This window comes from Obesumbacterium proteus, from assembly GCF_001586165.1.
Classification (GTDB): domain Bacteria; phylum Pseudomonadota; class Gammaproteobacteria; order Enterobacterales; family Enterobacteriaceae; genus Hafnia; species Hafnia protea.
Genome location: NZ_CP014608.1, coordinates 169,562 through 226,968 on the forward strand (window position 1 = coordinate 169,562; position 57,407 = coordinate 226,968).

General features: G+C 51.5%; 54 protein-coding genes and 3 pseudogenes (2 of these 57 running past the window's edge). 6 read left to right on the forward strand and 51 right to left on the reverse strand.

Annotated features, from left to right (window positions below; all coding sequences use genetic code 11):
* Positions 1-411: the 3' portion of a helix-turn-helix domain-containing protein gene (locus DSM2777_RS00925; RefSeq protein ID WP_082790838.1), read on the forward strand. It extends 228 nt beyond the left edge of the window; 411 of the gene's 639 nt are visible here — the last part of the coding sequence; the start codon falls outside the window, past its left edge; it ends in the stop codon at positions 409-411.
* Between the two features lie 193 nt (positions 412-604).
* On the opposite strand, the gene DSM2777_RS00930 is transcribed toward DSM2777_RS00925, so the two are convergent.
* From DSM2777_RS00930 to DSM2777_RS00950, 5 genes are read right to left on the reverse strand one after another with little or no spacing between them, the layout of a single operon-like run.
* Complete coding sequence (locus tag DSM2777_RS00930) at positions 605-1,282, reverse strand: restriction endonuclease (RefSeq protein ID WP_064645407.1); 678 nt, start codon at positions 1,280-1,282, stop codon at positions 605-607.
* Positions 1,279-1,797: an integrating conjugative element protein gene (locus DSM2777_RS00935; RefSeq protein ID WP_061552936.1), complete on the reverse strand. Its 519-nt coding sequence runs from the start codon at positions 1,795-1,797 to the stop codon at positions 1,279-1,281. The genes DSM2777_RS00930 and DSM2777_RS00935 overlap by 4 nt, the downstream gene beginning before the upstream one ends.
* Positions 1,794-2,429: a transglycosylase SLT domain-containing protein gene (locus DSM2777_RS00940; protein WP_061552937.1), complete on the reverse strand. Its 636-nt coding sequence runs from the start codon at positions 2,427-2,429 to the stop codon at positions 1,794-1,796. Before DSM2777_RS00940 ends, DSM2777_RS00935 begins: the two co-directional genes overlap by 4 nt.
* On the reverse strand, positions 2,408-3,127 hold the full coding sequence (locus tag DSM2777_RS00945) for a TIGR03759 family integrating conjugative element protein (protein ID WP_061552938.1): 720 nt from the start codon (positions 3,125-3,127) through the stop codon (positions 2,408-2,410). The genes DSM2777_RS00940 and DSM2777_RS00945 overlap by 22 nt, the downstream gene beginning before the upstream one ends.
* 12 nt (positions 3,128-3,139) lie before the next feature.
* A complete protein-coding gene (locus tag DSM2777_RS00950) occupies positions 3,140-3,985 on the reverse strand; it encodes a hypothetical protein (RefSeq protein WP_061552939.1) in 846 nt (281 codons plus the stop codon).
* A gap of 231 nt (positions 3,986-4,216) precedes the next feature.
* Between DSM2777_RS00950 and DSM2777_RS00955 the strand changes: the two genes are divergently transcribed.
* Positions 4,217-5,317: an acyltransferase family protein gene (locus DSM2777_RS00955; protein ID WP_061552940.1), complete on the forward strand. Its 1,101-nt coding sequence runs from the start codon at positions 4,217-4,219 to the stop codon at positions 5,315-5,317.
* Positions 5,318-5,368: 51 nt separating this feature from the next.
* On the opposite strand, the gene pilV is transcribed toward DSM2777_RS00955, so the two are convergent.
* The 25 genes and pseudogenes from pilV to DSM2777_RS01085 all read right to left on the reverse strand — a co-directional run bounded on the left by pilV (position 5,369) and on the right by DSM2777_RS01085 (position 29,879).
* Complete coding sequence (gene pilV, locus DSM2777_RS00960; protein ID WP_061552941.1) at positions 5,369-6,751, reverse strand: shufflon system plasmid conjugative transfer pilus tip adhesin PilV; 1,383 nt, start codon at positions 6,749-6,751, stop codon at positions 5,369-5,371.
* A 3-nt stretch (positions 6,752-6,754) separates the two neighbouring features.
* Positions 6,755-7,435 carry a prepilin peptidase gene (locus tag DSM2777_RS00965; RefSeq protein ID WP_061552942.1) on the reverse strand — a complete coding sequence of 227 codons (681 nt, stop codon included), beginning with the start codon at positions 7,433-7,435 and terminating at the stop codon, positions 6,755-6,757.
* The gene (locus DSM2777_RS00970; protein WP_047609031.1) at positions 7,432-7,908 is read right to left on the reverse strand and encodes a lytic transglycosylase domain-containing protein; all 477 of its coding nucleotides are present in this window, start codon (positions 7,906-7,908) and stop codon (positions 7,432-7,434) included. The genes DSM2777_RS00965 and DSM2777_RS00970 overlap by 4 nt, the downstream gene beginning before the upstream one ends.
* Before the next feature lie 6 nt (positions 7,909-7,914).
* Positions 7,915-8,505: a type 4 pilus major pilin gene (locus DSM2777_RS00975; RefSeq protein ID WP_060435747.1), complete on the reverse strand. Its 591-nt coding sequence runs from the start codon at positions 8,503-8,505 to the stop codon at positions 7,915-7,917.
* Between the two features lie 10 nt (positions 8,506-8,515).
* Complete coding sequence (locus tag DSM2777_RS00980; RefSeq protein ID WP_061552943.1) at positions 8,516-9,634, reverse strand: type II secretion system F family protein; 1,119 nt, start codon at positions 9,632-9,634, stop codon at positions 8,516-8,518.
* A complete protein-coding gene (locus tag DSM2777_RS00985) occupies positions 9,627-11,195 on the reverse strand; it encodes a GspE/PulE family protein (RefSeq protein WP_061552944.1) in 1,569 nt (522 codons plus the stop codon). Before DSM2777_RS00985 ends, DSM2777_RS00980 begins: the two co-directional genes overlap by 8 nt.
* 13 nt (positions 11,196-11,208) lie before the next feature.
* Positions 11,209-11,730 carry a type IV pilus biogenesis protein PilP gene (gene pilP, locus DSM2777_RS00990; protein WP_061552945.1) on the reverse strand — a complete coding sequence of 174 codons (522 nt, stop codon included), beginning with the start codon at positions 11,728-11,730 and terminating at the stop codon, positions 11,209-11,211.
* Between the two features lie 138 nt (positions 11,731-11,868).
* Positions 11,869-13,008, reverse strand: a pseudogene (gene pilO2 / locus DSM2777_RS00995) (type 4b pilus protein PilO2); the annotation flags it as partial.
* Positions 13,008-14,637 (reverse strand): annotated as a pseudogene (gene pilN / locus DSM2777_RS01000) (PilN family type IVB pilus formation outer membrane protein). The pseudogenes pilO2 and pilN, both read right to left, overlap by 1 nt.
* A gap of 71 nt (positions 14,638-14,708) precedes the next feature.
* Positions 14,709-15,146 (reverse strand): type IV pilus biogenesis protein PilM, encoded by a 438-nt coding sequence (gene pilM, locus DSM2777_RS01005; protein WP_060435752.1) that lies wholly within the window; start codon positions 15,144-15,146, stop codon positions 14,709-14,711.
* Entirely contained in the window at positions 15,146-16,396 is a 1,251-nt protein-coding gene (gene pilL2, locus DSM2777_RS01010) for a PFGI-1 class ICE element type IV pilus protein PilL2 (protein WP_061552946.1), read from the reverse strand. Before pilL2 ends, pilM begins: the two co-directional genes overlap by 1 nt.
* Before the next feature lie 234 nt (positions 16,397-16,630).
* Complete coding sequence (locus tag DSM2777_RS01020; RefSeq protein WP_047609022.1) at positions 16,631-17,062, reverse strand: DUF29 domain-containing protein; 432 nt, start codon at positions 17,060-17,062, stop codon at positions 16,631-16,633.
* A gap of 99 nt (positions 17,063-17,161) precedes the next feature.
* Entirely contained in the window at positions 17,162-17,797 is a 636-nt protein-coding gene (locus DSM2777_RS01025; protein WP_061552948.1) for a hypothetical protein, read from the reverse strand.
* Positions 17,798-17,884: 87 nt separating this feature from the next.
* Positions 17,885-18,430 (reverse strand): single-stranded DNA-binding protein, encoded by a 546-nt coding sequence (locus DSM2777_RS01030; protein ID WP_061552949.1) that lies wholly within the window; start codon positions 18,428-18,430, stop codon positions 17,885-17,887.
* A 75-nt stretch (positions 18,431-18,505) separates the two neighbouring features.
* Positions 18,506-19,006: an STY4534 family ICE replication protein gene (locus DSM2777_RS01035; RefSeq protein ID WP_047609019.1), complete on the reverse strand. Its 501-nt coding sequence runs from the start codon at positions 19,004-19,006 to the stop codon at positions 18,506-18,508.
* A gap of 625 nt (positions 19,007-19,631) precedes the next feature.
* Positions 19,632-21,644, reverse strand: a complete 2,013-nt coding sequence (locus DSM2777_RS01040; protein ID WP_061552950.1) for a DNA topoisomerase III — start codon at positions 21,642-21,644, stop codon at positions 19,632-19,634.
* A 10-nt stretch (positions 21,645-21,654) separates the two neighbouring features.
* The gene (locus DSM2777_RS01045; protein WP_047609017.1) at positions 21,655-22,395 is read right to left on the reverse strand and encodes a PFL_4669 family integrating conjugative element protein; all 741 of its coding nucleotides are present in this window, start codon (positions 22,393-22,395) and stop codon (positions 21,655-21,657) included.
* Positions 22,396-22,661: 266 nt separating this feature from the next.
* Positions 22,662-23,921, reverse strand: coding sequence for an STY4528 family pathogenicity island replication protein (locus DSM2777_RS01050; protein ID WP_061552951.1), 1,260 nt, complete (start codon positions 23,919-23,921; stop codon positions 22,662-22,664).
* 101 nt (positions 23,922-24,022) lie between these two features.
* Entirely contained in the window at positions 24,023-24,256 is a 234-nt protein-coding gene (locus DSM2777_RS01055) for a ParE family toxin-like protein (RefSeq protein WP_060435758.1), read from the reverse strand.
* Complete coding sequence (locus tag DSM2777_RS01060) at positions 24,253-24,834, reverse strand: DUF2857 domain-containing protein (protein WP_060435768.1); 582 nt, start codon at positions 24,832-24,834, stop codon at positions 24,253-24,255. The genes DSM2777_RS01055 and DSM2777_RS01060 overlap by 4 nt, the downstream gene beginning before the upstream one ends.
* A gap of 84 nt (positions 24,835-24,918) precedes the next feature.
* Positions 24,919-25,677 (reverse strand): DUF2786 domain-containing protein, encoded by a 759-nt coding sequence (locus tag DSM2777_RS01065; protein ID WP_061552952.1) that lies wholly within the window; start codon positions 25,675-25,677, stop codon positions 24,919-24,921.
* On the reverse strand, positions 25,661-25,912 hold the full coding sequence (locus DSM2777_RS01070) for a TraR/DksA C4-type zinc finger protein (protein WP_061552953.1): 252 nt from the start codon (positions 25,910-25,912) through the stop codon (positions 25,661-25,663). The genes DSM2777_RS01065 and DSM2777_RS01070 overlap by 17 nt, the downstream gene beginning before the upstream one ends.
* Positions 25,902-27,638: a ParB family protein gene (locus DSM2777_RS01075; RefSeq protein WP_061552954.1), complete on the reverse strand. Its 1,737-nt coding sequence runs from the start codon at positions 27,636-27,638 to the stop codon at positions 25,902-25,904. The genes DSM2777_RS01070 and DSM2777_RS01075 overlap by 11 nt, the downstream gene beginning before the upstream one ends.
* Positions 27,635-29,005 (reverse strand): SPI-7-type island replicative DNA helicase, encoded by a 1,371-nt coding sequence (dnaB-PI, locus tag DSM2777_RS01080; protein WP_061552955.1) that lies wholly within the window; start codon positions 29,003-29,005, stop codon positions 27,635-27,637. Before dnaB-PI ends, DSM2777_RS01075 begins: the two co-directional genes overlap by 4 nt.
* Positions 28,978-29,879: pseudogene (locus DSM2777_RS01085) on the reverse strand (ParA family protein). The gene dnaB-PI and the pseudogene DSM2777_RS01085 overlap by 28 nt, the downstream one beginning before the upstream one ends.
* Before the next feature lie 257 nt (positions 29,880-30,136).
* On the opposite strand from DSM2777_RS01085, the gene DSM2777_RS01090 reads away from it, so the two are divergent.
* On the forward strand, positions 30,137-31,792 hold the full coding sequence (locus tag DSM2777_RS01090) for a site-specific integrase (RefSeq protein ID WP_061552956.1): 1,656 nt from the start codon (positions 30,137-30,139) through the stop codon (positions 31,790-31,792).
* A 41-nt stretch (positions 31,793-31,833) separates the two neighbouring features.
* Here the strand turns inward: DSM2777_RS01090 and DSM2777_RS01095 are convergent, their stop codons facing one another.
* Both DSM2777_RS01095 and DSM2777_RS01100 read right to left on the reverse strand, forming a co-directional pair.
* Positions 31,834-32,091 (reverse strand): hypothetical protein, encoded by a 258-nt coding sequence (locus tag DSM2777_RS01095; RefSeq protein WP_059445178.1) that lies wholly within the window; start codon positions 32,089-32,091, stop codon positions 31,834-31,836.
* 245 nt (positions 32,092-32,336) lie between these two features.
* Positions 32,337-34,784 carry a phage/plasmid primase, P4 family gene (locus DSM2777_RS01100; protein ID WP_162270911.1) on the reverse strand — a complete coding sequence of 816 codons (2,448 nt, stop codon included), beginning with the start codon at positions 34,782-34,784 and terminating at the stop codon, positions 32,337-32,339.
* A 513-nt stretch (positions 34,785-35,297) separates the two neighbouring features.
* Between DSM2777_RS01100 and radC the strand changes: the two genes are divergently transcribed.
* The 3 genes from radC (at position 35,298) to DSM2777_RS01120 (ending at position 36,710) form a co-directional block, all read left to right on the forward strand.
* Positions 35,298-35,729 (forward strand): RadC family protein, encoded by a 432-nt coding sequence (gene radC / locus DSM2777_RS01110; protein ID WP_061552959.1) that lies wholly within the window; start codon positions 35,298-35,300, stop codon positions 35,727-35,729.
* The gene (locus tag DSM2777_RS01115) at positions 35,726-35,923 is read left to right on the forward strand and encodes a DUF2787 family protein (RefSeq protein ID WP_061552960.1); all 198 of its coding nucleotides are present in this window, start codon (positions 35,726-35,728) and stop codon (positions 35,921-35,923) included. Before radC ends, DSM2777_RS01115 begins: the two co-directional genes overlap by 4 nt.
* 247 nt (positions 35,924-36,170) lie before the next feature.
* Positions 36,171-36,710 carry a recombinase family protein gene (locus tag DSM2777_RS01120; RefSeq protein ID WP_038624167.1) on the forward strand — a complete coding sequence of 180 codons (540 nt, stop codon included), beginning with the start codon at positions 36,171-36,173 and terminating at the stop codon, positions 36,708-36,710.
* 402 nt (positions 36,711-37,112) lie between these two features.
* On the opposite strand, the gene DSM2777_RS01125 is transcribed toward DSM2777_RS01120, so the two are convergent.
* The 19 genes from DSM2777_RS01125 to ssaJ all read right to left on the reverse strand — a co-directional run.
* Positions 37,113-40,247, reverse strand: coding sequence for a type I restriction endonuclease subunit R (locus DSM2777_RS01125; RefSeq protein ID WP_061552961.1), 3,135 nt, complete (start codon positions 40,245-40,247; stop codon positions 37,113-37,115).
* 88 nt (positions 40,248-40,335) lie between these two features.
* The gene (locus DSM2777_RS23580; protein WP_211271126.1) at positions 40,336-41,691 is read right to left on the reverse strand and encodes a restriction endonuclease subunit S; all 1,356 of its coding nucleotides are present in this window, start codon (positions 41,689-41,691) and stop codon (positions 40,336-40,338) included.
* Positions 41,688-43,661 carry a type I restriction-modification system subunit M gene (locus DSM2777_RS01135; RefSeq protein WP_061552962.1) on the reverse strand — a complete coding sequence of 658 codons (1,974 nt, stop codon included), beginning with the start codon at positions 43,659-43,661 and terminating at the stop codon, positions 41,688-41,690. Before DSM2777_RS01135 ends, DSM2777_RS23580 begins: the two co-directional genes overlap by 4 nt.
* A gap of 641 nt (positions 43,662-44,302) precedes the next feature.
* Positions 44,303-44,689, reverse strand: coding sequence for a type III secretion system chaperone family protein (locus DSM2777_RS01140; RefSeq protein ID WP_061552963.1), 387 nt, complete (start codon positions 44,687-44,689; stop codon positions 44,303-44,305).
* A 154-nt stretch (positions 44,690-44,843) separates the two neighbouring features.
* Positions 44,844-46,184 carry a hypothetical protein gene (locus DSM2777_RS24375; protein ID WP_156088309.1) on the reverse strand — a complete coding sequence of 447 codons (1,341 nt, stop codon included), beginning with the start codon at positions 46,182-46,184 and terminating at the stop codon, positions 44,844-44,846.
* 154 nt (positions 46,185-46,338) lie between these two features.
* On the reverse strand, positions 46,339-47,394 hold the full coding sequence (locus DSM2777_RS01150; RefSeq protein WP_061552965.1) for an EscU/YscU/HrcU family type III secretion system export apparatus switch protein: 1,056 nt from the start codon (positions 47,392-47,394) through the stop codon (positions 46,339-46,341).
* Positions 47,387-48,160: an EscT/YscT/HrcT family type III secretion system export apparatus protein gene (locus DSM2777_RS01155; protein ID WP_061552966.1), complete on the reverse strand. Its 774-nt coding sequence runs from the start codon at positions 48,158-48,160 to the stop codon at positions 47,387-47,389. Before DSM2777_RS01155 ends, DSM2777_RS01150 begins: the two co-directional genes overlap by 8 nt.
* Positions 48,157-48,423: an EscS/YscS/HrcS family type III secretion system export apparatus protein gene (locus tag DSM2777_RS01160; protein ID WP_046459824.1), complete on the reverse strand. Its 267-nt coding sequence runs from the start codon at positions 48,421-48,423 to the stop codon at positions 48,157-48,159. The genes DSM2777_RS01155 and DSM2777_RS01160 overlap by 4 nt, the downstream gene beginning before the upstream one ends.
* A complete protein-coding gene (gene sctR / locus DSM2777_RS01165; RefSeq protein WP_061552967.1) occupies positions 48,420-49,067 on the reverse strand; it encodes a type III secretion system export apparatus subunit SctR in 648 nt (215 codons plus the stop codon). The genes DSM2777_RS01160 and sctR overlap by 4 nt, the downstream gene beginning before the upstream one ends.
* Before the next feature lie 61 nt (positions 49,068-49,128).
* Positions 49,129-50,139, reverse strand: coding sequence for a YscQ/HrcQ family type III secretion apparatus protein (locus tag DSM2777_RS01170; protein WP_061552968.1), 1,011 nt, complete (start codon positions 50,137-50,139; stop codon positions 49,129-49,131).
* Complete coding sequence (locus DSM2777_RS01175) at positions 50,120-50,494, reverse strand: hypothetical protein (RefSeq protein WP_046459821.1); 375 nt, start codon at positions 50,492-50,494, stop codon at positions 50,120-50,122. Before DSM2777_RS01175 ends, DSM2777_RS01170 begins: the two co-directional genes overlap by 20 nt.
* Complete coding sequence (locus DSM2777_RS01180) at positions 50,481-50,906, reverse strand: hypothetical protein (protein ID WP_237087810.1); 426 nt, start codon at positions 50,904-50,906, stop codon at positions 50,481-50,483. Before DSM2777_RS01180 ends, DSM2777_RS01175 begins: the two co-directional genes overlap by 14 nt.
* Positions 50,855-52,177, reverse strand: coding sequence for an EscN/YscN/HrcN family type III secretion system ATPase (locus DSM2777_RS01185; protein WP_061552970.1), 1,323 nt, complete (start codon positions 52,175-52,177; stop codon positions 50,855-50,857). Before DSM2777_RS01185 ends, DSM2777_RS01180 begins: the two co-directional genes overlap by 52 nt.
* The gene (locus DSM2777_RS01190; RefSeq protein ID WP_061552971.1) at positions 52,164-54,230 is read right to left on the reverse strand and encodes an EscV/YscV/HrcV family type III secretion system export apparatus protein; all 2,067 of its coding nucleotides are present in this window, start codon (positions 54,228-54,230) and stop codon (positions 52,164-52,166) included. Before DSM2777_RS01190 ends, DSM2777_RS01185 begins: the two co-directional genes overlap by 14 nt.
* A complete protein-coding gene (locus DSM2777_RS01195) occupies positions 54,215-54,583 on the reverse strand; it encodes a type III secretion system protein SsaM (RefSeq protein ID WP_046459817.1) in 369 nt (122 codons plus the stop codon). The genes DSM2777_RS01190 and DSM2777_RS01195 overlap by 16 nt, the downstream gene beginning before the upstream one ends.
* Positions 54,584-54,638: 55 nt before the next feature.
* Entirely contained in the window at positions 54,639-55,619 is a 981-nt protein-coding gene (locus tag DSM2777_RS01200; protein WP_061552972.1) for an HrpJ domain-containing protein, read from the reverse strand.
* Positions 55,582-56,280 carry a type III secretion system stator protein SctL gene (gene sctL, locus DSM2777_RS01205; protein WP_061552973.1) on the reverse strand — a complete coding sequence of 233 codons (699 nt, stop codon included), beginning with the start codon at positions 56,278-56,280 and terminating at the stop codon, positions 55,582-55,584. Before sctL ends, DSM2777_RS01200 begins: the two co-directional genes overlap by 38 nt.
* A complete protein-coding gene (locus DSM2777_RS01210) occupies positions 56,262-56,948 on the reverse strand; it encodes a type III secretion system domain-containing protein (protein WP_082790840.1) in 687 nt (228 codons plus the stop codon). The genes sctL and DSM2777_RS01210 overlap by 19 nt, the downstream gene beginning before the upstream one ends.
* Positions 56,849-57,407, reverse strand: the 3' portion of a protein-coding gene (gene ssaJ / locus DSM2777_RS01215; protein WP_061552974.1) for an EscJ/YscJ/HrcJ family type III secretion inner membrane ring protein SsaJ. The gene runs 161 nt beyond the window's last position; the window shows 559 of its 720 coding nt (coding positions 162-720); its start codon lies off the right edge, out of view; its stop codon occupies positions 56,849-56,851. Before ssaJ ends, DSM2777_RS01210 begins: the two co-directional genes overlap by 100 nt.

The following is a 57,407-nucleotide window of genomic DNA, read 5'->3' on the forward strand; positions in this document are numbered from 1 at the left end:
ACGGTTAGGAAATACCTTCGGGGTGATATTTATCCAGGAATAGACAGTGCTGCCCTGGTGGCACATGCATGTAATGTTTCTCTTATTTGGCTCCTTTGCGGCGTCGAACAAAAGAACGAGGTAATGGTGCGGAATTCGTTCACAAAAAGCGATAACCCTGCCGATGCAATCTTACAAAGACTATCTACTGAGCAAGTTGAGGTACTGACTGATGCAATAATTTCGCATGGCATTTCAGGAATACTCTCGGCATTGAATGGGATGGCAAATGTTGAAAACTTCTTACAGCTATCCGAGGCTGAAAGAGCAAGGGTTCTTCGTGTTTACGAACAGATAAAAGAGGGGACATCTCAGAGCGGTCAAGGCATAGCTCAGCAAAGCCTCTTGTCAGATGATAAACAGGCTGGATAGGATAGGAAAAGTAAATGGGTTGGTGTTTTTAGAAAAAACTGACCACTATCCTATCGTATGCATCATTATGAAATAAATGACAATTAATTTAAGAAAACTTTTTAAACATCGACATGGCATCTTTCTTTATGGCTCTAAGGTAAAGAACATGTGAATTATCGATGAAGCCTGCTCAGAAGCTGTTTAAACGTGATCATAACAAGATCAGAACTGTGCAAAATAAAACGCATTTATTGATATTTTTGCTCGATTTTTCGTGAGCTATGCAAAACCTCTTAAATCCTCTGAATACCGCGCCCCGCCTGGCATTGCTATCTTCCAGACCTAACTTAATCACTATGCAGAATTGATCACTCCCCCACAGTACGGCGCGCAACGCTTCGCGGCTGACCTCCCCGGTTCGCCCGGTATGCACAAAGAATCCCCGACAGCGCTCCTGACGTACCATCGCCCCAAAGTCCAGGACATGCCCGGACGAAATGCAGCTGGAATAGCGTTTTGCCTGTATTAACCAGCGCTGGCCATTAATCCAGACCTGTCCATCGACCCCGCCGTCGCCGCTGTAGCGGGCATTTCGCTTTATCCGACATCCCTGACGGGCAAACGCCGTCATAAGCATTTCTTCAAATACATAGGGATTGATTTTTCGAAGGTAAACCAGCCTGGCAGCGTCATCCCTCAGTTGAGGGAGGCGGACAAGAATACGCGCGGCCTGACGCTGATAACGTCGGTGGCGGCGCTGACTTGCCGTGCCAAAGAGAAACGGCAGCAGCATGAATGCCATAGGAAGTAGCAGAACGCTCAACCACCATCCCGGCACGCCTTGCCGCAGGGCATTGAGAATCTGGCCCCCCGTAAGTGCAGGACTCATTGTGCAAGCCCTGTCTCGGTAATGATCAGCGGGTAGTGGGTCAGTTGCAAACGGCGAGCCAGGTCACTGCCGGAAACCGGCACCATATCGCTTCCCGGGAGCAATGCCTGCAACGCCTTCAGGCGGTCCTGGTCGGCAACGTTCACCACAAATCCGGTGGCATTGAGACGCGTAAGCTCGACCCTGCGCTGAGCCAGCCACTGCCTGGACAGGTCATCATCGCCGATAATAAAAACGGGCGGCATCCCAGGGAGGGTGAGTTTTCTGGGCATCACTGCACCGGGTGAAAGCTCAGGCGTGCGGACGGGTAATGCAGACGCCACAGAGACCTGCGCGGGCGCCTGAGGCTGATCCACTGATTCCGGCGGCGTAAATTCACCGGGCTGGTCATTCACCGCATCAAAATAGGTATCCGTTGGCTCTCCCCCGAGGTCTCCCACCACAGTCAACGCCGAATACCCCGCCGTTGAACACCCCACAGCGCACATCAATACCATCATTTTTAAGAATTTCATTTGGGCTCTATCCAGGTGAGTTGATTACTGGCCAGCGCAACTCCCTTCAGCGGCGTCGGCATCAGATAATGTGTGTCAGAAGCTTGCTGAACGGGGGCCAGGGTGTCGAGCTTACGGCGCACGATCGCTATATAGGTGGCCGCGGCTTTACCGCCGGCCGGGTGGTGGTAACACCCTGCCGCTTTAATCCAGCTCCCCGGACTGGCGTCATAGCAGGTTCGAAGAATGTTAGCCGCGACGCGCAGGTTGGTGTACGGGTCGAAGGCTTCATAAAAGGAGGTAAACAGATGGCCATTCCACCCCAGATTGACCTGAGCAATACCGACATCGATGCGTTTGAGCGGGTATTTCCGAACAAATTGCAGCAGGGCCTGCCAGGCGGCTTCGCGGGATTCAAACCGATAGCCCTTGCCCGCCACATTAATTGTCCAGGGCCACGGACGTTCGCCATACGGAAGACGCCGGGAGCTTTCAGTCAGGGCCAGGGAATATAACGACTCCGCTGGCACCCGCGCCGCCGCCGCGATCTGATGGTAGGCAGGCGGAATTTGCTGAAGCGGCTGAACGCTTTTCGCAACGCCGCACAGCGGCAGCATTAACAGTGCTGACATCAGAATGCGGCGAGTTGCCATCCGTTTTCCCCTTGCTGCAGGATCACCGGCATTTGCCCCTGACCGTAGGTCAGCCACAAGCCGCGATCGTGATTCAGTGTGATTTGACGACTTCTGACCCGGTCCACCGGAATGTTGTGGCTGACCGCCCATTTGCGCACGGTGTCATCTTTCCCATCACTGCCCACCAGGTAGATATCAACCGGGCGATTGTCCGCCAGGACGGCGGCGAGACGCGCATCACAGCGTTCACAGTTGTCGCGCACGAACAACGCCATGCGGCCGTTAGTGTCATGAGCAAGCCCGGAGGCGTTCCCCATATTGACCGACAGCGCATTAGGGTACAGACGGCTCCAGGCCGCATTAACTTCCCGCTGGAACGCCAGTTCCTTTTCCGTGCGCTGGTATTCTTCTTTCACCCACAGTTCCGCGAGCCGACGGCGTTCTGAAACGCTGTCGCTTTCCACACCCAGCGTGGTCAGCGGATCAAGCCCGGGAGACTGGATCCCTCGCTTACCCTGTTTCAGTTGCTGATACTTCTGCCACTCTGTATCACTTAGCCCCCATTGCTGGGCGGATTGCTGAGACTGAGACTGGAGAGACTTATCCTGAAGACTGCTTGCGGTTGACGTGGTGCTGGTTGCGCTGTTAACGGTATCCGCTCTGGCGGCACACGTTGCCAACAATATGAATAGCATCACTAAGCGACTGATTTTCATCACGACTCCTGTTTACTGCGCGCTGAGGCGCTGTGGTATACCGTTAACAGAGAACACTGCCTGATTGCCCTCAATGCTGCGCAGCTGCCATCCCCAGGCAGAATCACCCGGCGACAAAAGTTGCATCTGAGATAAGTTCGTAGCTCCCTGCGGCGCAATGACAGCAAAATTCTGACCGCCCCGCTGCTCAATGCCCGTCAGAATAAACGGCGCAGCCAGTGGCACAGTTCTGGCTGACCGCAGAGACTTTTTTGAGGCACTGGTTTTATGTTTTTTTCCGGCGTTGGCCGCACCGCCTGAAGCGGTAGCGGGTGGTTTCTGAGCCTGGCTTGCTTTGAGGGCGTCAACAGTGGCTTTGAGGGAGGAAAACTCGAGTGCGCTCGCCTGACCATTATCAAGCTCATACTGCAGCGCTTTTTTCTGCTCACTGATTTGGCTGTCTAACAGCTCAATTTTTTTGTTCTGGTCAGCGATTTGCCCGTCCAGCACTTTACCGAGTTCACTCATTCCTTTCAGCACGCCGGCTCTTAGCGCAAATCGTTCATCTTGCTCAGCAACGTGTTTTTCGAGCGCGGCCACTGACGATGAGAGCTGGCTGAGCTGGCCGCTGCGGAATGCGGCTTCGAGAGAGTTAACCCGAATGTCCATGTTGCTCAGTTGAAGATACAACACCACGCTGAGCACGCTCGGAGCAATAACACAGAGGGCAGCAACGCCGATGCCAGTACGTTTTAACAGCGCTGACTGACTCAGAGAGAAGGTCGAACGTCGAACGGCAGTGGCGTTTTGTTCACTGACGCTTTCACTTATAACGGGGTCTGGGACAGGTTCATGCTCTGGCAATGTTTCGGAGGTCATTGCACATCATCCTTTCAACTGTTCGGAAAGTTATAAGGTGCAAAACCGCAGGACGGAAGGCGATGCTTAACTAAATATCATTGTTTAAAAATTTCCAAAGTTAAGCTCCAAAATTTAACCTCAAAAACCAAAAGCTATGTAATTTTATTGTAAGAAGTGTTGGGTATTCGTAAGATAACTGCTTCTCAAAATTGCCCTTCCTGTTAGGGCCAATATAGCAATATAAAAACCATGCATAACGTCAAGACGTATGATTCAATTCAAGCTTTTAGGGGACTTGCTGCATTAGCAGTGATGTTCTTCCACTTCAGATGGCTCATAAACAATGAATTCCCTAATACCGGAGATTATCTTTTTGGGTGGGGAGCAATCGGCGTTGACTTATTTTTTATTATCAGCGGATTTGTCATTACACTGTCTGCACAAAAACTAGACACTGGAGTAAGCGCATCCTTGACCTTTATTAAAAGTAGATTAAAAAGGATAATGCCGACCTACTTTATCATTCTTCTGGTAGTTTTCATATTATCTGGCGGCATGAGTATATTTCATTATTCAGAAAAATTAGCTAATTTGGTCAGCGCGCTAACCTTCCGCCCAATATATACCTCTAACGCACCATTCTATATTAATGACAGCGGCGTATATGGTGTAAGATGGACGTTAAATTACGAGATTTATTTTTATTTAGTTTCCTCACTCTGTCTTTTAACTAAAAGACCTTTATTATGTTTACTATCATTTTTCATAACTGCACTTGTTATTATACCCGTAATATGTGGACAACAATTCACTTTATCCTCTGAAGGGTATCAATTCAATAATCCTTACTTAAATCTTCTAACAAATCCAATAAGTTGGATGTTCATTTCCGGTGTACTTATTGCTAAGTTAGTACCACTCGCCCAACGCTTACCGGCCACACTAAGAGTAACCTACTTAGCATGTGTTACCCTCTATACCGTATATAGCTTGTTTTTCCTTAAGCAAATTGGTCACGGGTTGTTATCATCAGGCTTTGCTCTGATATTACTTATGAGTGGGGTGGTTATGAATGACACATGGTTGAGACGATTCACCCCGAGATGGTTAATTTTCATTGGAAACATTTCGTACTCACTGTACTTAATCCATACATTAATGAACACAGGCCTTGGAAAACGGCTTGCGTGGACTGGTCTTAGTGACGGTGTAAGTGGGTTTATAATTTACTCGGTCATTTCATTGATATTAGCAACTCTTTCATATCGATACATTGAAACGTTATTTTTCAGCAGAAGTAAAAAAGTGAATCAAAATAGAAAAACAGATGGTTTAATTGCCGACAAATGAAGTTGGAAAATATTAAAAAAGCCTCCTACATGATAGTCAGGAGGCTTTTTTTTATTGTCGAACACAGGATGCCACTGCGGCATAGCATGAAGGCTTCCCTTGATTATTTGGCGTTGTTATTACCCAACGATTCCCAGGGTTATCTGCATAATTTGAGTCTGGAGAGTTGTAAGACCCACCTTCAGTCCACTTCGTCAGTTGATACCCTCCAGAAATTAATTTAGTTCCTGCCGGACACGTCGCATAAGCCGCTGTTAGGTTAGTACACGCAGATGGGCTAATCACTGTTTGAATGTCAAATGCTGGAGTTTGACGTTTCCACACTCCTGATTGACATGAAAGCAAGGCCCCGGTGGAATCATGACTAACACCTCCCGCATCACATCCCCAACCCTCATTGTTTATTTGGTCAAGCTGTAGGATCCCACCAGCAGAAAGACGGTCATCTGCACGAACGCTCCCCCCTCTGACCTGCCCACCAGTGTAGATATTTTTATCATTGATGGCTCGTACCCAGTCATTATCAGTCATAGTAAAACCACCTCCATGTGTTTCATTGAGCCAACCTTTACTGTCTCGGGTTATCAGCCACCCATTATTACTGCGGATATCACTGCCAGCGGTGATGGCGTTTCCCGCTGTAACACTATTGTTGGCCGTTACGTTGGAAGTTGCATTCACATTCCCCCCCTGAACTGTACCGGCAGCAGTAACATTGCCACTAAAGATTCCCGTCTGCGCGTTGACCGTATTGGTATTGTTGAGGTTATTACTCCCCATATCAATGCTCGTATGCATGCGGTTCAGGTCAGGTTTTCCTGTCACCGAAAAACGGTACAGGCGGTCACTCTCCTCCCGGGCCACACCCAGCTCATCAGAAGGGATAAGTGCCCCGACGTGCCCGCTGGACGTACTGACGCCAAAGCTAGCTAAAGGCACGCTCCAGCTCTCCATCGCGCCGGTCACATTGGTACTTTTCCAGACGTACGCCCCCAGGCCATCAATATCGACAGAGATCTGTCGAAGTGCGGCATACGGTAGACTTTCTCCGCCCTGGGTGATCACCAGTGCCTGCAGTTGGTCAGTGTTCGTCGCATTGCGCGTGACAGCTGCACTGATCAGTTGCCCGTCAGTTGTGGCATTACTGAATCCGGGTTCGATGAGCCCCGTATTTTTAAGCATCTGCGGGGTAATAATCACCGGTGCAGTGGTTCCTGCCGCAGCCAGAAGAGTGTCATAGTAGCGGCCCACATAGGCTTTCACCGACGATCGGAAGCGGGTCAACTGGGATGCCGTGACCTGCCAGCCGCGTTGCTGGATATAATCGTTGTAATACCCCATGGACCACACCGCCACCGCCAGGAGGATAAGCAGTCCGATACCGGTACTCATCACCGTCCAGCCGCGGTCAGCACGTTTTAAATTTGTCGACATACGTCACCACATGAATAAAGGATCTGAAACGTTGAGCGCCATAGACAGCAGCGCCCCGTAACCCAGCCACGGTCCCAGGGGCCCCCCGCGGGAGGTCTCCCGCGATCCGGCGTGCCAGAAAATAAAACCGACCAGCCCCACCATGAGAGTAAATAGAGTGAGGGGTGAACCAAACCAGGCGCCCAGACCAGCGGCCAGCCAGATGTCGCCCAAACCAAGCACTTCCCGCTGAGCGAGACGCTCTCCCAGCACGCTGATGAGCCACCCGATGCAGAACAGAATGAGGGACGTTAACGCATGGGCAGGAAGACACTCATTAACACAGGCAACGCAAAAACCTGCGGCAGTAAACGGCCAAGTAAAATCCCGGGGTAACCATCCCGTCAGGGCGTCAATGAGGCTCATCCGAAAGATAAATACGACAAAAAGAACCGACGTCATCAGCTCAAACGGTTTGCTGAGTGAAGACAGCATGACTATTGCGCACAGGGCAATGGCGTGAAGCCAGATATGCTGTTTGATAGCACGAACATCCGATTCAGAAAATGCCTGATGCCCGTAATCCTTCATCACGTCCGTTACCTGAGCGGTCTCAGAACGCAAGAACAGTAGTGCAAGGCAAAACAGCGGGAGCGACAGCGGCCAGGGGCCCACTATCGTCAATACAGTGACAAGTTCGGTCATATGACTATTCCCTTTTCCTGTTTCAGGATCCGTTTGTAGATGGCATAAATACGGTTGGCATAGGACTCACGCGTTTCATGGCGGTCTTTACGAAAACCGGCATTGTAGGAGCCCAGACAGTTCCAACTGATGCCACAGACCTGAAAATGTGACGCCAGAATCCGCGTACCGATTTGCACATTGAGACAGGGGCGCGTCAGGAGATCGCTTTTTTGAGTGATTACCCCGTCGCGAATAAGCTCCGGGATATGCGTTGAATTGACCTGCATCAGTCCGTAATCCTCACTCAGGGCACGGCCGGTCCGTTTGTCACGGTTAATGTTAATGGCGGAGGGATTCAGGCTGCTTTCTCCCCGGGCAATGGCCTTTAACAACAGAGGATCAATGTGGTATTTGGCACCAGCCGCATCAAAACAAAATGCGGCCGCCGGCTGGCACACGACCAGAAGCAGGAAGAAAAGAACGCGTGCCATGCACTTTTACCCGTTAACCGTAAAAGTCAGCGTGTTCTGCCCCGTACCACCGCTGTCCTTGATGCACTCCTTGGTCGCCGTTTCAGCAGACACGTTGCCGTCAGTGTGCGCAGAACTGTTAATGCTCACGCTGGTATACGCACCGTTACCCATCTGCTGCGCGATAGAAATGCAGGCATCCTGCGGGATTTTGGCTGAAGACAGGGAGAATCCGTTGTTGAAGCCATTGGCCGCGACAGGCGTAATTACCACCTGGCCACCGAAGGTGTTGGTCATTGTGGCAGTCCCTGAGGTTTCGTCCCCCTGAATGGTCATGCCCTTGGCCCCGCCGGCAGCAATCACAGTGCCGGTCATCGTGGCTGCACTGGTGAAGTTGTACCCACTCGTTTGTTTAAAATTGCCCCGGACATAGGTGATGATGCTTTGGTAATTCGTGACCTCCATGGCAACGTCTTTCTGCGTCCACAGCCCCCACAGCTTACTGACGACGTACACGATGACGATGATGGCCAGGATGGCGAGCGTCCCATTTTCGATAATGCCCCACCCGCGATGAGGTTGACGACGAACAGAAACGGATAACGGATTAGCTGACATAAGAAGTCCTTTAATGAGGAGAAGTGTGGGTCATGTCCTGAATTTGCATCACCATGCCCAACATGAGTAAGAAGAAAGTGATTATCAGAAACAGAGAGAAAAGTTTTGCGATATTTGCGCGCTGGCCAACCACCACCAGCACCTGCTCAAGCCAGCGGTCAGCGTAACGACTGATAAGCGTAGAGGCGCCGTTGCCCTGTCCCAAAATCGACAGGTAGTTGGCCGCTTCCTGGCTGGGGAACTGGTACCCGCAATCGCGCAGCGACCTGCCGAGGCCGCTGCCCATGCTGATACCGTCCATCACGGCACTAAGCCGCTCGCGTAGCCAGGGGGAGCCAAAATCATGCAATATTCTGACGGCATCAAGATGCGGTACGCCCGCCTCTAGCAGCGCAGAGACGTTCATAAGAAAAACCGCGCCCTGCAGATCCTTGTAAATGGACCACGGCATCAGCCGGTCGGCCAAGCGACGCAGCCGGCCACGCCAGCGCGGCAGTGACCAGAACACGAGTCCCACTAATGCCACGCAACCAATAGCAGCCACGCTGCCGTAAGCCGTTGTGAAGGCCGACACCTGGTTCATGAATCCGAGGGAGCCCGTCCAGGACTCAGGAGGAGACAGTTTGCTGAGCGTCGGGATAAGCAGCCGGTTATTGACTGTCAGCAGGCCGGCGCCCAGGGAGAGCAGTAATACCGGGTAGACGGAGGCCATCAGTACCTGTGCCATAATCCGCCGCCGGGCGACAATCAACTTGTCGGCTTGCTCAAGAGAGCGAGGCACGCTGCCGCTGCGGATACCGGCGCTGATAAGCGCGGCCTCCTCCCGCGGAACCCAGGTAGCGAGTACGTCGGGCAGGGAATGGCCGGCACTGTTATCGGCAAGCGCTTCAAGGCAATCCTCCACCAGTTCAATATAAGGATGCCAGCGGCGGCCAAAATCGGTATGCACCTCCCCGATCATCGACAGCGCCTCTTTGAATGATTTCTTGTTTTCCAGCAGAAAACGCAGCGTCTCGTAAAAGGGTTGGCGGTATCTCCCGGTGAAGGTCCTGCGCACGAGCTCGTAACGTACGCGTTCTAAGAGGCTCATCTCCTGCGCACGGTAGGTCACGGTGGAATACTCAGACATGGGGCACCTCACAGGCGAGCAGCTCATCTTCATCGAGAGGACACACCAGATCGCCGTCAAGCGGGTCCACAAGCCCTTCGGCCAGGCGTCTCAGAAGATGTATGCGACGGCTGATCCCGCCCAGATGCTGTAACCAGTATTGCCGCGCGACGGAGGTTCCGTGAGACAATAACAGGCTCATAAAACGGGCGTCGGGTCGGATCACTTCGGCCAGCACGGTACGGCCGGTCACGCCGCGGCTGACGATGCGTCCGGTAAGTTCAACCTTTTTTTGGCAATGCCCGCACCCGTCGGGGTGACGAAACCAAAGCTGCTCCGGTGAACAAACGTCGGCTTCATTGCAGTATTTCTCCAGCCTTTCCCTGATATGCCCCGCAAGCGTGGGGGCCTTCTCAGACCAGGGCACGCGGCAATGCGGACACAGAGTCTGAACCAGCCGCTGACTGAGCAGCCCCACCATGATTTGCGGATCGGCAATAAGCTGAATATTGACACCCATCGAACCAATACGCGCTATAGCACCGGCCGCGCTGGGCGCGTGCAGCGTATCGAAAACGACGTGGCCAGACTCGACGGCGTGGATAGCCGCCATGACGGAGTTACGCTCCTGCATTTCCCCGATCACGATACCGTCCGGATCGGAGCGAAGTGCGGCAGCGTTGGAGTCTTCCCAGGCCTCCACCACGTGTTCCCGGGCACTGCTTTGAGGCGTCACTGAGGTTTGAATAGCCCCGGCAATGCGACCCTCTACGGGATATTCGATGGTCAGCAGGCGTTTTTTACCCCCCGTACGGTCAAGCCAGAGCCGGCTAAAGGTGCGTAGCGTTGTACTTTTCCCGGACCCCGTTGGCCCCGTCAGCGTCACCATGCCTTCCGGTATTCTCAGGATTTTTTCAATCAATGCCTGTTGCTCTGGCAGGAAGCCAAGCTGCTCAAGGGTGGGCACTTTATCGCTGTCGTCCGGAATAATACGCAGCACGACGTACAGACCGTCCGGCGTCGGCATATGCTGATAACGCGCCCCGAACACCCCGGCACGGCGGGCATACTCCGAGGCCACCCTGCCCTTTTGCGCAATCTGCTCAAGGAAGTCAGTCGAAAGCAAGTCGCACATGGAGCGGTAAATCGTAGATACCAGAGACAAGCCTTCGTCATAGGTCAGCTCATTAATGATTTCAAGCTCACCGTGTATGCGCATCTCAATGACGGTAATGTTTTCATTTTTGCTTAATGTCAGATGAATATCCGAGGACAACAGCTGCCCCGCGGCCGCCATATAGGTCAGCGCTTGTTGCTGAGTTGCACTGAGATCCTGCATCTGCGGACCGGTAGAGCGCGCGCTGGCCCCGCTATTTGCCTGCCTGTCACGCCGGGCCTTGAGCTCACTGAGTGACACAAACTCTTTTGTGGCCAACGGATAGGCTTTGACCCTATCCATGACCCAACGCTGAACCCGCGGATCCGTTCGGCGGTTGGTGTCAATGACCAGCCTGACGGCCCCATGACTGTCGGGAACCTCCTCAGCCAGTACAAAATCCATAATTTCACTGTCCGGTTGCATGGTGTTTCCTTAATCAGAAAGACAGTTCTGTCCCGTCACTCAGTTTCACTGCATTCAGGGTGACCGATTTGACCGTCAGTTTGCTTCCCGGCAACTGATCGCCGGGAGAAACCTCGGTCACCCCACCCTGAGGCAAAACAATGCGGGCACGCAGCTGCGCGCCCCGACCATAAATTTCCTGAAGGCGGACAGCCGCCGGGACACTCTTCTCTGACGGCGCATGGGTGGCTTGCTGCTCCGATCCCGCAGCCGGTGAGCCTGATGGGATGAAAGGCAGCGGCACAGCGGCATTGGTTGCCGGGTTCGCCTGGCTCATCTGAATTTCGCTTTCGCTCTCACGCAGCTGCCGCGTGAGTCGGGCGGTTTGCACCTGTTGTTCCAACAGGAAGTTGCGGGACTGAATGGCCTCGAGCTGGCCAATCGTGACATTCCCGGTATCGGCAGAGACCGGTGTTTCTGCCGCCAGGCACGGCAGGCTGAAGACAGCAAAAATGCCCAGCAGCCAGAGTCGGGAGGCGGGCTTAACGTTGTGCATAGAGACTCCCCTTAACGGTGTAGTCAAACTGCCCCTGGGGGCTGAGCGTAAAGGCAATACTGAAGAGACGAAGCCCGGTATCATCGCAGCCGGCAAGCATCCACTCCGGAGCCAGACGGGCATTGACCGCAAAGGTAAACTCACGCCAGTCCTGAGGGGGGGAGGATTGGCTGCACCGGGGATGACTTCCGGCGGTTTTATCTCGGTAAACTGGACGTGGATGTCGCGCCGCTGCAGATGAGAAACAAAGCGCATCAGTTGTGCGTTGCCGTCGGGTACGTCCTCATCTCTCACGGGCTGAGTGCTGGCAGCATAGGGCACATTGACATCCCCGTTCTGTCCGCCCTCCTTCAGGTTGAACTCCGCGCTCTGCCCAAAAATCTGTTTAGCCCGGCGGGCAAAATCCTCCACCGTGGTACCGGGCATCGCCACATACCGCAAGCGCAGCCCCGTCTGGGTACATTCGCCGGCGGTAAGCCGCCATCCCACCACCGAAACAGGCAGGGGCTCGCGGGTAAACCAGCACTGACTCAGAAAAACAGAGGATGGCAATAGAGAGGCCCACGGATGTGCAGCCTTTGTTGGAACACTGGGCTTCGTCGCCGTCAGGGCCTGCGCTTTATACTCGGCCAGCGCAGCCGCCTGCCTGGCCCGCAAGGCCGCATCATCACGCCAGTAAAAGAGCGCGGCGCAGATACCTGCTACCAGCAATACCAGCGCGCCTAATTTTGGCAAAGATGGGATTTGACGCAGTTGAACGCGACGACGCTGCTGGCGAGTTAATGAACCGCTCAGGCTTTGCCAGGATTGAGGGACTTCTGGGGTCGCAGTACATTGCCAGCCGCGCTGCACATCACCCGGCTCATTGAACTCAATGAAACGTTCCTGGGCAGCGTTCACCTCTTGCAATGTTCCGACCACGTCTCCCATGACGGAGAGGCGCCCCCCGACCGTCGCAAAAAACACCCAGCGGTCAGCGCCTTCTTCAACACGATAAATGCCGTAGCTGTTGTCCCCTTCGCGTATTAAAAATGCAGCAGCCAGCGAAAACAGGCCAACGCCACGCCCGACCCGGGCAGGTCTGGCGAAGCCAACCATTCTGTTGGGTTTTCTGCCCGTCAGGATCCGATGGGTATCGCCGCGGTTATTGCGTCCAAAACCAATCCCGGAGCCCTTTTCATCTGCCCAGCGTAATCCTGCCAGCCATCCGCAGCGCCCCTGAAGAAGAACGGGCTGTGTCGCCGCTGAAGGACGATTTTCTTTAGGTTTTTTCATCATTACCTCAGCAATACTGGTGTAACTAAAATGACCAGGGTGGTGCGCGTAGTACTGCCATTTTGCCCTCCGCCAAACATGAAGTTGCCCGGCGTGAATGTTCCTTGTTTATCTGCTGAGGTGGTGACCTGGTCAGAGCCAGTCAAAACCAGCGTTTCCCCGGCACGCATATTGACTTTTTGGGTCAGCGCTTCCTGCTGGAACGTAGGAACGTCATTGCGGGTATTGCCATCTTTGCTGACAAAGGATTCAATTTTAGGTGGGCTGGAATAGCTGAACGCAAACTGCAGCTGCACATCACCGCTTTCCTGGATATACGGCAGCATGGTCATGAACAGGCCAGTCGTCAGAATGCTGGTTTGCATAGAAGATGTGACCCCGACGTTAGCAGTCGCTGTCGAGCTTGAGCTGGTCAGAATGCCTTTTTGATTGGAGAGCTGATAAGGAACCGGGGTCAGGTTTGTGGTCGCACGATTGAGCTGGGTGACAACGCTGACATTACCTTGCTCAGACAGGGCCTTGATCAGCAACTGTGAGCCGGAAAAACGCGCCGCACTTCCGCTGGCGGTATCCAGAATGGAGAATCCTGATGAGACGGCATTATCAGCAGCGTTAGTGAAATTACCGGAAAGTGTCGCGCCGGCCGTATGCAGAGATTTGTACACCAGCCCCCCAGTCGAGTCCCATCTGTTCATTACGGGTCTGCGTTACACTGAGTACACGTACGCTCAGTTGCACCTGGCGGTTTAAAACTTTGTTCTGGTAATCGATATAACGACCAATGCGGTCGAGCACGACCGGTGTATCCGTTACCGTTAATGTTCCGCTGGCAGACGATAGCCAATAGCGCCCCTTGGATGGGGTGATCATGTTATCGATGGTTTTACGGATATCATCATAAAGATTGCTGCTGAGATCATAGGCTGTTTTTTGCGCCGAGTTGATATCCCCTGAGGTACCTGAGCTTCCCCCGCCACTGCTGCCCAACTGATTACCGGAACCTGAGTTAACCGACGCAGTACTGTCGATTTTGGTATTCAGGATCACCAACTGGTATGTACGGGTATCGAGCTGATAAAAAACAATCGTACCGTGGTCATTACGCGCGGACAGTCCAAGGCGGCTGGACACCATATCCAGGAACCCGCGAAGTTTGCCCTGCCATTTCAGGCCGGTGAGTACCGTGTCTGTCAACGAGACGGAAGCGACCTGCTGTGCTTGTCCCCCAATATTGGGCAGAGGAACCCTGCCATTATCATCCGGTGCAGGCAGTTTGCCCGTCAGTTGCTGGGTAGTGATACTCCCGCCACCGGTTGAGACCAGCGCCTGCAGGGCATCAGGTGTAATGGTTACCCTCAGACCACACATTGCCGTAATGCGCTGCCCAATCTCAGGCAGGGTCATTCCTTCAGGCCGGTTAATGGAGATATCGCAGTCAGGGAATGCGCTGTCTTCGGGCGTTGACACGACAGGGATGACAGGCTGGAGATTTACCCAGGGCTTATCCGTCCAGGTCACCGGTGCTTGCTGTAAATTCGTTCGGCTTTGGGTGATCCGTTGTGCGGTATCTGCATCGCCACTCGCCTGGCGGTCCATGCGATTAATTTCTTTGAGAGAACATCCGGCCAGCATCACCAATGCGGTCGTGATAGCAGCGCGGAGAACGGGTCGGGAAAGGCAAAACTTCAGCACTCTCGATTCCTTCAGTTGAGATAAACGACGTTGCCTTCCGCCACGCCGGCGGGAAGGGACAAATTCATATCGGTGCCGTCAGACATTTTCAGACGTCCGCCTGATACCGTGCACACCAGGGCTGAACCGACTGACTGGCTGTTCAGGGAATCGACCAGGCCCGGGCGATCCGCAGACCAGACCCAGAGTCTCCCTCCCTGAATTGCTGCCTGAATGTGACTGTCAGGGACCGGAACAATGCCAAACTGACCGACGGCAAGCGGCCCCTCGGGTAACTGGCGGGTATATCGCCAGTCATTCACCGCGCTGGCCAACCGAAGCATGTCCGAGGCGAGACGGCCAGCATTCACCTGGATCCCCTGACGCTCAAAGCGGGAGGCCTCCCGGATCTGAACGTTGCCGACAATCAGTAAAAAAATCATGGCCAGCGCGGCGATGGCGTACCCCATCAGTTACGACCGGGTTGGTCACTAACGGATACCAGGCACTGCATCCGGCTGGCGGCGGCGTAAAGCGGTTTGTCAGCCTGGCGATACAGGTCAAAAACCTGAACCAGCACCGACTCAAAGTTGCCGTGGAACGTCAGAGGCGCATCGATGCGGTAATCGAGTGATATCGGCCAGATAACGACCCAACTCCCGCCGTTGTCGCACTTCGCCGAACTTGCCCAACGGGTTAGCGTCTCTTTTAACGTTGACCCTACCTCGGCACGCCACAGCTGCCCGGACGGGGCTGCGGTTACCGGCGTGCCTGGGACAAACAGCGGGCCTGAGGCAGGGGTCGAGGGATTTTGTAAAGGAAGAGCCTTAGGCATCGGGGAAGTCTGGGACGTTAATAAAGACGTCGTGCCCGCTGCCGCAACAGTAGGTGATGACATTTTTGCTGGGAGTTGCACCGTCAGCCTTGGCTGCCTGGTTGGTGGCACAGCAGGCGAATATTTCGAGCCAACGTGGGTTGATTTACTCCCCAGTGTTCCGCTCTTCACGGTCGTCAGCACCGGAGAGGGTACCGGGACACTTTCCGGTTTCAGCACGGGTTTTGGCTGTCCCGCTGCGGGCACGGGAAGCAGAGATGTTGCCGGATTATTGTCTGAGACTCCAACTGACGGAGCGGTGAAGGGATTACCCGACAGTCGCGGGGAAGCCGTCACTGTAGTCAGCGCACGGGAGGATACGGGCGTCGATGCGCGTGGAGCGAAATCACGATAAGCATCACGAAGCGTAAAACACACCTCGCGGTTGACATCATCAACGCGTAAACGCCAGGCGGGGCCGGCCAGGACCTGCAACGCCTCGCTCAGACGAACGGGACCTATCGAGCGCTGCACGGCCGGTAACGGGCTGCTGAGCAACTCGGTAAATACGGAAGAGGATGCCGGGCAAAGAGAGTAACCAGACTCCAGCAGCAGGTAGCGGAAACCATCCCCGACAGAGCGCACTAACTGCGCCGGCATTGTAATATCGACCATCTGGTTTAACGGGTCACGCTGCGCATCCGCTGGCCGGGTGCTGACCAGGGTGTACTTATCATAACGAACCACCTCGGGCGACTGGCCCTGGTAGATATCGCTGACGCGGGGATTGGCGGAAATACGCGGCAACACGTCAGTTGACGTGCCGTTATTGGTGCATCCGGCGGTCAGCAATGACAGCGTAAGCCATGCCAGTTTGCGCCCGGGATACTGGGTCAGTTGTGCCATCAATGTTCACCGTAAGAGTATTCCTAATGAGAGACGGATATTCTGACGACGGCGTAAAGTGGGACAACGTTAAACTCTTTCTGAAAACTGAAGAAAAACCCTTTAACCGGGTTAGCGGAAGTGATAGTAGGACGTGGGCATTAGCGGGGAGTTCGCGAGGAGACATTTTTTTACAGCAGAAGGATAAAAAAAACGCCGGACAAGCCGGCGTTTCGTGCAGAAAAACTGATGGGATTAATCAGGATAAAATTCACTGTCCATGATCTGTTCAAACGACCACGGACATGATTTTGGGAACGTGTTTTCATCCATCCCTGTTTCTCTTGCTGCAGACAAAATGGCATCGCCGTAAGCGTCTGTCGTCATCTCATCCAGCTCACGCTTTAAGCTTGGACTTTTTGAAAGACGACGCGCAACTTTACGACGTTGCTCTGCAATGGTCAGTTGCCAGCTGCGACCTCGATGGGAAGGCTGGAAAGCCCACTTAAGAAGATGAAGGAACAAAACCTCAAGGCGTGACTCCAGCTCGCTTCGTTGGCTATTGCCCATGCTCTCGATTTCCTCCAGAAGGTTCTGTGTGTCTAACTGACCCAGGCTCCCGGAACGCAGCAAATCTGCCTGCTCCTTAGTCCAGCCATAAAAATCAGTATTATAACGGTTAGTCATAGTGTCCTCCGCCAACAGCGCACTTTACCTTCGATAAGGTGAGTCTGTCAGAGAAACGAACGCCAGTCAAAACTGGCGAAGAGTAATGTACACAAGGCTTCATACAGCGTAAGCAGCTAAAACCTCCGGGTCCTGAACATCAAAAAGTTCAGGTTCCATAAGGGCTAACACTTCCGGATGCTGACGCCAAAAAGGGGCTACATCGGCGAGAAGAAGCTGTCTGGCCTCCTGCCTTAGCGTTTTAGCTGTAGAAAAATTATCCCACCCGCTTTCAAAAGCGGCCTCGGCGAGCAAGGCATCACATTGTTGATGAAGTTTTGCTGCCGCAGCGTTGTCTTTTACCGGGATGATCCAGAAAATTTTACCGTTCCGGATACACCCTCCGAGGACTTTTCGACCCAGTCTGTCATTGATGCAAACAGACTGAGCAAAGAAGCTTACCGGACCACAATCATGACCTAACTCAGCGTTATAGTAGTCTTTCTCCTCGTCCCGGAAAGCCCAGGCTCTCCGCTGACTGATTTCAGTAATCTGAGTGATAACCTCACTCAGCGTCGCACCAGTGCAAACACTGTATTTCTCTTCACGGGTGTAAGTCCCGCAGTTAAGATCATCTTCCGGATACGTTGTAGTACCTGCGACAACGACCGAAAACTGACGAGCATAGACATCGGCACGAAGCGAAACGCCGGGTTCGTAAGGCGTGTGGATAAACTGAGGGTTAAGGTGAGTCATAAATATTCTCCGATAAAAAAGGAGAATCTCCCTGGGGGAGTTCTCCCCACAGGGTGGATGCTTACAAGCAATGAGTAAAAATACTGCTCAGGAAATACCGTAAAGCGCGCCGCGACATACTCCATATCCATAACCAAGGAACGGGATGTCGTCATCAAAATCCATCGGCGGTTCATTGCCCATAGACTGCGGCGCTGACTGTGACTGAGGTGTCCCGCTCGCAGGCGCTGCAGCAGAATGCTGTTTATTTGCAGGCTGACCACTTCCACTGGCGTTGGTGCGATTGCTGCTACCCAGCATCTGCATGGTGCCCTGCTGTTTGACCACGATTTCAGTTGTCCAGCGTTCGACCCCTGCATTGTCAGTCCACTTACGGGTTTGCAACTGGCCTTCGATGTAAACCTGAGAACCTTTATGCAGGTATTCTCCGGCGATTTCAGCAAGCTTGCCAAACAACACCACTCGGTGCCATTCAGTACGCTCTTTCTCTTCGCCTGATTGTTTATCACGCCAGGATTCAGACGTGGCCAATGAAATGTTCGTCACTGCCATACCGTTTGGAAGATAACGAACTTCAGGTTCCTGCCCTAAAAAACCGATCAGGATAACTTTGTTTACGCCGCGACTGGACATATTGAATTCCTCTTAAAATAGGTGAGAGGAACACACCCGCTGGTGTGTTCCAGCTGGGTGTGTATCCGTGTCAGGTCAGAATGAATTGTCAGCGTAGCTTTTCAGCTGCTCTGCATTCTGTCCCGGCGGAGTAGAGGTCGGTTTTTCGGACTTGAACACGATCTCGCCACCAATCTTTATCCACTCGACCGCAATAAGCCGGGCTTTTAAGCTTGGGCGACTTTCACCGGCGTGATCTCCTTTAGACAAGGTAAATACGTCAGCAGTAAGACCGCTCAGGACAAAACCAATCAGCACCTGTTTCTCTTCATCCACTGACTTTTGGCAGCGATTGATGAGCGAAACACTTTCCTTGCCTGCAACAGTCACGTCAAAACGGGTGTATGACGCATTGTCTGTCGGGCCGGTCAGGGCATTAATAACGGCACAGGTGAATTCACCGGTGGTGCCAGCCACTTTACGGATGTTTTTAAGGTATCCGATGCCGGTAACATTGAGATTGAAATATTCAGCCTTAGGCTGAGAGGAAGAATGTGAAGCGTTGTTTGAAGCAGGGGTATTTGCAGTAGCAGTCATGATGTTCTCTCCGGAGTGAAAATAAACAGGTAGCGGAGAAACAATCATCCCGTGCGGGAGAGTGTTTCCCGCAGGGAAGTCAGTAACGAGGTCACTGACTGGCTGAATTTGTGAAGGTGGCCTTAACCCGAAGGTCTCTGTTTACAAAGGTTAACAGATTTAACGTAACCGCCCGAAAGCGCCATCTCTCAGGTTGTGATGGCATTGGCATGTGATTACCCGAAGGCGTTCCTCTCAAATCACCGGAACATTGGCAGTTGTCAGAGACAACGATTGGCGTGTTCAGTTTTAAACCGCGGCGGGGAGAAGTCAATATAGCGGGTCTAAAAAATTGAAAATGGGGAGGCATAAATAAACAGCGGCACCCTAAGGTACCGCCATTGCGATCTGCACCATCGATCTGAGGTTAAGCTGTTTGCACAGCAGCTCCGGGGCATGTTCAGGACCCGGCACGGTTTTCACGGAGGTTATGTGCCTTACAGACTCTTCTCTCAGGTGTGGGAGCGGTCTGTCAGACTGTTCGGCCAGAACGCAATGCATGTAGCATTCTGGCAGACCGCAGTCACGGGGTGCGGCTTCAGAGCCACGAGAAACATAGCAAAATACATGCCCCACCCGCAATCGGTTAATTCTGCTTTGACTTACGGGACTTAGGCTTAGAAGGCTTTTTCTTCGCCTGGTCAGTGGCGTTGACGACGCCTTTGCAGGCCGGGTATTTCTCACAGCTGTAAAACGTCCCTTTCTCGCCGTGCCTCAGCCGGGTTTTACTGCCACAAAGGGGGCATTGCGGGGTCGGGGGCACGCGGATAGTGACATTTTGAACCTGCTCCTGAGCAACGAGTTGTCGAGTCCAGCCCGTCTGTCGCGCCATAAAGTCTTCCAGTCGCATCCGACCTGCAGCAACCTCATCGAGCGCCTGCTCCCATAGTGCTGTCATACCCGGCTCTTTCAAAGGGGCAGGCAAGGCATCTATCAGATCCATAGCCACTTCGGTGGCCCGCAGATAGCGGCCTTTAATGACGATATATCCCCGCTTCAGGAGCGTGTCGATGATACCGGCGCGGGTCGCTTCTGTTCCCAGACCCGCATTCTCTTTCAGGACCTTTTTTAACTGCAAATCTGTCACGTAAGACGCCGCGTTCATCATCGCGGCTATCAGCGTATCGAACGTGAAATGCAGCGGTGCTTTCGTTTTAAGACTCTTCACCTCAGCAGCCGTCACTGTGCACATATCCCCTTTGTTCAGCGCGGGGAGCGCGTTGTCCTGCTCCTCCCCGGTGTTCTCTTTCCCGTCAGTGACTGAGTTAAACAATATTTTCCAACCGGGCACTCCGACCACCCGGCCAGTTGTGCGAAAAAGCTGTCCCCCGATGCTGAGGTCCAGGCGTGTCACATCGCTCTCGTGCAAAGGAAGGAACTGGGCGAGGTAGTGGCGACGAATGAGTTCATACACCCGCTTCTCTGCGTCATTCATTTTTCCCAGGTCGCAGGCATGTTTAGTCGGAATGATCCCGTGGTGAGCCGTGAGCTTTTTATCATTCCAGATACGTGAAGCAAAACGGGGATCCAGGGTTGCAATCACAGGTGTGAGGGAAGGGTCAGTTTTGACCAGGGCGGCAAGTACCTGAGGGATTTCTTCACGCATCGACTCCGGCAAAAAACCACAGTCGGTACGGGGGTAGGTCGTGGCCTTATGGGTCTCATACAAACTTTGGGCGGTATCAAGCACCTGCTGAGGTGACATTTCCCAGAGTTTCCCACAGGCCTGCTGCAAAGCACCTAACGAAAAGGCCAGCGGAGCAGCTTGTGTCTCACGCTTTTTCTCCTGCTCAAGAACCTGAGCCTGCCTCGTCTGACGGCACAGTTGGGCCACCTGTTGGGCAATGCCCTGATGGACACAGCGTTTTTCCTCGTCGGTGTACATTTTCGCAGGTACCCACTGGGCAGCAAACGTCACGTCACCCGCATGCAAAACCGCACTGACCTGCCAGTAGGGTTTCGGGACAAAAGCGGCAATCTCTCTGTCCCGGGTTACCAGAAGTGCCAGCGTCGGTGTCTGTACCCGACCTACCGACAGCACCCCGTCAAACCCTTTTTCACGGGCCTTTAATGTATAAAGGCGGGTAAGATTCATACCCGTCAACCAGTCAGCACGGGCGCGCCCCAGTCCCGCATAGTATAAAGCCTGAGTCTCGTTACCGGGTTTGATGTGATTGAGCCCATCACGAATACTCTGTTCATCCAGCGCTGATAGCCATAGCCGGTTTACCGGTCCCCGCCACTGGCAAAAGTCCAGCAACTCCCGGGCAATGACTTCGCCTTCCCGGTCTGCGTCGGTGGCTATCACCACTTCATCAACCTGCTTCAATAATTTTGCGATCGTCTTAAACTGATCTTCCGTGTCCTTCTTCACTGTCATTTGCCACTGTGCCGGCAATACCAGAAGGGCTGAAATGTTCCAGGGTTTCCCGAACTGCAGACCATACGCCTCCGGAGAGGCGTTTTCGAGTAAATGGCCAACTGCCCAGGTGACCGTCACCCCAGGCCCCTGAAGGAAGCCGGTGCCTCTTTTCGTGGCACCGACTATGGCAGCGATGTCCCTCCCCTGAGAGGGTTTTTCACAAAGGAATAGGCGCATTCTCCCTCCTTTATTTAGCATTATCGCTATTATTAGCCCGGTAGCGGATCCGCAGGAGGTTAACACTGGCCTCATTAACGGGCGGGGAGAAAGCAGACCGATGGTTACCCAGCAGCACGTCAACATCAGGTTCACCAAGCTCCAAAACGGCCTGCTTCCAAACAGGGTTATTTTCGACTGCGTCCTGCCTGGAAACATTTACTGAGCGATAACTCATCGCAGTACCATAAATCTCACGAAGGAGGCGACTTCCTTCACTTAACATGTCGTAACGTTGTTGACGTGAAATCATTCCATAGTGCGAAGCCTGAAGGACCTGCTTGGCAAACTGATCAAAACCAAGAAGCAGAAAAACACAGCGGTAACCAAGGGGGGTATTACTGAACACCCGGATATCAAGGGGTTCAGAAACGGAAGCCTCACTTAACGTTGCCCCTTTCGGTAACCATTGCATGTCTTTTTCAAGACCTTCGATCAGCGACTGCATCTTTTTATTCGCGGCATTGAGCTTCACCTCCATCGTCCACATTGTGGCATCTGCCCAAGGATTATTCTTAAGAGAGTCCTGATTGATTTTGGATGCCAGACTGAGAAAACGCGGCATTCCCATGATGGCAGGCTTGCCTTTACTCCCCTCTACCCCTTTCTCTGCTCGCCTGCCCTGCCATAACCCAATCGCATAGTGGCTGTGGAGTTCAATTTTCAACTCTGAGTGCAATGCACCCGTTCTTTTCTCGGTATTATCCGCCATCGTTGTCACCGTCTTATCAGTTAAGAAGGAGCTGATAGTCCTGAAAATACAGAGGTCCCAACAACGTAAAAGTCTTCATTCATTTTCTGAATATAAGGCCACACCATCCCAAAGCCGGTTGCGAAATAGGTTAATGTGCATTTTTTGACCTTGTTGCGCCCCGCAACAAGGTTATTTTTTAGGAGACCAGCGATAATTATTAATCGCTTTATGGAACCACTAAAATGTCTGGCTATTTTTTAATCTTGTTGCGGGCCGCAACAAGATTACTTTTTAACCACCTCTGTGCCCCGCAACATCGCATTCCGAATGTCAGCGATAACGCTTGAAACACTTTCGGCAGAGGCCCGTTGTGCAGGCCGTTGAAATACTGGCATCGGTGATAAGGCGGCGTTTGCCTGTCCGACAGTCTGGGACGAAGTGACAGCGTCGGGCATCACAAGGTGTCCATCACGGGCCCGTTTGAGCATGGCCAGCATCCAGCCCATAGGGTTGGTTAACTGGCCCTTACGCAGCTGTTTTTTCAGCATACCCATAAGCGCAGAAGACTCCGGCTCAGGCAAGGCAGCCAGCTGAGCAGACAGCGCTGCCGCATCCTCAGTTGATATCTTGCTGGTCAGCGACTCAGGCAGTTCCGGTACCGACAGGCCCTTACCACCGTTCTCATCCGGTACGTACGTTTTTTTATTCACACCTTGTGTGAAAATACGTACGTTACAGTTCGATTTCCGAACTCCGGCGTAACTTGCTGATTTTAGACTGAGTTCGGTATCCGAACCCGGTTCAACACTCCCCTCTTTTTCACTGAGTTCGGTATCCGAACCCGGTATCTCATAATGCTTTTCTGCGTTTTTTATACTGAGTTCGGGAACCGAACCCGGCTGATAAGCACGGCGTAGGCTAGCCATCTCCCGCGGCGCTGATGGCGAACCGAGCCGACTTTCAATCATGGCCAAACGCGAATGACGGTGACGCATGGTGGGGTCATTCTTAATGTCGGCAAGCACGGCCATGGCCGTCAAGCGAACTGCCTTATTACGGTGCTGGCAACTCGATGCAACAAGGTCAAGCCAACCGGGATCAAAGGTTTCCGCATCACGGCAACTGAGCGGTTCATCGTGCTGGGCATAAATGTTTCCCCTTACGCGACCGCGCGCATCACGGACGCGCTTACACAGGCTCAGCCAGCCGGTTATCCTTAGCATGAGAAGCACTCTGCTGATGGTTTCGCGGGACGCCTTTTCCGCATGAGGCGAAGCGAGCTGGAGTTGCAATTCATCGTAGGTAGGAAACACCGCGCCCTCATTTTGCTGCGCATAGAGGCGGATCATTACCCACGCCGTTTTATCCAGCGGCGAAAGACGCGTATCCATAAACAGCTGACGTGGAAAAGCATCATGCACGTTGCCCAGGAAAAGCAGGCCGCTGCGTTCGCTGGTGACGTCATTTTCAGGTGTTCTGCTGGCAAGGCTGTTCTGCATTCGTGACAGCGTAAACTCTACGATACTGTCTGGCGGTAATCCCATCTCGCGTCCTCTTGATACATGACAGTGACAGCACTGCGGGGCCATAAAGGCCCCGTTCCTGGATGTGTGCGTCATCGTAAAACTGTGCTTAACCTTCTGCGTTATTTCCTGATTTCACGGTTATATGTCTCGTGATTCATCAGGAACCAGCGGTGCCCGCCGTCTTTGCTAAGCATCCGCCAGAATGGACCGATATCTATTTTGAGATAGCCTTTTACATCCAGACGCTTGCATACCTTTTGGCCGCTCTCAAGAGAGTTCACCATCCCTATGGCTTTACGACGCACCGCAGGGGTGATGTGCTGACGCGGGTTGAAATCGAGAAGCTCAGTCATACCGCCTCCCGTTTATTGCCCTTACGTTCACGTTCACGACACCATGTGGTTACGCGCGTCCAGACGGCAGTCAGTGAGACATTGTGGAGCTCGGCGGCGAGCATCATTACGTCCAGTGCGTCATGAGAGTCTGGAGAGTTAAGACCCGATGCGTCCCACTGCGTCCAAATGCCGGCATCCGCCTCTTCATCCGGTGCCTGCGTACGCCCACGGGCGGTATCAATTCCTTTGAGACGACGCCGGGCACTGACCTCTGCCGCGCTGAGGCCAAAGTAAGTCTGCATCAGCTCGATGGATCCGCCGAGCGCTAACGCCCGGTCAATGCGCTGCATGCGCTTCTGCTCAGTTCTGGACTGCTGAACGATGATCCAGAAATTGTCATGATTGATGCTAAGATTCAGTACCGACACGCTGCTTTGCATCAGGTAATGCAGGTCGTCGACGGTCAATTGACTCAACTGACGCACCTCTTCGATCGTCATACCTAAAGACTCACACCGGCGAATATTCCCTGATTTCAGCTCCATAAGGAGATGTGTCAATATGGCATTCGTTGCCTGAGATAAGTTTTGGCTCACAGTAACCCCCCGTTCATCCCCAAATCCGCAAGTAACCAAGCATCCGTCATCCAGCAGGCAGAGCATGCTATGAAAATCAGCGCATTATTCATCATCTTTTCCTCCGATCACGGACAAGGCTTTCAACTGCGACGCCTGACCGTTAAGCCCCTGACTCAGTTGGGCTTGCCGCCCTGCCATCCAGCCTGATTCGCGGGCTTTTGAGTCACCGCGGCAACTGCGTGCCTCCCTTACATTAAGCTCGGACAGCGCCTGATTTCCGCATCGCTGTGTCAGCCAGTTCCGCAAAACTCCCGATTCTTTTTCTGAGGGTTCAAACGACTCAAGAACGTTCCAAACCCCTACTACCCAGCCCTCACGAAACTGGTCAGCCCGGTTTCGCTTTGTTTGTACCTTGAGGCGCTTAAGCCGGTAGGCTGAGTGCATGTGCAAATCGGTGGCCTCCCTGAGCTGGCGGGACAGGACAGTGAACACGTACAACCCCACCTCAGGACGTTCATTCAGTCCATAAAAATGCAGTGAGCGCCGGCGGCGGGCCTGGCCGGTTCGGGTGGCGGAGTGATGCCAGCTAAACCAGCAACGGCATCCCGTTGCCATGCATACCACGGCAGCCAGTGCATTCAGCCACCCCGGGATACTGATGGCATCGGAATAGATTTGATAACTGACCGCTTCCTGGACGTCGCCGAGTGCTAAATCCTCTGGCGAGAGGTTGTGTCGCTGCATAAGAACCTGTGCAAGACGCACGGCTCGCGCGGCCTCATAAGTATTGTTATTGCGGGTTCCTAAAGCCATAAGCTTACGGATACGGCGCAAGAGCTTTTCATTATCTCCGGCTGTCATAGCGTTTCCCCGTACCAATGTGCTGATAATGTTCCTGGACTTCCTGACAGCCGATGCAAAAACGGACGCCACGAACCGCCTGACGGCGCGCTTCCGGGATGGCTGCTCCACAGTCCTCACAAAAGTGATGTGACGGTTTATCAGAACGGACTTCGTCAAGAATAAGACTCAGACTTGCCCTGAGCTGCTGCTCCGTGACTGCCTGTGCCATTTCATCATTGAGATCAAAGGTCATGGGAACCTCCCTTCGCTGCATCACGCTGTAACTCACGCAGGCGACGTAAAACGCGGATCAGGCGCATAACTTTAACGACGTGCTGATCGGCAAAAACGGGCTGGTCGCTGATAACCGGTGAGCCGAAAAAATTCAGGCAGAACATAAACATATTGAAGGGCTGCTTCGGAAGATTACCCGTCATGCCCGCCAGGAACAGGACGAACTCATTGCTGCTCTGTTCGGAAGCGTTGTAACCCGCTGATTGATTAGATTTATCTTCATAAATGCTCTCTTCACATCCCATAGCCTCTGCGAGTTCAAAGGCCAGACGGTAGGCCATGTCCTGCAGGTGCTCGATATCATCCTGTAGTACCGGGATGTGCCAGATATCAGTGACCGGCTCAAGCCCCGTCGCGGCAAAAGCAACAGATGACTCATGAACCACCGACTGAGCAGACTCATCAGATGACTCCGACAACGCGGAAAACAAACTAATATCATTAAATGCTGATTGCCCACTCGGCTCACCGCTGAGAACAGCTGGCCCACCATAAAGATCTGGCTGTGTCTCCGTTCGTTCCGCAGGGCGCAGCTGACTACCATCTGTAAGAGACTGCAAAGAAGCCGGTAATGTTGGAATCTCTACTTCAGCATTGTTATCCGGAGCAGGTTCAGGTCGGTTATGCGTTCCTGTCAGCGTGCCGGAGCGCAGCCCGGTTAAGTGCGTTTTATCATCAGGCTGCGGTGGTAACTGCCTCACTTCTTTTTCTTGTAATACTGATAGGGACGTATCCTGAACTGGGCTCATTACGGGCAGTGCAGGCGGTTCACCAAACATCTCTCGACGCTGCTGCTCTTTCGGGTCCAGCTCAATCAGCCAGCGGTCATAGTTCAGAGATGGGTGAGGTAATGCTTTGAGAAGCTCGCCAATGAGCTCATCGCGAAACATCTCAAAGGAGTACAGTTCTGGGTTATTGAACAAACAGCAGGTATTGGCGAAAACCTCATGAAAATCACGTTTAGCCGATACGTCAGGAGCGAATATTTTCCACGTTTTCTCAGCTGTCGAACGCAGACTAAGTAAAGGGGTTACCTGAGACCGACTTAGCCCTGAATCAAGAAGAATCGGCATAGAAGGGTATAAATAGGTCAGGGTATCTTCCATCCGGCTAATCCCTGAGAAATGTATCGGATAGCCCTGCTGATTAAGCAAATCGGAAAGCTCACGCAATGTGACACTCTTGCCGAGCTGTTCCTCCCAGATTGTCCGGGCTTTATGGATACCAAAGGCCTTTTCGATGTAGGTAAGATCACCGCGAACTTCGTTTTCAGCAAGATGCCCAATCACGCACTGGAGACGTCCAGGCCATGGCTTAACAATGGTCTGGATTCGATAGAAACGATCGTCCCCTGTCTCCTGCCAGAGTTCGCAAAGGATCTGATAACGGGTGTTCCCACCATCGCTGAAGATATACACTTCTTCCCCATCCGGATCGCGCGTTACTTTGGGAATAGAGTCCAATCCACGCGAGCGAATAGAGGTTTTGATATCATCGAAACGGGGGTTGCGCGACGTGCGCGGATTATCAGGATTTGGACGCAACTGATCTAATGTAAGCACCATCGGCATTTCACTAAGAGGAAGAACTGATGGTGAAACGTTATCGCCTGTAGTGAGCTGTGACGGTGATTTACCGCGCTGTAGCATGGCATCAGAAAGATTAATTTTTGTGAACTTGCTCATCGGTAAACTCCTCCTTGTAAGGCAGGAGCTCGAAGAGACTCAAAGCGGGTAAAGCGGCTGTCAAAACGGAGTGTGACCATCCCAATAGGTCCCTGCCTCTGCTTTCCAATGATCACTTCAGCCAGCCCTTTGTCTTCTGTGTCGGGGTTATAGACCTCATCGCGATAAATAAACATGATAACGTCAGCATCCTGCTCCAGCGCGCCGGAGTCACGGAGATCACCGTTGTTTGGTCGTTTGTCTGCACGGGATTCAAGAGAGCGGTTGAGCTGGGAGAGAGCCAAAACCGGGCACTTCATTTCTTTCGCCAGCGCCTTAAGAGAACGTGAGATTTCGGCGATTTCCTGCGTACGATTCTCCTGATCGGGGCACCGCATCAGTTGTAAGTAATCGATCATAATCAGTGAAGGTTTACCGTACTTACGCGCACTGCGACGTGCGCGAATTCGAAACATCGACGGCGTCAAATAGCTGGTATCGTCAATGATCAGCCTATCCCGCCAGTCATTAGCGATTAGGCCAGCAACATGACTTATCCGAGCCCAATCCTCATCCTCCAGCAGTCCACTTTTGAGGCGTTGAAGCTCTACATTGCCCAATGAGGAAATCATGCGCATGAGAAGCTGTTCAGTCGGCTGCTCGAGACTATAAACCTGAACGATACTTTCCTTATGTTGCTCAAGAGCGCCCGTCACCATGCCCATTGCCAACGCCGTTTTACCCATCGATGGGCGTGCAGCCAGCAACACAAGATCACTGTCCTGAAGCCCGCATGTGCGAGTATCAAGATCGTCATAACCTGTTGGTGTTCCGGTTATCCCGTTACCTGACTGATTGCGCATTTCCAAATCGCTGATAAGTCGCTCTAACCCTTCGATTACGGAGGTACCTTTTTCAGGTTCTGCTTTTTCAGCGATATCAATGATCCGTTTTTCAGCCTGCTCGAGGATGCAAGAGATATCTGCACGGGGTGCAGCGACATCCCGACTCAGATCGTTACCCAAAGCAGCAAGCTGTCGCGCTCTGCTATAACGCGCAACAATTTCGCTGTACGCGACAATATTGGCCGCGCTTGGCGTGTTTTTACTGAGCGTTGCTGCGTAACCAAACCCTCCCACTGTCTCCAGCGTTTTTTGCTGATCAAGCGTGTCTGTCAGGGTGATAAGATCAATTGGTTTGCCAGCATCAATCAGGCGCTTCATTTCACGAAAATATGTCTGATGCGTCCTACTGAAAAAATCATCTGCGGTAAGGACAAGTGCAACGTCATCCCAACGATCGTTATCGAGCATTAAACCACCCAGCACGCCCTGCTCCGCTTCAACAGAAACCAGCCCTTTCAAGGCTTCCATGTTGGATTCAGCCATGTTTCGCCTCCATTTCTTTCAAGGCGATGCGGTCGAACTGCGGTTTCCATTCAGGGAAAAGTTCGCTTGCAAGGTTGTACATCGTGGCGAACGCAGAGTCGCTTACTCGGCCAGTTTTCTTTTCCAGGCGATGGGCAGGCTGACCAGCTGCGTGACCTTCAACATAAATTTCGAGGTCATAAATGAAGGTGCTGAGCAGCGAAACTTTGATTTGTTCGCTGTGCGCGCTATACCGGCCATCATTGATGATCTCTTCAAGTTGCTGGTAAGTATCACGAGCAAGGCGGGTGTACTTCATACAGTTAATGAGGATGCGTATTTCTGGGAGTTTCAGACCTAGGGCCGAAAAAGGCAGCAAGTTTTCCATCATATTGATGGTCCCGCGAATGAATTCCCTTACATCAGGAAGTACGGGTTTTACGACACCCACGGCCGTTCGCGTTGCTGCCAGAACAATCAGTTCCAACATGATTGAACGGGCACCCTGAGAATCGACGATGATGACATCGTATGACTGGAAAAGAGGGTGCTGAAGAACGTTACGTAAGCGTAAACGACCATCCGGAGCGTGAAGCATGGCAGTCGGAAGCTGAGCGTGAGGGTCGTTTGAAATAATGATGTCTAGCCCGCTGATGACGCTGTGGGATATGAGACTCGAAGGTTGGTTTAGATCTGCAGTCTGCATGAGCAATTCATACAAACCTTTGGGGGCTTCATAGGAAAGAGAGAAAATGCTACTCGCAGTTGGCTGAGCATAGTCTCCATCGATAAGAAGGACTTTTAAACCTGCATCGGCTAGAAAGCCGGCAAGATTAGCGGCCTGAGTGGATTTACCTTCCCCACCCTTGGTAGAAATTACTGGTATAACATGCATTTAGGCACCTGATAATTATCTCAGGATGCGAGTTTACATATATACCACAATCACTTATGAAATCTAACAACTCGACACAGGGATTGAAAATCCCCGTGTCCTTGGTTCGATTCCGAGTCCGGGCACCACTCATTTAGAACCCTCGCTTCGGCGGGGGTTTTTGCTTTCTGAGTCAACAACTTGTTGGTTTACCAGTAGTTACCTCTTTTTAATTTCCTCCGGCCCCGCTTCCCGGTGGTACAGAAAGGTGGTACAAAATGGGCATTATGATACAGCCAACAAAGAACCGTTTCGGCGTTTACCTCATCCGTAAGGCCGTCCCCAAACACCTGCAAGGCATCCTCAATAAACGTGAGATCAAGTTTACCCTTGATACCAAAGACGTGAGGGAGGCCAGAGAACGAGCACCCGCAAAAATCATTCAGATCGACATGATGCTCAGGCTGGCAGAAAAGCAGCTTGAAGCGGAAGAGTCCTTAACTGATGCCGATATAGAGATGATCGCTGGTGTATGGGCTTCACGTACCATGCAGAATGGCGAGCTAATCCGGGATCGATACCTCGTTGAAGATGTTCTCGATGGTAAAACGGGAATGTTCCACTCGCCGGAAAACGACATCATTCACGACTGGCTGGAAGACCGCGAACGCAAGCCCCGCTACAAGTCACAAACATGGCAGGCAGAACGTGACGAATCCATCTGCAAACTGATGGTTGTAGAGCTGGATGAAGCTCTGGAATACACGCCCCTCATTCTCACCCCGGCCTGGCGAATCCGTCTGGCATGGCGACTGGCTGAACGGCGTAGCGATATCACCAATGCTTACCTTCTGAATCTTCGCCCCCAGCACTACGCTAGAAGCAAAGGTCTGGACGTTCTCCCCGCAGAAAGACCTGAAACTCTCACCTTCGCAGACCTGTTCGAACGCTATAAAGATCACGTTATGCGTCATGAACCACTGCGTGCAGAAAGTCGGATTATCGCCTACACAACATCGGCAAATCGCTTCATTGAGTTTATTGGGCAGAAGGCCGTAGAGGACATCACCGTTACTGACCTCGCCGACTTCCGTAACCTGCTCGAAAAGCTCCCATCCCGTCCTTCTAAGGCGGTACGGTTACTGCCACTGCACAAGCAGGTGGACGCTGAAGGTGAAAAAATCAGCCCTGTCCGTGTTGAAAATATGCTTAAAGAGCTGTCGTCGGTCTTTCGCGTCGCGGTAGAGGACGGCAAGCTAACTGAGAACCCGTTAGGCAAGCTGAAGAAACGTAAGGTCGTCGCTGGCCCGGCAGTCGTCAGGTCTTTCAGTCGCGATGAAATCAGCCGTATCTTCTCTCTGCCCGTCTTCCACGGTGAAGAAACGCCGTATGGAGCTATGGCGTACTGGATACCGATAATTCTCTACTACTGCGGTGCCCGCGTTGAGGAAATCGCCCAGCTCCGTAAGGGTGACATCGTGGAGGTGGACGGTACACCCTGCTTCAGGCTGACAATGGGTGAAGGCCAGTCGATCAAGATGGGTAACACACGCCAGTTCCCGATACATAGCCACCTGATTGAGCTGGGCTTCCTTGATTTCGTGCAGTCCAGCACCAATCAGCTCTTTGCCGATAAGTCCGAAGTGAACCGGAAATACTCGTACAACTATGGCCGCTGGTGGGGGAACTACATTCGGGAACACGGCCTGACGCGGCAGGGCATCAAGCCGACCCACAGCTTCCGCCACACGCTCGTTACACTATGCCGAGATCTGAACATTCGCGAGGAAATTCAGGACAGCATTCTCGGACATAACGAAAATTCATCTGACAGAGCGAAGGCCAGTCACGGTTATGGCGAAACAAGCGTACAGGCCCAGCGTAGCGTCATCGAGCAAATCCCAAGACTGAACCTTCAGCGGAGCCGCACTTAACTTACTTTTACCAGACAATCCGGGCATCCGTGCCCGGTAAATCAGAATGGATAAACCTGCGTTTCACGCTGAGTATGGTCGGTAACGATAGCCTTGACGTCATAGCCGCTCAGGAGCCACAGGAGGTCACGCATGATGAAATCGGCCCGGTCATAGGTGAGACCGCCCCGGTAGTCCTTCACATGCTTGTAGATGGCTTCGGTGATGGCTGCCGGGAGTTCATCCAGCTCAGTATCAATCGCACAGTTATAGCCAGTGGCACGCTTCTCGTGGTCGAGAATCAATCGTAAGTAATTCATGGAAATCTCCTGTTAGTGCCGATTCGTGCCGGGGTGTCGCTGGGCGATATCACCGCTAGGGCAACGAATAAGGCGGATACTGCACCTTAGCGTGCCGTTTATTTAGCTATTTTCATAAAGTCACCATGAAAGATCTCACAGAAAGAGTTTACTAATATGCTGAATAATCGGCACTAAACTACTGTTCATTCTCCAGTATGCCCTCCCTGCCAGCATTATGGGTCAGCAGAGAGGAACAAACGGCACTACACGGTCAGCTTCACTGAATCAAACACACGTGGCATGTCGGCAGTGAGAGCAATCCCACGGAAACCGGCCTTACTGTCACGACGAAGCTTGGTGAAACCACGTTCAGCCATCTTTTTGTTAAAGACACGCTGGGTCATACGCCATTCATTGCCCTCGCAGGCAAAAGTCTGGAATGCCTGGTAAAGTTCCGTCGCCGGAGTATATGCGTCAGGCTGGAGGATACAGCCGCTCAGGAACTCACCCAGCAGGTCGCTCTCTTCGCGGTAATCGTCGTTAGCCTTGACTACTGCGGCCGGGAGGGAGCGCTTGAGGCCGTGCTCCTGCCACTCTGCGACCCCCTCCAGCGCCCAGTTAAGGATGCCGGGGAGTTCAGCCAGCAGACGAGCCGGAAGCGTCGGGTCCGCCTGTTCCGCCGAGAACTGAGCCGCGAAAGGGATGAGGCACATACGACGCCACATTCCGTGTGACATATCGTGGATGACGGGCTTATGGTTGCCGATAATCACCAGCGAGAACTGAGCGGTGAACTCAATTTCATGCTTTCCATACACCTGACGGGCAACAAGCGTATCGCCCCCGGTCATCGACTTAATGAGCATGTCATCGAAGCGACCACCTTCGGGTAATTCATTGGCAACGACCAGGCGTTTACCGGGCAATTTGGCGAGAGATGCGTTCGGACCGCCGACACTGCGGTTAGCCATCAGCACATCACTGTTAATCTGCGTCGCGTAGGTGCCCATCAGGGTCTGAATGACCTGGATAAACGTCGATTTACCGTTGCTACCATGACCGTAGAAGAAAAACAGAAGCTGTTCATCGGTCCGGCCCGTTAGCATATAGCCCACGAGGCGCTTCAGAAAGGCAGCCAGTTCTGCATCCCCGCAGGTGATCTCCGCTATGAACCGCTCCCACGCCGGACAGACCGCTCTCGGGTCGTACTCCACCGGGCAGACACTGGTAATCAGGTCCTGACGGCGATTTTCACGGTAGCGCTGCGTCTTAAGTTCAATCACTCCGTTTTTGACGCGAACAAGCATCGGGTCAGCATCCAGTTCCACCGTGCGAACCTCAACCTTCGGCTTTAGTAGCTCAATCATCGCCTTCATCAGAGACAGATTGTGCAGGCGATTAGCATAGGCAACCTGGTCGGCTCCTCGTTTACGGATATTCTCGTCGTCCGAAGCGAGCATTGCCTGGCCTTCAGCAAGCACAGCATTCGCAGTCTGTTTGGCATATTCCAGAATCTGCACCCCGGCAGGAACCCAGCAGTGATCCAGCCAATGGATAAACGTATCGGTTTCCCGGATATACCGCAGGCCGGGTCCGTAGAGACGGGCCATCCGGTTGGCATTCCCGGTATCATTGAAGCTTTCGGACCCGCAGGCCCCGGCAGCCAGAGGAGCGATGACCTCAAACTTCGGCGTGAAAGTTGCCAAAAGACTCATAAAGTCGCCACCGCCACGGAGGTAACTGTCGATATCACCGCCCCGCACTGGAACGATAATGTGTTGAGCATCGAATTTCTGGCGATAGCGGTCACCGGCATCGTCATGGTCGAAGAAGGTGATCACTTCACGGCCCAGCGATTCGATAAACTCCACCTGCTCGCGGCTGACAGAGCCAATAGAAGCCAGTACCGGACCGTCATAGACTTCCATTAACGCCAGACGGTCATTCTCTCCCTCGACCAGGGCGATGGCTCCAGGGCGCTCCAGTGATTCCAGTCCGTACCAGAATGCACCGGGTAACCAGTAACGTTTAGGCTGCTGGAACTTAAAATTACCAGCGGGATCTTTGAAGGTGAAACGGGCAATTTTTCCATCAACGAAATGCGGGTAGGCATACACCCCGGCAGGTGCGAAATCTACCAGGCGACTATTCTGGAGGCGGACCATACCTGTCTCCAGAATTTCCTCATCGCTGAAACGCTCACGTAGCGCCGCTACAAGCCCGCCATCAGCATATCCGACCTTAGTCGCCATCAACGTTTTAACGTTATGACCCCGCGTTACCGTCTGATATACGAGTGCATCCATCTTACCGAGCAGATTTCGGTGGTAATACTCAGCGGTTGCCGCGTTGATTTCTGTCAGCCGCTCCAGATTACGGGTATCCGGCTCTGGTTCTGCCGGGACGACCTCCACCGATGTGTACGGTTCGAACTCCATTTTTGTGATAGCACTGGCGGCCTCGACTGGCGATGAGAGGTCGCAAAGCTTCATCACCAGGTCGATTACACTTGAATGATCGCCGCAGGAATAACAATGAGCCTGATTTGTGTCAGTGTGCAGGCGGAAACAACCCTTATGACCACAGAGCGGGCAGCTCTCATCTTCAGGTTCGACACAGTCAGTGCCGCAGGGTTTGGTGCCAAGACCAGTAACGTTAGTGTAAACGTCTGCGATGGGGAGAGCGTTAAGCTCAGTGAAATTGTACTGCATGGTTAATGCCAAGCTGTATATCGGACACAGCCAGTCCAGTTGCGTACCCGGCCACTGTGTGACCATCCAATGGGACCGCGAGAAAGAGACTACCCTGGTGAAATACCGCTTGTAAAGAGCAGCCGGGACAGGGGATATGATGGATTCGTCGATTTGGTTGTTACTTGCAGCAAATCGAGGAGTGTAAAGAATTGTAGGCTAAATCAAGCCGTGCCGATTTCTGTCGGAAGCCGCTTCGCCGCTTTCCCCATTACACCAATAAAAGTAGCAAGCAGACCCCAGCGAGTGCCGATTATCAGGCATATTAGTAAAACTTTTCTACGAGATCTCTCATGTAGACTTTATGAAAAAGACTTAAGAATCGGCACTGGAGGTCCTCCGTTTCCTCATTATCAGCGTCCCGCCAGTGAAATCGCCCACAGCAGCACCCAACAGAAATCGGCACTAATCGGCATTCAACGATCCACAGCCCCCCCGGTACAAGAAACGTGCATACAACCACAGGAGAAAACTATGCACGACATCATCAATGAAGCCCGAGAACTGTTAACTCAACGGCTGTACCGTAACGAATCGCTGGGTTCACCGCGTGAAACCGAAAGCTATCTCGCCCTACAGCTTGGCGATCGTGAGCAGGAGGTCTTCGCCGTCATCTTTCTCGATTCCCAAAATCAGGTTCTTCAGTATAAGGAAATGTTCTACGGAAGCATCGCGTCCACAAGCGTCTACCCCCGCGAGATAGCCCGCTTAGCGCTTCGCCTGAATGCCGCTGCGGTCATCTGCTCCCATAACCACCCATCAGGCCATCCCGAGCCGTCAGAGGCCGACAGGAACATCACCGGGCGTATAAGGGAAGCGATGGAACTGATTGAGGTCCGGGTACTGGATCACATCGTCGTCGGTGGCGGCCAGACCGTATCGTTCGCAGAGAGGGGCTGGCTATGAACTGCATACTGCCGTTACAGCGTGGTTTCATCGGGATACTGGAGAAGCACCGTAAGCCGGGCGAGTGCATCCTCAACTTCCGCTCACCGGATTATTCGCCAGAAGGTGGTTACCGCCCGGTTGAAATCCGCCTGGTCGGTGACACTGGCAGCGAAACTTCACAGCTTACTATCGGGCAGGCGTCTACGAGGTGAAACCATGAACTGGAAATCGTTACTCGTTGAAGCTCTGATTATGGCAATCACGACCTTTGCCACCGTGTTCTTCCGGGGAATGGCATCCCGCTATGCCTCCGACGAAGATATCTACTGTTAACCCCACACAAATAGCCCATGCCCGTGCGACAAACGGAGAACCCCCGGCAATGCTTGTCACACGGGTTTGTTTTCGGGATTTGATACGTTTCTCTTACAGGGTCTTTGAGCCTATCAGGAGGCCATCATGGCAATCATCGGGTATGCCCGTGTTTCGACTACGGGACAGTCGCTGGAGCAGCAACTGACGGCACTGACAGAGTGCGAAAAAGTTTTTCAGGAAAAAATCAGCGGCAGTAAAACGGACAGGCCACAGCTACAGGCAATGCTTGAGTTCGCCCGCTCCGGGGACGTCCTGAAAGTAACCAAGCTGGATCGACTTGCCCGGAATACCCGGCACTTGCTGGAAATCACAGATCTGCTTCATTCAAAAGGGGTAACGTTACAGATACAGAACCTTGGCATCGACACGGCCACCCCGACTGGCAAGCTGATGCTGACCATGATAGGGGCCATCGCCACGTTCGAGCGGGAGATCATGCTTGAGCGTCAGGCCGAGGGAATTGCCCTGGCGAAGGCTAAAGGTGTCTATAAAGGCCGCAAGCCAACCGCCATGGAAAAACGAGACGAGGTGCTGTACCTTCTCTCGCAAGGCATTGCCAAAGCGACTGTCGCGAAGCGGCTAGGGATTAGCGTGTCGAGTGTTCATCGTATTGCAGCCAGTTGAAAGCCCAAAAGGAGAGTCATTCTCCTTTTTTGCCAGCCGCTTTCCCACTGTAGTGCCAATCTGCCAGTCAGGGATAAACGTTGTAACCGTACAAACGTCCCAAGTGACATGCCTGTAGAAATCTATAGCCTCCCTATATAATATTTATTTAAAAAAGCCATTCGTAATATATATGGTAAGACTACCTCTATAGATGTCTTAGGATGGCGTTTGAAAGGTTACAACGTTTGAATGACCTGGAAGCCTCACCACGTAAGGGTTTCGTTGTAACTTTTCCTGTAACCTTTGGCTAAAATTTCCGTATTCCTCCTCCGTGACGTGCTCGTTTCAGTGCATTTCAGTTTGTCAAAGCAACCTTTCGTGTTAAGGGAGGGAATCCACGGCTCCCCCCCCTGCCATACACTATAAATGTTCACCCAGTCCCTTGAGCAGTATGTCCAGCAACAGGCTCTGGATACGGTTAGCCGCGTCCGGTCGGGAAAGGTAATCCAGCGACATGCCGTTCTGCGTATCCATCCGCTCAATCACAGCAGCATCGACCGCTTTCGGGAAATCACCTAACATAATGGCATCACGGGAATTGTTGCGTACCTGCTCCATTAACGGCTGGTTCTCAGCAATTTTACTCGCCATACCCTGCAACCAGTCGAGTTTGTCACCATCGGTCACTTCTGTACCGAACAAATCGTTAAGCTGTTCCAGAATATGCGAGAGGAAGTCTTTCTTTTCCTCACGGGCTTTAGCACTACCCACTGCCGATACACCTTCCAGACCATAACCCTGAGCATCTTCTTTCAGTTTCAGGTCCTGGGTGCGTTTAGCCCTGAGGCTGTAATGACTCAGGATCACCGCTGAAAGGTCTATTTCGTCTTCTTCCAGTACTTCCTGACGAAGCATCGGTAGCAGGTGGCGGGCGAAGACACAGAGGCGTTCCAGGTCCTGGTCATCAAATGACGTGATCTGAGACACAAACTCGTAGAAGCGGATGTAGCTGTTCAGGTCCTTCTTGAACAAATCGAGTTCCGCTCTGGCTTCTGCGGCTTCGGTTACGCGTCGTTCAGCATTCACCTTATCTGTCTTTGAACCACCTTCCAGCTCAATATCTTTGAGCATCCGGCGGGATTCGCGTATCGCTTCACTGGCGAGCTTGTAGCGTTTACTGAACCGATCCACGGCGGGTTTAATGTACCCAGGTAAAGATTCCCCGCCACGCTTGGGATCGAAGTAGGCATCAGTGAATGACTCGACCTCACTCCAGGTAAAAATGCCCGTCCCTTTGAGTTTATGGAACAGGTCATATACCAGATTGGGGTCTGACACGGTTTCAAGTTTCGCCGTCTCGTAGTACTTCTGAAACTCTTCCAGTACATCCTGAGGGTCATTCACAAAATCCAGGACAAAAGTACTGTCCTTACCCGGAGAAGTGCGGTTCAGTCGGGAAAGCGTCTGAATACAGTCAACGCCAGTCAGCTTCTTATCGACATACATGGCACAGAGTTTCGGCTGGTCAAATCCCGTCTGAAACTTGTTCGCCACCAGCATGACCTGATAGTCCTGGGTATCGAATGCTTTCCGCATGTCCCGACCATTGAGATCAGGGTTCATGTTTCGCTCGTTAAAGGTCTGCCCCTCCTCTTCAATCTCACCGGAGAAGGCCACCATAGCCTGTATGGCCCCGTAACCTTGTTCTTTGACGTACTTGTCGAAGGCCAGTTTGTAACGAACGGCCTCAAGGCGGCTGCTGGTGACAACCATCGCTTTGGCCTGACCGGCCAGTAGACTCATCACATTAGAACGGAAATGCTCAACGATGATCGCGACTTTTTGCCCAATGTTGTGCGGATGCAGGCGTACCCACTTAGACAAACGGGTGCGAGCTTTTTTGGAGTCTACTTCACTGTCCGTCTCTGACTGCATGGCGAGCTTATAGGCCAGAGAATAGTTGGTGTAGTTTTTCAGTACATCGAGAATGAAACCTTCTTCGATAGCCTGCCGCATGGAATACACATGGAAAGGTTTCGGCTTGTTCTCCTGACTCAGTGGCATATCCAGCTTATCAGGACGACCAAACAGTTCCAGCGTCTTAGCCTTGGGGGTTGCAGTAAAGGCAAAATAACTGATGTTTGTACTGCCACCACGAGCCGCCAACGTCAGGTTCATCATGTCCTCTGCTGACATTTCCTCTTCCACCTGCTCAGCCATCAGTACTTCACGTAGCTGTCTTGCAGTACTGCCACTTTGACTGGAGTGAGCTTCATCGGCAACGACTGCAAAGCGTGAGCTCTTGAGGGTGGTGGATTCCTGAATGGCTTTCAGTACATGCGGGAAGGTCTGGATGGTAACGATGATGATGGGGGTGCCTTTCGCCAGTGCTTCGGTCAGTTGTGATGACTTACTGCCATCCCCTTCATCACGGTTAATACGGCTCACTACACCTGAGGCATGGTCGAACTGACCAATCGTTTCCTGGAGTTGGCTATCCAGTACCGTACGGTCTGTCACCACGATAACCGAATCAAACAGTTTATCTCCGCCCTCACTGAGTGATGCAAGCTGATGGGTCAGCCAGGCAATCGAGTTAGATTTACCTGAACCCGCTGAATGCTGGATAAGGTACTTCTGCCCCGGACCTTCCATCTGGACAGTTCTGAGAAGTTTCTGCACCACTGCCCACTGATGGTAGCGAGGGAATATCATCGTCTCTTTCTTTTTCTGCTTACCGAGTGGGTCTTCTTCGATTTTGACTTCAAGGTGCAGATAACGGGCTAGGACTCGCAGGAAGTTATCCGGTTGCAGGATCTCTTTCCACAGGTACTCACTGCCATAACCCACTTCCGGCTGATCATTACCTGCCCCACCTTCTGAGGTTCCTTTATTGAAGGGGAGGAAGAAGGTTGATTCACCTGCGAGTTTAGTGGTCATTGCCACTTCGAACTGATTCACTGCGAAATGAACCAGAGCTCCCCGACGGAAACTGAGCAGGGGTTCGATTTTACCCAGTGTCTTAAGCTGGCGATCGAACCGGTACTGTTTCTTGGCATTTTCCAGAGACTGCTTAAAGCAGGACTTCAGCTCCAGTGTTGCAACCGGGATACCGTTAAGGAACAGCGTAAGATCGATTCGCCCGTCATAACCATGAGGGCTGTAAATCAACTCTGGAACCACACGCAGGCGGTTGGCCTGATAACGCTTCAGTAGCTCTGGATTAAGGTCATTGTCAGGTTTAAAGCTCGCGACTTTCAGGCGATGCCCGCGATCCTCGATTTGGTTACGCAGCAGCCACAGTGTACCGCCTTCGGAGCGTACAAGCTGGCGTACTGCGGCATCTAACAGGTGACGTTCAGGATTTTCACCGTACGTTTTACAGTACTTTTTCCACCCATCAGGCTGGCTCTCCTGGATAAAACCAATCAGATCTTCTGGGTAAAGGGCTCGTTCTTTATCGTAGTGAGCTGAATCACCGATTAACCATCCAGTACTGGCAAGTTCAGCGATGATATGATCCTGAAAGGCTCGTTCGCGGGCTTTGTTATCCATTAATCATCCCATCAATAGCGATAGCTGCAACAAAATGGCAGTACTGCATGGCTGCTGCTAACCTTGCACGGTAATCTGCTTATCCCACTCATGCTGCTGCCTCCTGAGTCGGTGCAGTCCAGCCTCGTAGATCAATCTTTCCTGTTACAGCTGCGGAAATCAGGGCAGTACGGCGTTCTTGAATAAGACTAATCGTTTCTGAGGCTTTATCTATTAAGAGAGAATAACGCTGCTTAATATCAGTCAATAAAACATCAATCTCAATCTGTTCATTCCCTGGGGGAACAACCACTGGAATATTATACACCTGTTCCACTCTCAGATGAGTTACCGTGCTGCCTGCTGCTTCACTAGATATGTATCGGCCAAGGCAATCTGATGTTAAGTAATCAAACAAAAATGTTGAATATTGCGATTCAAAAGGAATGAAATTCATCATGCGTTGCCCCATGCATAGTTTTACATTATTAGGGACTATACATACCTCTCCAGCCGGGGCCTCTCGCGTGAAAAGTATAGAGCCAACGGGGGGAACACCACGTTCTGTCCAAATTTTGAAATTAACCTCGTTAGTGTATAGAGCCCCATCAAAACTCAAAACTTGGTTTTTCACATTAGTTGTCCGCACTACAAAATACGCCCCATCATCGAAATATTCTGGTGTTCGGTTCTTACAGTCGATAATCTTTGAAGTGTGTTTAAGTTTCTTGACCACCCAATGCTCCGGCACCTCACCCAGCCACTCTACGCCGGAATCTTTCATCGGTGCATCAGGGTTCAGACCTTTGGTGACAGCGTGGGAAATCACCGCCTGCCGCTTCTCTTTGAGTAGTTCAATCAGTCGCTGATGCTGGGCAATCAGCTTGTCGATACGGGCGGTTTCATAGTCGAGGAAGGCGGCGATAGTGCGTTGTTCCAGTGGCGAGGGAACCGGGAAAACCATATCGTTAAACTCGTCAGTAGCAAGACGCCATCTCCCTAGATGAGAAGCTCCCTGCCCCATATGGAAGAATATTTTAAGTTGATACCCCATCTGAAACAGATAAAGAAAGTATCTTGGCGAATAGAGCTTCTGATTTATCGTGAAAACTCTGTAGTCTGGACTCGTTACGCCATTGAATGCCGAAATGTCTACATAACCAGTTAATAAGTCCATATGATTCATAGCAAAATCACCGGGCATTACACGCTGGTACTTTGAGTAATCCATCGAAAGCTGCCCATCCCCACTTTCAATGTCCTTAACTACTATTCCACGCTGTGTCACAGATAAAATATCAAAACCTAACTGGCCCGCAATCCGTTTTCGAATTGTGAACGTATGCTTCACTCGTTTGAGAGACCAGGTAGAGGGAATATCCCCTATCCACGCTGTTTTTGAATTACTGTACTCAGGATACGGCTGGTATTTCTCCAGTACTGTCACTTGTTCCATAGTGCTCACGAATGCACCTCCGCCAGCAGCTGCATAATCTCACGGGCGACGGCATCGAGGTCAGCATCAATTGCAGCCAAATCACGCGGTGGCTGGTACTGGTAGAAGTGGCGGTTAAACGGGATTTCATAGCCGACAATCCCCACCTGACCATCCAGCGGGTCCGTCTTACCGGTATCAATCCACGCGTCCGGTACATGGGGCAGTACTTCACGTTTGAAGTACTCGTGAATATCTTCCCCTAACGGCACGTTCTCGTTATCCCGCAGCTCCGGGTTCGGTTCCGCTTCACCCTTAGTCCTGCACACCTCGGCTGCATCATCCTGTTCAGCCAGATGATTCACCAATAACTTGAATAGCGGAGCAGGTAGCTTCACATCACCTAACGCTTTGGTGAGTTGCTTCTTGAACTTATCACGTGAGAGCAATTTGTCATCAGTGAAGCTCGCCAGTGCTGCCAGGATAGCCACCTGTAAAGAGCCATCAAGTTTCGTCCAGGCCTTATCGGCTTGCAGGTTCGCCAGTCGTTCCGTGTCATGTGGATAGAACGCCAGTTTCAGCGGTCGTTCTACTGTAATACGCCGATAACCAAAAGCAGTACTCGGGAATATTTTGGCGATGGAGCTTTCTTCGTAGCGGCTGTACAGACTGACAATCTCTTTCAGTACTTCATCGCTCAGAAACTTACGCTTACTGCCTAAAGACTTACGCATCGGTGAATGCATATCACTGGCGTTAATCAGCAGGACTTTGCCTTTACGTTCTGCGGGTTTGTGGTTCGACAGTACCCAGACATAGGTCGCAATGCCCGTGTTGTAGAACATATCGGTTGGTAGTGCGACCAGGGCATCCAGCAAATCGTTTTCCAGAATATAGCGACGAATTTCACTCTCGCCACTCCCTGCACCACCGGTAAACAGCGGGGAGCCATTCAGGATGATACCGATACGGGAACCAGTACTGTCAGTACCAGGCTGCATTTTCGAGATGAGGTGCATCAGGAACAGCAGAGAGCCATCAGATACACGTGGCAGACCTGGACCGAAGCGCCCATTAAAGCCCTGTTTATCAGCTTCATCACGCACCTGCTTCTCTACTTTCTTCCAGTCCACGCCGAATGGTGGGTTCGACAGGCAGTAGTCGAAACGATTAAAGCGAAGCTGGTCATCGGAGAGCGTGTTACCGAGCTTGATGTTGCTGATGTCCTGCCCCTTTATCAGCATATCGGCTTTACAGATAGCATAGGACTCCGGGTTCAGCTCCTGACCGAAGGTGGCAAGACGAGCTGCCGGGTTCAGTTCATGCAGGTATTCCATCCCACAGGACAGGAAGCCGCCAGTACCCGCCGTTGGGTCATAGATGGAGCGAACAACACCGGGTTTTGCCAGGACATCATCATCACCAGAGAACACCAGAGAGGTCGTCAGACGCACAATATCACGTGGGGTAAAGTGCTCCCCGACGGTCTCATTCGAACTTTCCGCAAAGCGACGGATCAGCTCTTCAAACACCAGGCCCATGTGGTAGTTGTCGACCGCCTCAGGTGACAGGTCTACCGTCGCAAAGGAACGGGAAACTTTATACAGCAGGTCCGCGTCTTCCAGCAGGGTAATGCTCGCTTCGAAGCTGAAATGTTCGAAGACCTCACGGGCGTCTTTCGAGAAAGCCCGCACGTAGGCGTCCAGGTTATCACCCACATGATTTTCGCCCAGTTTGCTCAGTTCCAGCGGCGAGGTGTTATAGAACGCCTGACCTGACGCATTGAGCAGTAATTTATCTCTCGCGAGATCTGGCAGCGCCTTTGTGTTTTCTACTGTTGCCAGTATCTGTGCCTTAGTTGGAGCGAGTACACACTCAAGACGACGCAGTACAGTAAATGGCAGGATGATGCGACCATACTGGGATTGCTTGAAATCACCACGCAGCAGGTCGGCAACGGACCAGATAAGGCTGGCTAAAGAAGAAATATTAGTGGTCATTAGGCTGATACCGAAAGTGTAAAATTACTGGCAAGAATACCCCGTCGCCCCTCTGGTAAACAAGGAGCCTGATCATGTGTGGGCCATACCGCGTTAAAAGTATCAAGAAGGAGCAGAAGGCATTGAGGGTGGTACAAAATAGTGGTACATTCGGAATCGAAGCGTAAAGGTAACTCACTGTTATTCGGTGATTTCGTTGCTATAGAAACGAATCCTTGGTTCGATTCCGAGTCCGGGCACCACTATTTAGAAGAACCCGCCTATGGCGGGTTTTTTGCTTTCTGATTTCCTACTAAAAATCAGGGACTCTCCATCGAACTTCGTTCGATTATTCGCCACTAGCGGCTCACCCTTCGGGCCAACGGCAAAGCCGTTGTTCAACATTAGTCAGAATCCAAATCTAGCCACCACTATTTAGAAAAGCCAGCCTTATGGCTAACATCGCTCGTTAAAAAGATTCGAAATACTCAGGCATCACATATCAAAGGGCTTAGTTATGCTACAACCCCATCGGCATGCTCTGCCTAAAATCGAGCTTAAATGAACGGTGTTAATCCATAAGGCTGATTATTTTCTTTCTGAAATAAAACCTCTGTAACTATGGAGATCGTTTCAGCTTAAAATACTCACCCACACATGACCTATAAAACCATTTCTCGAAGAGAATCTACACGGTTAACGAATCCGTTCAATTTATTATATAAATCCTCTGCGTGATCATTACAGGCAGGGTTTAATATATACAATATCGCATTCGCTGATTCATCAAGACATAATCCTCCGCCCTCTTCACTCTCCTGCTCATTCATGTTTGCTGAAAGAATTTTTTTATAACCTCCGTTTGAATCTATTACATCACTGGCATAACAAACCATTGCATGGAACCGCCATACACCATCTATCAAAAAAATAGAAACGGGATATACCCCATCAATGAGTAATACAGCCTGCTGTTTATCATCTAAAAATACATCAATTCCTAACTGTTCAGATAAAAATGAAATTTGCTGTTTAATAGACTGATTCATGCCAATCCCTCACGATTATTAATCCCATTCATCATCACTGATATCGCTCTGAGAGCCTTCGCTTAGACTCTCTTCACTGCCCCATGCCGTTCTTATATTATTAAGAGCATTGCTGAGAATATATTCCATCCCCTCATTCACTTTTAATTTTGAATCAATTTTTTTTTGCCGAATCATCAGATTCAGAGTTTTTTGCTTTATTAAAGCGTTCTTTTATTTTCTCCTGTAATTCACTTGTAAAATCTGCGCCTGATAGGACTCTTGTATTGACTTTATTCGACGAGTTAGCTTGATTCTTATCTACTTGGTTATTTTTACTCGCTTCTACGGAAACGATTGATGGTAACGGTGGTGGTGGCGGAGGTGGAACATTCAGTGATAACGGCTTTTGTGACGGCGGTGGTGGAACATAATTCGCCAACGGCTTTGGCGGTAGTGTGGATGGAACTGGTAGCGACTGCTGCGGTAGTGGTGACTGCTGCAATAGTGTTGGCGGCGGCAGTGGCGGCGCTGAGTGACCCGTATATGGTGGTGGCGGTGGCACTCGCAGTGATAGCGGCGGAAGAGAAGACGCCATAGCACTTACAACATCTCCCCTTGGAGAGTTTAGCGGCACAGAAGGCAGCCCCCTGCTTGCAGTATCGACATTTCCAGCCCCCTCATTAAAACGAGCAGCATACACTTGGTGACGGCACGCATCTTGAACTCCCGAAAGTAGCAATTCTTCTTTCAGAAGCCCTGCCCCCTGAAGGAGGGTGCTCATATTTTCAGCGGTAAGATAAACGCGTGAGTTCTTATTTAAATTAATATCATTAATATGATATTCAGGAGCGACCACATCGTTTTCTACATGAGAGAAAGCAGCCATAAACGTATCTGACGATGCTGGCATTGACGTAATAAAATCCATCAATGCCGTTTTCAAATGATGTACCTTCTCTTCATTACTAAAACGTTCTCTCCCTCCAATGTTAGAGATCAGGCCATCAACTTCGTTAGATAAATTATCAAACAAATCGAAATCACAATTGTTTACATGGGAAAGATCAAAATCTTGAAATGATAATTTTATTTTCGCTTCTATTACTTTATCTCTATCATCACATGACCGAGATGAGTTACTTTCTTTTGTTACCCTATCAATAATAGTACATATATCTGACGATTTTACTTTACCATTTCCCTGCAAGTGAGTATCTACGATATTCTTTGCATCTTCGCCATAAATATTAACTAATGCTGAGCTAAAACAGCTAATGGCTTGAGCTTCTCGACGCTCTAATGCCTCATATAAGCTTTTAATGAAACCAAGAGATCCTAAACACGTGCTATTTAAAACAATAATAAAACGTTCTGCTAGCGAACGTCCCGCGACGAGATAGTTTTCCTTCCCATTACTCCTAACCGTAAGCACATCGTTTTTGCTACTCGTTCTTTCAATTTCATTATAGTGCGTAATACCTAAGGTTCCACCTGTTGGTACTGCAGTAACCATAACAGCCTCCGTTTTAATACGCTCATGATTGATACAACAAAAAAACAATATGATTTTTTAAGAAGTCACACCATGAGGTAATAACCTGACGATACAATAAATTTTGTAATATTCACTGCGTCATATACAAAGTCGGCTTTTTATTTCCTACCGCTTACTCTGTTTCTTGAGCATCATATTCAATATTTAATACCAGCCTCAGCAGCGCAGCAACGGGCTCAAACAACGACTCAGGGATCATTTCACCGTGCTGAACCTCCTGAAACAGCTGGCGTGCCAAGGCAATATTCTCTACCACCGGTATAGCCTCCCGCAGTGCGAGATTAACAATATGCTGCGCTCGCGCATCAACGCCCTTGTCCAGCATTCTAGGAATTGGCATATCAACGGGATCGTAGCCTAAACAAATCGCAATATGGGTTGGATTACGTACCACGACGGCGGATTGCCTCACGTTTTTCGCAAGGCTCCCACTTTGCAGTTCACGCTGTAAATCACGGCGCCGCTTTTTCATCTGCGGGTCACCTTCCATATCTTTATTTTCCTGCTTCACATCCTCCTTGCTCATTCGTTGCTGCTTCATAATGTTGTGACTTTGAAAGGCATAGTCAAAAACGCCAAGCACCACGTAAAACGTCAGTAGCGCATACCATATCCAGCGAACAAAGGTCGAAAAGACCGGAATAGCACAGGCAGGATCACAGTATGGCAATGCCTGAAAAGTGGGCGCGTAATAACGAAACAGATACACAAAAATTAGACACAATAAGACCACTTTTAGACTCGATTTAAGCAGTTCAATCAGGCTATGCAGAGAAAATATCTGCTTGAGATTGCTCACGGGATTAATTTTTTCACCTTTGAAACCAACCGCTTTCGTTGCCAGCATAAACCCCACCTGGGCCACTACGCTCACCACGGTGGCCAGTGCCAACATGCCGCCAAATAGGGCAAACATCTGTCCTCCGGCGTTAAGCAACGCCTGAGCCATCAGACTCACGGCATAGTCAAAAGGTTGATTAATAAGCTGTGCAGAAAGCAGCATCAGCTGAGCAACACGCTCAACCACGGCATCGGAAAAGAAATGAAAAAATGCCAGCATCGCAAGCAGTTGCACGCCAGAGGTGATCTCCATGCTTTTAACAACCTGCCCCTCTTGGCGGCTATCGCGTTTCTTTTTCTGCGTAGGTTGCTCAGTTTTTTCACTCATGAGTGGCTAACCATTGGCTCACGTGCCGGTATAACACTTCACTTTCTTGCTGATAACGATGAAATGCATAAGGCAGCGACAGCAGCAGCAGAAAGAGCGCTAGCACGCTTTTTATCGGCATGGATAAAAAGAATACGTTGAGCTGTTGAGCTGAGCGATTGAGTAATCCCAAGGCTAAATCAGCCAATACCATACTGAGTACGGCTGGCAGAGAAAAGCTAAGGCATAGCTGATAAAGCACCTGCCACTCGGCAAGGAGAAAATCTAAGAAAGCACGATCAAACACCATCGTTTTGCCAACGGGGAAATAGTGATATGAGGTATACAGCGCGGAGAGAAGCAGATTAAAACCGCCAGAAATAAAAAACAACGCACACAAAAACTGGCTAAATAACAAACCAAAAATTGATGTTTGTACCGACATTGCCGGATTGAATACGGTTCCCATCGTGGCTCCACGCAGCGTATCAATCAGAAACCCCGCCATATCCACGGCCCAGAAGGGAATGGCAGCGCAAAACCCTAACAGCAAACCAATAATCATTTCACCGGGGATAACGCTAATCCAGCCCCAGCCTTGATGAACAATCGGCTGCGCATAGATAATCGGCAGCATTGGAAACGTGATTGCCAATAGTATCGCGTTGCGGATCAGCGACGAGCCCAAACTACCTATTTGTAGCAAAGGGAACAACAGCGTAAGTCCCAGCGGCCTCATCATGGTCAAGGCGATAGTGACAAGCCCATCATTAATCTGGCTTATCATCCGTGGACGCCTATTTGTAATAACACCTGCCGGGTATAGGCCAGAAGTAAACCGCCCAACCAGTGATAGGTCGCCATCAGCATCAGCGCAACGGCCAGCAGCTTGATCATAAACTGTAAGGTTTGATCCTGAATCTGGGTCAACGCCTGAAATAAGCTCACCGCAATCCCAACCACCGATGCCACTAACACCACGGGCAGAGAAGTCATCAACACCAGCCACATCAGTTCCGTGACAAAATGAGCAAGATTGGCATCACTCATAGGAAACTCTGCACAAGCTGGGAAAGGATCAGATCCCATCCCCCTGCCAATAGAAAAATCAGTAGCTTGAACGGTAGCGATATGGTCATCGGTGACACCATCATCATCCCCATCGCCAGCAAAATATTCGAAACCAACAGGTCAATAGCCAGAAAAGGCAGATAGATGAGCAACCCGATACGAAATGCCTGCGTCAGTTGGCTAACGGTAAACGCAGGGAGCAAGATCAAAAGCGAATCAGGTTTAACTCGCTGCTTGGCTTCCTCAGGCCAAGTTTTAGCCACTAAATTGCGGAAGTAGCGCGCCTCTTTTTCGTCTGAATTCTTTTGCAAAAATTGGCGGTAGGGGCCAAGTGCATGGCTATCCCAACCGTTCATCCACGGCGGCGCTCCGGCTTCTGCCACGGGATGCCACTGTGCTTTCACCGCCAGCAACGTCGGCGCCATAATAAACATTGAAAGCACCAGAGCCAGCCCATACAACGCCATGTTTGGTGGCACCTGCTGGATACCTAATGCATTGCGCAAGATTGAAAACACGACCGCTAATTTAAGGAATGAGGTCCCCATGACAATGACCAGCGGCAATATCGATAGCAAGAATAACAGTGCGATGAGTTGCCAAGGAGAGTTAGGCAAAGACATGGTATTTCCTTAATAGAGCCGACGATAAACCAGTTATAGTCACCGCTCCACGCCATCACTATCAGGTGTTAGCCGTATCCTCCGCTTCCGCAATGCGCGGCTGTTCGGGATTATTCAGATACCAATGGCTGATCCGCACCAGAAAACTTTCACCACAGCCGATCAATTCACCGAGGCCAATGACACGTCCATTCAGGCGTAATTTAACCTCAGACGAGAACCGCGCTTCCGTTGGCAAGAGATCGCCCTCGCTCAGCGAGCGCAACGCGCCCAAAGAAATATCAACCTGACCAACTTCCACCAGCAATTTTTGTGGCAGACCGTCAATCTCTACCGCCAGAGATCGCAGGCATTCTGGAGGGTTACGCTCCTCCTGCAACAGGCTTTCTACATCCTGCACCAGCTCATTAATTTTCATTCGATCCTCCGATTCCATGCACACTCGAGCCACAATGCCGGCAGACAGCAACAAAACACACTCTCCGGAACGTAGGTTGCCAAAGGCTTGCATCCGCAACCCCATCCCCACGCTGATGTTTCTCAACTCACTGAGCGAAACCAAACACCAGCCGACATAGCAGGCAAAGGCAATAGGCGGAAGCAGGCGTACAGGGCGTGTTCTGGGCAAAATTTGCTCCGCGATAGCCTGAAAATAAGTCGTAGGCCAATTGAATAATAGAGCCTGAAATTGGTAGTGTTCGATCTGCCAACTGAACGTCAGCGCAATTTGATCAGGCAAAATACTGCATCGAATTGGGTTGCTCATTGAACGCAGCATCTTTGCACCGCTTGCCGCTATTAATGGCGATAGCCCCCACTCGGCGATACCAAATAACAGACATGCATCCACAAACTCTGGCGCAGATGAACCAATCATCCCTTCGCACCATATCTGCCAGTCGCTGGCCAATAGCCAAATCTCACAGGGTGTTTTCCCTAACATGACTGAAAAAACGATGCCCTCCTGAGCATTCGTCCATTGCCGAGCGCAAATATGCAGCGCCCCTAATGGCATCCCCTCTGACGGGAGTAATCGAACAATTTCACTTTCCTCAGGTAATATCTTGGGCATAGACCACCTCCAGAGTCACGCTGTGTCCGACAGCATGAAGTTCGGTATTCAGCCAGGTGGAAAAATGGGTTAACAACGTGAATAACGCATACTGCGGCACCAACATTTTTAAATGCGTTTTTCCCTCAAACACATTGATTTCGCAAACTAATCCTGCGGCCATCCCGCCAACTAAGCGATAGCGATTCGTTTGTTGGCGCAGTAATGCCGATTGCTCCGTTGAGCTACGCGGCGTTTTCACCATCGGTCCCATGAGTCGCGTAAATCGGTTGGAATCAGACGGGCGTGGCACTTCCTCTTCGCCCGTGCTTTGCACCATATGCCAAATACAGCCTTCCGCTCTAATAACCGTCATCGTTGAGTAACCCCTTAAGCTTTTCCTTCTTTTTCATGACAATAATCAGCTCTTGATGCAGCATACTTAGCCGTTCCTGTAGCCGTTTTTGAGTCTCTAACAGTGAACGTTGTTGCAGCGCCAAACCGTGCTCTTCATGAAATAGCCGCCCCATTTTTTGCTTTTGTTCCATCAATGCACTGGCAGTTAATGTGCCAGACCACGTTAGTATCTGGTTGAGCAACTGCGTTAACTCAGCGCGCTGGGCTTGGCATTTGTGCTGCATAACCTCCGTTTGCATCGCTTGGCGCGTTAGCTCCACCATTTGTCGCCGCAGGCGATCTTCTCGGCGATCTTTAATCTTGAGTAAACAGTGCAGCATCAGTTGGCCGTCAGATAGCGTAGCTGTTGCAGCAGTTCGTCGAGATTGCATAATTCATTACCCTGTTGTTGCAAGAAATGGCAAATAGCGGGATAGCTCTCCACCGCGCAATCAGCCTGCGGATCCTCTCCTCGCGTGAACTCACCGACCCGCACCAAAAGCTCTACATCACGATATACCGACAGTCGCCTGCGTAGCGTATTGGCAAGTTCTCGATGCTCTGCGCTGGTTACCATCGGCATAATTCGACTGAGGCTGGCGAGCACGTCAATAGCGGGGAAATGGGCGGACTCGGCCAAACGGCGCGAAAGAACGATGTGTCCGTCGAGCAACGACCTGACTTCATCGGCAAGGGGTTCATTCATATCGTCCCCCTCCACCAGCACGGTATAAAAGGCGGTGATACTGCCGCGCTCACTTTTCCCCGCTCGCTCAAGCAAACGCGGCAAAGCAGCAAAAACGCAGGGGGGATAACTACCCGGTACGGCAACCTCCCCACTCGCAAGAGCGATTTCACGCGCTGCTCGGGCGTAGCGCGTCAATGAGTCCGCAAACAGGAGAACGCGCTTACCTTGATCGCGGAATGCTTCGGCAATCGTGGTTGCAACAAACAGCGCGCGCATGCGTTCAAGCGCAGGTCGGTCAGAGGTAGAAACCACCATGACACAGCGATTGCGAACGTCCTCCCCCAGCGTCTGCTCAATGAACTCACGCACTTCTCGCCCACGCTCGCCAATGAGCACTAATACATTGATATCGCTATCTGGGCTGTTGCACAGCATCGCCATTAGGGTGCTTTTTCCAACGCCCGCGGCGGCAAAAATGCCGATACGCTGCCCCTCGCCGCAGGTGAGTACGCTATCAATAGCGCGAATCCCAGTGAGCATCGGCTTTTCAATAAGCTGGCGGCTCAAAGGTGGCGGCGGTGGAGCATCATAGTCACGCCACGGACCTTGCAACGCGGGGCCTCCGTCTAATGGCTGACCCAAACCATCCACAACGCGCCCAAGTAAATCATCCCCCACGGCGACCAAATGTCGCCGCGCTAGCGGCTGGATCGGTTGCCCACAGAACAAGCCCGCGGTACTCACAAAAGGCGATAGCAATGCCGTAGCACCGTCAATTCCCACCACTTCAGCAAGCGCGCCATCGGGCAATAACCGGCAAACTTCCCCCATAAAAACACCGGGGAGATAGGCATGAATCAACGTCGCGCCAATATGTAAAAGCCGCCCCGTTTTCAAATAACCATGCGGCGGAGCGCTCTGCGGCGTGAGGCGTTTTTCTAAGGCGATCAGCGTGCGAGTCTTAACTTTCATCATTGGCCAGCTCTTCTGCCGAGAAATCGATACTTTGTACGACCTGCACCGCGCAGTTATCTCCCAGCTCCTGCCACGAAAGCACCGGCACATTAAACAGGGTGGGCTCGATAATCTTGCGAAGAAAACGACGCGCATCGATCGACGTCACCACGCGCAAATCACCATGATCGGCCTGCGCAGTATTGATAAGTGCCAGTATGCGAGTGCTTTGCGAAAGACTCAGAGCAGCATAGGTGCCCATAGAGGTTTGGCGAATAGATTCTCGGATGAGGTTTTCAATGCCCTCGCCAATACGCAGCACCCGCAGCGCTTCGCCCTCGGTTTTAAGCCGATGCAAAATATGCCTGCGCAGCGCGATACGGACGTATTCCGTTAACATCAGCACGTCTTTTTCACGCGGAGCCCATTCGATCAACGTTCCAAAAATCATCCGTAAATCGCGGATCGAAACGCTTTCAGCCACTAAACGCTGTAGCGTTTCGGTGATTTTGCTAATCGGCAGTTGGCGCTGTAACTCTTTCACCAGTTCTGAATAGCGCTTTTCCATCGCGTCCATGAGATAGCGGGCTTCCTGCACGCCGATAAATTCAGCCATATGGCGTATTAATACCTGCCGTAATAACGCCGTAACGCGCTGGTTTTCGCCAAGCACCGGCAGCCCAAGCCCCTGCGCTTTTTTGCCCGCGTCTTGCGTGAGCCAAGCAATATTCCCCATCCCTTCAGGAAGGGGCTGAACGGTACATTCCAGCCGTTCATCGGGATTGAGCAGTAAGTAGGGATGAGCCGGTATCTCAAGCGAAAAAACTGACTCTTGGTAAATCAGCACCGTCATCCCTTTTACTCGATTTCGGCTATTGACCACGATACTGACCTCCGGCAAAGGCACGCCGTACTCTTCAAACAGCGTCCAGCGCACGGCGTCAATATCTCTGGCGAGCGTGCTGGTATTGAGCTCGGGCATTACATGCAGCGTTAGCGGGCGGGCACCTGGCTGCATCACATCTTCCACCGTCTCTTCAGCGCTCGGTGCAGCACCTTCCGGACGCCGCCGGCGATACCAGATAAACAGGAAAGGCAGCGACGAGAATATCGCCATCACAAAGAAATCTAAGAAAGGGAAACCCGGTATCAGCGCGAATAAAATCAGCACCAGCGCGGCCAGCATCAGCGCCTGTGGCTGCTTACCAAGTTGGGCGGAAAGTTCGCTGGCGAGGTTTTGCTTCTTCTCGCCCGGCACACGGGTCACGATAATACCCGCACTTAATGAAATCAGCAGTGACGGGATCTGGCCGCACAAACCGTCACCGATCGAGAGCACGCTATAGGTTTGTACCGCGCTCCCCAGCGACATACCGTATTGCACGACCGCAATGATAATGCCGCCGATAATGTTCACGAGAACCACGATAATCCCCGCAATCGCATCTCCTTTCACAAACTTCATCGCGCCGTCCATCGCGCCTAAAAAGCGACTCTCCTGCTGAACATGCTCACGTAACTGCCGAGCCTGATGAGCATCGATGACGCCCGCACGCAGATCGCCATCGATGCTCATTTGCTTGCCAGGCATGCCATCAAGAGAAAAACGGGCGCTCACCTCTGCAACGCGCTCGGTTCCTTTGGTGATGACGATAAACTGCACGATGGTAATAATCGTGAAGATCACCAGTCCCACGGTAAGGTTGCCCCCAACGACAAAATGACCAAAAGCATCCACGATATTTCCTGCGTCATGCTGTAGCAGGACTAAACGTGACGTGCTGATGGTTAATGACAGTCGGTACAACGTGGTGATAAGCAGCAACGAAGGGAAAACCGACAGATCGAGTGGATCGTTGATATAGATAGCGATCAACAGCAGGATCACCGAAAAAGTGATGTTGATCGTGATAAGGATATCCACCATAAACGTCGGCAACGGCAGGATCATCATGACAATGGCGATAAGCAACACCACGGCCAATATAATATCCTGACGACCGGCACAGGCGATAAGCCCTTGCTGAAGCCTTTTTATGCTTATTTTTTTCCAGCTCACTATTGGGGTTTGCATAGCAGCTCCAGAAAAGCCTGCTGGCGGCGATGCAATCGTAGCCATAGCTCGGCGGTGCTATCTGCGGCTGGGGCGCAGCTTATAACCAAGCCTCGGCGTAGCTGGAAAAATCGCTGAGGAATACCGACAAAACCGGAAGGTTGCCAACGATGCAGCGCCAGCAGCAGTAAATTGTTGTCAAAAGATCCCTGTAATAGGCATTGGCTGAGGTGTATGCGGCTATCGCGATAGTTGAGATAGGTTTCATACTTCTCACCAGACCAATACATATCGGGTGTTACTTGGCAGGGAGGCATATCCGCTAGCTGAATAAACAGTTGGATATTGCGCTCTGTGACTAAATCTAACGTCATTAACACCTCCGCTTTAACATGGATACAGAGTTCCAGATGCGGCGCAGGCGCGGAATCAGGCGATAACCTGATCCCCTTTCATTCCACGTAAAACAGTCACTATTTGATCGCGTTGATCGTCATCGCTAAAACAGCAATCGGGCATTAACGAAAAAATGGCGTCCAGATGCTGCAACAGTCGATTGTAGAGATGGCGGGAGGTCACAAGCAGTGCCAGACGCGGAGTCAGCCACTCTTCAAACAGCCAGCTTTCATTGACCATATCTATCAGTAAGGGAAGTAACGATTTTTCGGGTAGCTGACAAAGCGTCTCTTCGCGCTGGCACTCATTTTCTAGCCCTAAAAACAGCAACAGCCGACGTAGGCGAACGAGCACCGCCGCCAAACGATGTTGCTGATCGCCTGCTGCACAAGCCGAAAGTTCAAAGGCCATAACGCGCAATAGAACCCTGACCCGCTGCCGCCGTTCTGGCCATGCCATAATCCGTTGAAACCATTCCGACAATGTAACTTCCTCTTCCCTCATCGCCTGCTGAAAAAGCCGATTAATCTGCGTTAATACCCCTTTATCAACCTTCCCCAGTTCCAGCATGCCAAACAAGGCAATCTCCCAGCCGTCTTCTTCCATTAGCTTGGAAAGTTGTTCGCTGAGCGCTTTCTTTTGTTTGCGCTCAATACCTTCGGCAACTAACTGAGCCGCAACGCTGAGGATCTGCTGGCCGATGTTTTGGCTAGCATCCTGTTTCTGCATCTGCGGCGGCATATCCCCCTGCTGCTGCATGCGCTGAACCATCTTCAGCAAAGCCTGCTGACGAAGTTCTTGGCGCTCTTTCATATCCCCACGCTGGTAATCGCGCAGCCGCCCACTGAGAACCATCCCCATTTCTTCCAGCGTTTCGGTCAACGCACTGCCCGCCGTCTCCTGCAATTCCAGAAGCGCCATATTCATAGGCGATACTGTATTTTCAATGTGCGCCGGCGGTGTGCTATGAACCATTTCATGGTTCATCGACGGAGTGATATCCGATACTCTCATTTTGCTCTCCAATTTCAGGCTGAGGGGAATGCAGCCACGACAGCAATTGTTGAAAATGATTGCTCAGCGAAAACGCCACTGAGAGCTGAGGGGAGGCTAAAACCACCCGATCGTGGGGAAACTCTGACTCAAGGGCGAAGGTAAAACGCGTCCCTAACGCGGCGCGTACATTTTCTTCTTGGCTTGGATGAAGGTGCAGCGTTAAAGCCCCTTCAGATGCCATCTGTTCGGCCTGTTTCGCTAACCTTTCGCAGAGCGTTCTGTCAGCGGGCTGCTGGTCAAACCATGCTGTAAGCACCTGCTCAATGCAGTGATGGATGCGCTCCGATACCGCATTAATCAGCGCCTGCTCCTGCGCTTCATCTTGCAATAGATGCATGATGTGAGTTTTCAGCCACTGAGATTCACAGTGGCTAAGAATATCCTGCCGTAGCTGTACTAATTCGTGACGCATCTCGTCGTCCATTTGGCCACAGGTTTTGTGCGCGGCGCGGATCATACTTTCCGCCTTACGTCGTGCCGCATTAACAATCGCTGCCGCTTCTTGATCGGCACTGCGCTTGTTGTCAGCTTGCTGATACTGCGCGGTCAATAATTCTGCGGGGATAATTCGCCCCGCCGGCAATGACCAATCAAATTCAATCAGCGGTATTTGGCACATAGCGTTCGCTCCAACAAATTCATTGCCAGCCTAGGTATTGATGGCCATAGCGCACGTTTGCACGGCGGCAAAGTAATCAGCATCGCATAGAGAACTGCATCTTCTTGAGCAGCGCGATGAAGTACGGCGATACCTAGCGTAAATGCGTTGTCGATCATTTCCGAGGGCGAGAACACGGCTCTATTCTTCCCCTGACACAGGCCGAATAATTGCCAAATCAATGTTTCATCCAACCAACGTAAAATGAGCTGCCGATAGTCCGGTAATAGGAAATAGTCATTGCATTCTAGTTTGAGCAAACCTATTGCCAGCACAAACACGTTGATATTGGAAACCATTTTTGCCATGCGCCTTTGACGATCGCTGAGCTGTGCCGGAAGCCGAGGCGTCCCTCTGCGTCTCTGTAAAGCGAGGTTCAAGCTACGATCTAGCGGTGGGTACTCGCCATATCGCCAACTCCCTTTAGGCGAGAAACCCAGCGATGCGAGCCACTGCGGATGAGCATAACGCGCGGGAGTCCACAGATAACGGTGTAACCGCAAAGCAGCATCATCAACAATGCAGGTCGTTATCGCTTTCTGCGCCACGTCATCCACATCAGGGCTGTGAGAGCCAAAATCGCCAGAATTAACGCAGGTATCAAAGGCCACCGATGCAAGGTTAACCATTGTATCGCCCTCCACTGGGGTTCCTCGGTTGCGCTTACCACGCTTTGCATCCTAAATTCAGCAGGTTGCATGAGAATACTGATTTGATCTTGCTGTACGCCGGGGATCGATTTTTCCACCAGATTTTTTATCTGTATGCGGAAGGACTCAAGATTGACCTGGGGGGAGAATTTAATAAATACCGCTACCGATGCGGGCCCCGTCGCCCCTTCTTCGTCTGGTCCGTGGGACGCAATGGTCACATCGGCGTGAACCACACCGTCCATCTGACTAAGCATTCCCTCGATACGCTGCTCTTTGAGAAACAGAATTTTTTGTTGCTCTTCAGCCGGCGAGACGACTAATTGATTCGGTGGAAACATGGTGTCGGCGGAGATGTAACTACGGCGTGGAAAGCCATTTAAACGCAGCAGCTCAACCGCGTTGATGAACTGTGATTTCTCCACCCGTAATGTGACA

What these genes read in the sequence shown, in the direction of transcription:
- DSM2777_RS01120 (WP_038624167.1), top strand. Translation starts at nt 36,171, where the DNA reads ATGGCAATCATCGGGTATGCCCGTGTTTCGACTACGGGACAGTCGCTG.
- DSM2777_RS01170 (WP_061552968.1), bottom strand. Translation starts at nt 50,139, where the DNA reads ATGCCCAAGATATTACCTGAGGAAAGTGAAATTGTTCGATTACTCCCG.
- DSM2777_RS01075 (WP_061552954.1), bottom strand. Translation starts at nt 27,638, where the DNA reads ATGAGCAAGTTCACAAAAATTAATCTTTCTGATGCCATGCTACAGCGC.
- DSM2777_RS01180 (WP_237087810.1), bottom strand. Translation starts at nt 50,906, where the DNA reads ATGCAATCTCGACGAACTGCTGCAACAGCTACGCTATCTGACGGCCAA.
- DSM2777_RS01185 (WP_061552970.1), bottom strand. Translation starts at nt 52,177, where the DNA reads ATGATGAAAGTTAAGACTCGCACGCTGATCGCCTTAGAAAAACGCCTC.
- DSM2777_RS01055 (WP_060435758.1), bottom strand. Translation starts at nt 24,256, where the DNA reads ATGACTGAGCTTCTCGATTTCAACCCGCGTCAGCACATCACCCCTGCG.
- DSM2777_RS01115 (WP_061552960.1), top strand. Translation starts at nt 35,726, where the DNA reads ATGAACTGCATACTGCCGTTACAGCGTGGTTTCATCGGGATACTGGAG.
- DSM2777_RS24375 (WP_156088309.1), bottom strand. Translation starts at nt 46,184, where the DNA reads ATGGTTACTGCAGTACCAACAGGTGGAACCTTAGGTATTACGCACTAT.
- sctR (WP_061552967.1), bottom strand. Translation starts at nt 49,067, where the DNA reads ATGTCTTTGCCTAACTCTCCTTGGCAACTCATCGCACTGTTATTCTTG.
- DSM2777_RS00930 (WP_064645407.1), bottom strand. Translation starts at nt 1,282, where the DNA reads ATGAGTCCTGCACTTACGGGGGGCCAGATTCTCAATGCCCTGCGGCAA.
- DSM2777_RS01210 (WP_082790840.1), bottom strand. Translation starts at nt 56,948, where the DNA reads ATGGTTAACCTTGCATCGGTGGCCTTTGATACCTGCGTTAATTCTGGC.
- DSM2777_RS01040 (WP_061552950.1), bottom strand. Translation starts at nt 21,644, where the DNA reads ATGCGCCTATTCCTTTGTGAAAAACCCTCTCAGGGGAGGGACATCGCT.
- DSM2777_RS00940 (WP_061552937.1), bottom strand. Translation starts at nt 2,429, where the DNA reads ATGGCAACTCGCCGCATTCTGATGTCAGCACTGTTAATGCTGCCGCTG.
- DSM2777_RS00955 (WP_061552940.1), top strand. Translation starts at nt 4,217, where the DNA reads ATGCATAACGTCAAGACGTATGATTCAATTCAAGCTTTTAGGGGACTT.
- pilV (WP_061552941.1), bottom strand. Translation starts at nt 6,751, where the DNA reads ATGTCGACAAATTTAAAACGTGCTGACCGCGGCTGGACGGTGATGAGT.
- DSM2777_RS01175 (WP_046459821.1), bottom strand. Translation starts at nt 50,494, where the DNA reads ATGACGGTTATTAGAGCGGAAGGCTGTATTTGGCATATGGTGCAAAGC.
- DSM2777_RS01025 (WP_061552948.1), bottom strand. Translation starts at nt 17,797, where the DNA reads ATGACTCACCTTAACCCTCAGTTTATCCACACGCCTTACGAACCCGGC.
- pilP (WP_061552945.1), bottom strand. Translation starts at nt 11,730, where the DNA reads ATGCACAACGTTAAGCCCGCCTCCCGACTCTGGCTGCTGGGCATTTTT.
- DSM2777_RS01020 (WP_047609022.1), bottom strand. Translation starts at nt 17,062, where the DNA reads ATGACTAACCGTTATAATACTGATTTTTATGGCTGGACTAAGGAGCAG.
- dnaB-PI (WP_061552955.1), bottom strand. Translation starts at nt 29,005, where the DNA reads ATGGCTGAATCCAACATGGAAGCCTTGAAAGGGCTGGTTTCTGTTGAA.
- DSM2777_RS01050 (WP_061552951.1), bottom strand. Translation starts at nt 23,921, where the DNA reads ATGGGATTACCGCCAGACAGTATCGTAGAGTTTACGCTGTCACGAATG.
- DSM2777_RS01090 (WP_061552956.1), top strand. Translation starts at nt 30,137, where the DNA reads ATGGGCATTATGATACAGCCAACAAAGAACCGTTTCGGCGTTTACCTC.
- pilM (WP_060435752.1), bottom strand. Translation starts at nt 15,146, where the DNA reads ATGGGGTACGCCATCGCCGCGCTGGCCATGATTTTTTTACTGATTGTC.
- DSM2777_RS01195 (WP_046459817.1), bottom strand. Translation starts at nt 54,583, where the DNA reads ATGACGTTAGATTTAGTCACAGAGCGCAATATCCAACTGTTTATTCAG.
- DSM2777_RS01095 (WP_059445178.1), bottom strand. Translation starts at nt 32,091, where the DNA reads ATGAATTACTTACGATTGATTCTCGACCACGAGAAGCGTGCCACTGGC.
- DSM2777_RS01035 (WP_047609019.1), bottom strand. Translation starts at nt 19,006, where the DNA reads ATGACTGCTACTGCAAATACCCCTGCTTCAAACAACGCTTCACATTCT.
- DSM2777_RS00975 (WP_060435747.1), bottom strand. Translation starts at nt 8,505, where the DNA reads ATGTCAGCTAATCCGTTATCCGTTTCTGTTCGTCGTCAACCTCATCGC.
- DSM2777_RS00945 (WP_061552938.1), bottom strand. Translation starts at nt 3,127, where the DNA reads ATGAAAATCAGTCGCTTAGTGATGCTATTCATATTGTTGGCAACGTGT.
- DSM2777_RS01135 (WP_061552962.1), bottom strand. Translation starts at nt 43,661, where the DNA reads ATGACCACTAATATTTCTTCTTTAGCCAGCCTTATCTGGTCCGTTGCC.
- DSM2777_RS01160 (WP_046459824.1), bottom strand. Translation starts at nt 48,423, where the DNA reads ATGAGTGATGCCAATCTTGCTCATTTTGTCACGGAACTGATGTGGCTG.
- DSM2777_RS01065 (WP_061552952.1), bottom strand. Translation starts at nt 25,677, where the DNA reads ATGACAGCCGGAGATAATGAAAAGCTCTTGCGCCGTATCCGTAAGCTT.
- DSM2777_RS00950 (WP_061552939.1), bottom strand. Translation starts at nt 3,985, where the DNA reads ATGACCTCCGAAACATTGCCAGAGCATGAACCTGTCCCAGACCCCGTT.
- DSM2777_RS00965 (WP_061552942.1), bottom strand. Translation starts at nt 7,435, where the DNA reads ATGACCGAACTTGTCACTGTATTGACGATAGTGGGCCCCTGGCCGCTG.
- pilL2 (WP_061552946.1), bottom strand. Translation starts at nt 16,396, where the DNA reads ATGGCACAACTGACCCAGTATCCCGGGCGCAAACTGGCATGGCTTACG.
- DSM2777_RS01100 (WP_162270911.1), bottom strand. Translation starts at nt 34,784, where the DNA reads ATGCAGTACAATTTCACTGAGCTTAACGCTCTCCCCATCGCAGACGTT.
- DSM2777_RS00970 (WP_047609031.1), bottom strand. Translation starts at nt 7,908, where the DNA reads ATGGCACGCGTTCTTTTCTTCCTGCTTCTGGTCGTGTGCCAGCCGGCG.
- radC (WP_061552959.1), top strand. Translation starts at nt 35,298, where the DNA reads ATGCACGACATCATCAATGAAGCCCGAGAACTGTTAACTCAACGGCTG.
- DSM2777_RS00985 (WP_061552944.1), bottom strand. Translation starts at nt 11,195, where the DNA reads ATGCAACCGGACAGTGAAATTATGGATTTTGTACTGGCTGAGGAGGTT.
- DSM2777_RS01045 (WP_047609017.1), bottom strand. Translation starts at nt 22,395, where the DNA reads ATGGCGGATAATACCGAGAAAAGAACGGGTGCATTGCACTCAGAGTTG.
- DSM2777_RS01140 (WP_061552963.1), bottom strand. Translation starts at nt 44,689, where the DNA reads ATGAATCAGTCTATTAAACAGCAAATTTCATTTTTATCTGAACAGTTA.
- DSM2777_RS00935 (WP_061552936.1), bottom strand. Translation starts at nt 1,797, where the DNA reads ATGAAATTCTTAAAAATGATGGTATTGATGTGCGCTGTGGGGTGTTCA.
- DSM2777_RS01155 (WP_061552966.1), bottom strand. Translation starts at nt 48,160, where the DNA reads ATGATAAGCCAGATTAATGATGGGCTTGTCACTATCGCCTTGACCATG.
- DSM2777_RS01070 (WP_061552953.1), bottom strand. Translation starts at nt 25,912, where the DNA reads ATGACCTTTGATCTCAATGATGAAATGGCACAGGCAGTCACGGAGCAG.
- DSM2777_RS01125 (WP_061552961.1), bottom strand. Translation starts at nt 40,247, where the DNA reads ATGGATAACAAAGCCCGCGAACGAGCCTTTCAGGATCATATCATCGCT.
- DSM2777_RS01030 (WP_061552949.1), bottom strand. Translation starts at nt 18,430, where the DNA reads ATGTCCAGTCGCGGCGTAAACAAAGTTATCCTGATCGGTTTTTTAGGG.
- DSM2777_RS00980 (WP_061552943.1), bottom strand. Translation starts at nt 9,634, where the DNA reads ATGTCTGAGTATTCCACCGTGACCTACCGTGCGCAGGAGATGAGCCTC.
- DSM2777_RS01200 (WP_061552972.1), bottom strand. Translation starts at nt 55,619, where the DNA reads ATGAGAGTATCGGATATCACTCCGTCGATGAACCATGAAATGGTTCAT.
- DSM2777_RS01190 (WP_061552971.1), bottom strand. Translation starts at nt 54,230, where the DNA reads ATGCAAACCCCAATAGTGAGCTGGAAAAAAATAAGCATAAAAAGGCTT.
- sctL (WP_061552973.1), bottom strand. Translation starts at nt 56,280, where the DNA reads ATGTGCCAAATACCGCTGATTGAATTTGATTGGTCATTGCCGGCGGGG.
- DSM2777_RS01150 (WP_061552965.1), bottom strand. Translation starts at nt 47,394, where the DNA reads ATGAGTGAAAAAACTGAGCAACCTACGCAGAAAAAGAAACGCGATAGC.